43 protein-coding genes and 1 rRNA gene are annotated in these 49,157 nt (G+C 47.4%); 18 read left to right on the top strand and 26 right to left on the bottom strand.

Features of this window, described 5'->3' with window-relative positions:
• Positions 1 to 125 precede the first annotated feature (125 nt).
• A 5S ribosomal RNA gene (rrf, locus tag L1D44_RS17785) occupies positions 126 to 241 on the top strand.
• A 57-nt stretch (positions 242 to 298) separates the two neighbouring features.
• On the opposite strand, the gene L1D44_RS17780 is transcribed toward rrf, so the two are convergent.
• The 5 genes from L1D44_RS17780 to L1D44_RS17760 all read right to left on the bottom strand — a co-directional run bounded on the left by L1D44_RS17780 (position 299) and on the right by L1D44_RS17760 (position 4,349).
• The gene (locus tag L1D44_RS17780) at positions 299 to 928 is read right to left on the bottom strand and encodes an SCO family protein (protein WP_239892656.1); all 630 of its coding nucleotides are present in this window, start codon (positions 926 to 928) and stop codon (positions 299 to 301) included.
• Positions 929 to 944: 16 nt separating this feature from the next.
• Positions 945 to 1,850 (bottom strand): heme o synthase, encoded by a 906-nt coding sequence (gene cyoE, locus L1D44_RS17775; protein WP_239892655.1) that lies wholly within the window; start codon positions 1,848 to 1,850, stop codon positions 945 to 947.
• 13 nt (positions 1,851 to 1,863) lie between these two features.
• Positions 1,864 to 2,847, bottom strand: coding sequence for a COX15/CtaA family protein (locus L1D44_RS17770; RefSeq protein ID WP_239892654.1), 984 nt, complete (start codon positions 2,845 to 2,847; stop codon positions 1,864 to 1,866).
• A gap of 14 nt (positions 2,848 to 2,861) precedes the next feature.
• Positions 2,862 to 3,407, bottom strand: a complete 546-nt coding sequence (locus L1D44_RS17765; protein WP_239892653.1) for a hypothetical protein — start codon at positions 3,405 to 3,407, stop codon at positions 2,862 to 2,864.
• A 201-nt stretch (positions 3,408 to 3,608) separates the two neighbouring features.
• On the bottom strand, positions 3,609 to 4,349 hold the full coding sequence (locus L1D44_RS17760; protein WP_239892652.1) for an SURF1 family protein: 741 nt from the start codon (positions 4,347 to 4,349) through the stop codon (positions 3,609 to 3,611).
• On the opposite strand from L1D44_RS17760, the gene L1D44_RS17755 reads away from it, so the two are divergent.
• Positions 4,348 to 4,566, top strand: coding sequence for a DUF2909 family protein (locus L1D44_RS17755; protein ID WP_239892651.1), 219 nt, complete (start codon positions 4,348 to 4,350; stop codon positions 4,564 to 4,566). The genes L1D44_RS17760 and L1D44_RS17755 overlap by 2 nt on opposite strands.
• Before the next feature lie 21 nt (positions 4,567 to 4,587).
• Here the strand turns inward: L1D44_RS17755 and L1D44_RS17750 are convergent, their stop codons facing one another.
• From L1D44_RS17750 to lexA, 6 genes are all read right to left on the bottom strand, one after another.
• Positions 4,588 to 5,469 carry a cytochrome c oxidase subunit 3 gene (locus L1D44_RS17750; protein WP_239892657.1) on the bottom strand — a complete coding sequence of 294 codons (882 nt, stop codon included), beginning with the start codon at positions 5,467 to 5,469 and terminating at the stop codon, positions 4,588 to 4,590.
• Between the two features lie 97 nt (positions 5,470 to 5,566).
• A complete protein-coding gene (locus tag L1D44_RS17745; RefSeq protein WP_239892650.1) occupies positions 5,567 to 6,151 on the bottom strand; it encodes a cytochrome c oxidase assembly protein in 585 nt (194 codons plus the stop codon).
• A 2-nt stretch (positions 6,152 to 6,153) separates the two neighbouring features.
• On the bottom strand, positions 6,154 to 7,758 hold the full coding sequence (gene ctaD / locus L1D44_RS17740) for a cytochrome c oxidase subunit I (protein WP_239892649.1): 1,605 nt from the start codon (positions 7,756 to 7,758) through the stop codon (positions 6,154 to 6,156).
• A gap of 9 nt (positions 7,759 to 7,767) precedes the next feature.
• Positions 7,768 to 9,336, bottom strand: a complete 1,569-nt coding sequence (coxB, locus tag L1D44_RS17735) for a cytochrome c oxidase subunit II (protein ID WP_239892648.1) — start codon at positions 9,334 to 9,336, stop codon at positions 7,768 to 7,770.
• 458 nt (positions 9,337 to 9,794) lie between these two features.
• Positions 9,795 to 10,319 carry a SulA-like leucine-rich domain-containing protein gene (locus tag L1D44_RS17730; RefSeq protein WP_239892647.1) on the bottom strand — a complete coding sequence of 175 codons (525 nt, stop codon included), beginning with the start codon at positions 10,317 to 10,319 and terminating at the stop codon, positions 9,795 to 9,797.
• The gene (lexA, locus tag L1D44_RS17725; protein ID WP_239892646.1) at positions 10,316 to 10,936 is read right to left on the bottom strand and encodes a transcriptional repressor LexA; all 621 of its coding nucleotides are present in this window, start codon (positions 10,934 to 10,936) and stop codon (positions 10,316 to 10,318) included. The genes L1D44_RS17730 and lexA overlap by 4 nt, the downstream gene beginning before the upstream one ends.
• Positions 10,937 to 11,167: 231 nt before the next feature.
• On the opposite strand from lexA, the gene L1D44_RS17720 reads away from it, so the two are divergent.
• From L1D44_RS17720 to mtr, 7 genes are all read left to right on the top strand, one after another.
• Entirely contained in the window at positions 11,168 to 12,058 is an 891-nt protein-coding gene (locus L1D44_RS17720) for an outer membrane lipoprotein-sorting protein (protein ID WP_239892645.1), read from the top strand.
• Entirely contained in the window at positions 12,058 to 13,299 is a 1,242-nt protein-coding gene (locus L1D44_RS17715) for an FtsX-like permease family protein (protein WP_239892644.1), read from the top strand. Before L1D44_RS17720 ends, L1D44_RS17715 begins: the two co-directional genes overlap by 1 nt.
• Before the next feature lies 1 nt (position 13,300).
• Entirely contained in the window at positions 13,301 to 14,536 is a 1,236-nt protein-coding gene (locus L1D44_RS17710) for an ABC transporter permease (RefSeq protein WP_239892643.1), read from the top strand.
• A gap of 33 nt (positions 14,537 to 14,569) precedes the next feature.
• Positions 14,570 to 15,253 (top strand): ABC transporter ATP-binding protein, encoded by a 684-nt coding sequence (locus L1D44_RS17705; protein WP_239892642.1) that lies wholly within the window; start codon positions 14,570 to 14,572, stop codon positions 15,251 to 15,253.
• A 9-nt stretch (positions 15,254 to 15,262) separates the two neighbouring features.
• Positions 15,263 to 16,564, top strand: a complete 1,302-nt coding sequence (locus L1D44_RS17700; protein WP_239892641.1) for a hypothetical protein — start codon at positions 15,263 to 15,265, stop codon at positions 16,562 to 16,564.
• A 303-nt stretch (positions 16,565 to 16,867) separates the two neighbouring features.
• Positions 16,868 to 19,291, top strand: coding sequence for a glycerol-3-phosphate 1-O-acyltransferase PlsB (gene plsB / locus L1D44_RS17695; protein WP_239892640.1), 2,424 nt, complete (start codon positions 16,868 to 16,870; stop codon positions 19,289 to 19,291).
• A complete protein-coding gene (mtr, locus tag L1D44_RS17690) occupies positions 19,291 to 20,547 on the top strand; it encodes a tryptophan permease (RefSeq protein WP_239892639.1) in 1,257 nt (418 codons plus the stop codon). The genes plsB and mtr overlap by 1 nt, the downstream gene beginning before the upstream one ends.
• Before the next feature lie 73 nt (positions 20,548 to 20,620).
• Here mtr and L1D44_RS17685 read toward each other — a convergent pair whose 3' ends face one another.
• The gene (locus L1D44_RS17685) at positions 20,621 to 21,652 is read right to left on the bottom strand and encodes an AraC family transcriptional regulator (RefSeq protein ID WP_239892638.1); all 1,032 of its coding nucleotides are present in this window, start codon (positions 21,650 to 21,652) and stop codon (positions 20,621 to 20,623) included.
• 137 nt (positions 21,653 to 21,789) lie between these two features.
• Between L1D44_RS17685 and L1D44_RS17680 the strand changes: the two genes are divergently transcribed.
• Positions 21,790 to 22,137, top strand: a complete 348-nt coding sequence (locus tag L1D44_RS17680; RefSeq protein ID WP_239892637.1) for an MFS transporter — start codon at positions 21,790 to 21,792, stop codon at positions 22,135 to 22,137.
• The gene (locus L1D44_RS17675; RefSeq protein WP_239892636.1) at positions 22,130 to 23,353 is read left to right on the top strand and encodes an efflux RND transporter periplasmic adaptor subunit; all 1,224 of its coding nucleotides are present in this window, start codon (positions 22,130 to 22,132) and stop codon (positions 23,351 to 23,353) included. Before L1D44_RS17680 ends, L1D44_RS17675 begins: the two co-directional genes overlap by 8 nt.
• 82 nt (positions 23,354 to 23,435) lie before the next feature.
• On the opposite strand, the gene L1D44_RS21875 is transcribed toward L1D44_RS17675, so the two are convergent.
• On the bottom strand, positions 23,436 to 24,614 hold the full coding sequence (locus L1D44_RS21875) for a GGDEF domain-containing protein (RefSeq protein WP_239892635.1): 1,179 nt from the start codon (positions 24,612 to 24,614) through the stop codon (positions 23,436 to 23,438).
• Between the two features lie 200 nt (positions 24,615 to 24,814).
• Between L1D44_RS21875 and L1D44_RS17665 the strand changes: the two genes are divergently transcribed.
• The gene (locus L1D44_RS17665; RefSeq protein ID WP_239892634.1) at positions 24,815 to 25,597 is read left to right on the top strand and encodes a VOC family protein; all 783 of its coding nucleotides are present in this window, start codon (positions 24,815 to 24,817) and stop codon (positions 25,595 to 25,597) included.
• A 74-nt stretch (positions 25,598 to 25,671) separates the two neighbouring features.
• Here the strand turns inward: L1D44_RS17665 and L1D44_RS17660 are convergent, their stop codons facing one another.
• The 6 genes from L1D44_RS17660 to L1D44_RS17635 all read right to left on the bottom strand — a co-directional run bounded on the left by L1D44_RS17660 (position 25,672) and on the right by L1D44_RS17635 (position 33,038).
• Positions 25,672 to 28,809: a CusA/CzcA family heavy metal efflux RND transporter gene (locus L1D44_RS17660; protein WP_239892633.1), complete on the bottom strand. Its 3,138-nt coding sequence runs from the start codon at positions 28,807 to 28,809 to the stop codon at positions 25,672 to 25,674.
• A 13-nt stretch (positions 28,810 to 28,822) separates the two neighbouring features.
• Entirely contained in the window at positions 28,823 to 30,625 is a 1,803-nt protein-coding gene (locus L1D44_RS17655) for an efflux RND transporter periplasmic adaptor subunit (RefSeq protein WP_239892632.1), read from the bottom strand.
• A gap of 24 nt (positions 30,626 to 30,649) precedes the next feature.
• Positions 30,650 to 31,264, bottom strand: a complete 615-nt coding sequence (locus tag L1D44_RS17650) for a heavy metal-binding domain-containing protein (protein ID WP_239892631.1) — start codon at positions 31,262 to 31,264, stop codon at positions 30,650 to 30,652.
• A gap of 145 nt (positions 31,265 to 31,409) precedes the next feature.
• Complete coding sequence (locus L1D44_RS17645) at positions 31,410 to 31,826, bottom strand: hypothetical protein (RefSeq protein ID WP_239892630.1); 417 nt, start codon at positions 31,824 to 31,826, stop codon at positions 31,410 to 31,412.
• 117 nt (positions 31,827 to 31,943) lie between these two features.
• Complete coding sequence (locus tag L1D44_RS17640) at positions 31,944 to 32,363, bottom strand: DUF2057 family protein (protein ID WP_239892629.1); 420 nt, start codon at positions 32,361 to 32,363, stop codon at positions 31,944 to 31,946.
• Between the two features lie 234 nt (positions 32,364 to 32,597).
• Entirely contained in the window at positions 32,598 to 33,038 is a 441-nt protein-coding gene (locus tag L1D44_RS17635) for a hypothetical protein (protein WP_239892628.1), read from the bottom strand.
• A 388-nt stretch (positions 33,039 to 33,426) separates the two neighbouring features.
• On the opposite strand from L1D44_RS17635, the gene L1D44_RS17630 reads away from it, so the two are divergent.
• Positions 33,427 to 33,990, top strand: a complete 564-nt coding sequence (locus tag L1D44_RS17630; protein ID WP_220770013.1) for a NapC/NirT family cytochrome c — start codon at positions 33,427 to 33,429, stop codon at positions 33,988 to 33,990.
• Positions 33,991 to 34,555: 565 nt separating this feature from the next.
• On the opposite strand, the gene L1D44_RS17625 is transcribed toward L1D44_RS17630, so the two are convergent.
• The gene (locus L1D44_RS17625) at positions 34,556 to 34,837 is read right to left on the bottom strand and encodes a DUF1145 domain-containing protein (protein WP_239892627.1); all 282 of its coding nucleotides are present in this window, start codon (positions 34,835 to 34,837) and stop codon (positions 34,556 to 34,558) included.
• Positions 34,838 to 35,458, bottom strand: coding sequence for a 16S rRNA (guanine(966)-N(2))-methyltransferase RsmD (gene rsmD, locus L1D44_RS17620; RefSeq protein ID WP_239892626.1), 621 nt, complete (start codon positions 35,456 to 35,458; stop codon positions 34,838 to 34,840).
• A gap of 225 nt (positions 35,459 to 35,683) precedes the next feature.
• Here rsmD and ftsY point away from each other — a divergent pair, with 225 nt between their 5' ends.
• From ftsY to rpoH, 4 genes are all read left to right on the top strand, one after another.
• Positions 35,684 to 37,744 carry a signal recognition particle-docking protein FtsY gene (gene ftsY / locus L1D44_RS17615; RefSeq protein ID WP_239892625.1) on the top strand — a complete coding sequence of 687 codons (2,061 nt, stop codon included), beginning with the start codon at positions 35,684 to 35,686 and terminating at the stop codon, positions 37,742 to 37,744.
• 71 nt (positions 37,745 to 37,815) lie between these two features.
• Positions 37,816 to 38,508 (top strand): cell division ATP-binding protein FtsE, encoded by a 693-nt coding sequence (gene ftsE / locus L1D44_RS17610; protein ID WP_239892624.1) that lies wholly within the window; start codon positions 37,816 to 37,818, stop codon positions 38,506 to 38,508.
• A 10-nt stretch (positions 38,509 to 38,518) separates the two neighbouring features.
• Entirely contained in the window at positions 38,519 to 39,484 is a 966-nt protein-coding gene (gene ftsX, locus L1D44_RS17605; protein ID WP_239892623.1) for a permease-like cell division protein FtsX, read from the top strand.
• A 220-nt stretch (positions 39,485 to 39,704) separates the two neighbouring features.
• The gene (gene rpoH / locus L1D44_RS17600; RefSeq protein ID WP_239892622.1) at positions 39,705 to 40,562 is read left to right on the top strand and encodes an RNA polymerase sigma factor RpoH; all 858 of its coding nucleotides are present in this window, start codon (positions 39,705 to 39,707) and stop codon (positions 40,560 to 40,562) included.
• Between the two features lie 1,013 nt (positions 40,563 to 41,575).
• Here the strand turns inward: rpoH and menE are convergent.
• From menE to menD, 4 genes are all read right to left on the bottom strand, one after another.
• Entirely contained in the window at positions 41,576 to 43,060 is a 1,485-nt protein-coding gene (gene menE, locus L1D44_RS17595; RefSeq protein WP_239892621.1) for an o-succinylbenzoate--CoA ligase, read from the bottom strand.
• A gap of 81 nt (positions 43,061 to 43,141) precedes the next feature.
• The gene (menC, locus tag L1D44_RS17590; protein ID WP_239892620.1) at positions 43,142 to 44,203 is read right to left on the bottom strand and encodes an o-succinylbenzoate synthase; all 1,062 of its coding nucleotides are present in this window, start codon (positions 44,201 to 44,203) and stop codon (positions 43,142 to 43,144) included.
• Positions 44,204 to 44,221: 18 nt separating this feature from the next.
• On the bottom strand, positions 44,222 to 45,010 hold the full coding sequence (gene menH / locus L1D44_RS17585) for a 2-succinyl-6-hydroxy-2,4-cyclohexadiene-1-carboxylate synthase (RefSeq protein ID WP_239892619.1): 789 nt from the start codon (positions 45,008 to 45,010) through the stop codon (positions 44,222 to 44,224).
• A complete protein-coding gene (gene menD, locus L1D44_RS17580) occupies positions 45,010 to 46,719 on the bottom strand; it encodes a 2-succinyl-5-enolpyruvyl-6-hydroxy-3-cyclohexene-1-carboxylic-acid synthase (protein ID WP_239892618.1) in 1,710 nt (569 codons plus the stop codon). The genes menH and menD overlap by 1 nt, the downstream gene beginning before the upstream one ends.
• 230 nt (positions 46,720 to 46,949) lie before the next feature.
• On the opposite strand from menD, the gene L1D44_RS17575 reads away from it, so the two are divergent.
• The gene (locus tag L1D44_RS17575; protein WP_239892617.1) at positions 46,950 to 47,918 is read left to right on the top strand and encodes a LysR family transcriptional regulator; all 969 of its coding nucleotides are present in this window, start codon (positions 46,950 to 46,952) and stop codon (positions 47,916 to 47,918) included.
• A gap of 69 nt (positions 47,919 to 47,987) precedes the next feature.
• Here the strand turns inward: L1D44_RS17575 and L1D44_RS17570 are convergent, their stop codons facing one another.
• Positions 47,988 to 48,953 carry a LysR family transcriptional regulator gene (locus L1D44_RS17570; RefSeq protein ID WP_239892616.1) on the bottom strand — a complete coding sequence of 322 codons (966 nt, stop codon included), beginning with the start codon at positions 48,951 to 48,953 and terminating at the stop codon, positions 47,988 to 47,990.
• Positions 48,954 to 49,157: the final 204 nt, after the last annotated feature.

Genomic DNA, 49,157 nt, shown 5'->3' with positions numbered 1-49,157 from the left:
GCATTTTTAAGTATTTCCTCCATCCATGGAGGTCATCCAAAATTAGAATGAAGCACTTAATGTAGTGTGAACCCAATTTTTAAGACTTGCATCGCGAGTCCAGCTTTTCAAATTTACCAAATTTGTCTGGAAACCATAGAGCTGTGGTCCCACCTGAATCCATTCCGAACTCAGAAGTGAAACACAGTATCGCCGATGGTAGTGTGGGGTCTCCCCATGTGAGAGTAGGTCATTTCCAGGCGCCAAATAACGAGAAAGCCCGCTACGATGTAGCGGGCTTTTTTGCGTTTGGAATTTCTTAGCGGGAATATTTAGCGATTAAGGCGTTTACGTCATGGATTAAGTCGCTATTTTTTATCTGAGGTATGGTGCCTAGGCTGTCAGATTTTGGTTTGATAATGGCGATCTTCTTCCCTTGAGGGGAAACTAAGGCGAATGAGGCGCTGTGATCCACCTGATAGTCTGGTCCGCTTCCTATCATGGAGTAAACGAAACCTAAACTTCGAGTCACTGGAAGCAGTTGGCTATGCTCTCCCGTTACCGCGGTAAACTCAGAATTAAAGAACTGGATATAGTTTTCCAGCTTTTCCTTTGAATCCCTTTGAGGATCGACCGATAGAAAAATCACTTGTAGTTCATTTTCTTTGCTTAACTTTGAGTAGGCAGAGCTCAGCTTTCCCATGGTGGTTGGGCAAACATCTGGGCACGAAGTGTAGCCGATAAAAAATAGACTCCACTTACCCAAGAGTTCGGCATTGGTAAAGTTATTGCCTTGTTGATCGGTCAAGATAAATGGCGCTAGGGGTTGTGGCGTTGGATACTCAAAACTTGTTTGCAGCACAAGCTGTTTGTCTTGATTGAGCTGCAAACTTGCGTACACGCCTGCAGCCATGAGTAATGCCGCTGCAATTATCCACGGGAGTTTCATACTAAATCCCCTTCAGTTAAGCCCATAAGTAATGGTCGACCAGCAGTGCGATAAAAAGCAACATCAGGTGGTAGATTGAGAACTTAAATACCTTCATTGCCATGCCTGATTGTTCATGGAATTTGAGCTGCCAAGCCTTATAGATAAAGCCCGCGCTGAGCATGGTAGAGCTCACTAGGTAAAGTGGGCCGCACATACCGACGAGTACTGGTAATAAGCAAGCTATGGCAAGTAGTACTGTGTAAAGAAAGATACAGGTCTTGGTAAACTCAACCCCGTGGGTGACGGGTAACATAGGGATATCGACTTTGGCATATTCGGCTTTGCGATGAATAGCTAGAGCCCAGAAATGTGGCGGCGTCCAGGCAAAGATAATGATCACCAGTAGCAGAGCATTACCATGAAACTCTCCCGTGACAGCTGTCCAGCCTAGTAAAGGTGGCATGGCACCGGCCAAGCCTCCAACAACGATGTTTTGTGGTGTCGCACGCTTCAAGTAAGCGGTATAGATAACGGCATAACCGATTAAACTCGCAAAAGTAAGCCATGCCGTTAGTGGATTGACTAAAGCGTAGAGGATGACAAAACCTAGTACGCCGAGCAAAGAGGCAAATGTCAGAGCTTTAGCTATGGATACCCGCCCTTTAGGTAGCGGTCGGTTATACGTTCTTGCCATGAGAGCATCAATTCGGCGATCGATCAGGTGATTATAGGCAGCGGCGGAACCTGCCATCATGCCTATTCCGACCATGCCAGCAATCAAGGGCTGAACTGGCACAGCACCTGGGACGGCTAAACACATGCCCACCAATACGGTGAGTAGCATCAGTGCAACGACCTTAGGCTTGGTCATCTCATAGTAGGCGCGCCATTGAATTAGTGGTGTTGATGGGCTACTTGAAAGTGCGATGGGTTTTGGCATAAGAGACACCTCGCTATGCTTTACGCCATAGGGCGTAGTTAATAAACACTAAGGTCAGCAGCAATAAGGCTGCGCCAGCGTTATGGGACACCGCGATACCTAGGGGAAGGTGTAGAACAACATTTGAGATCCCAAGTATCACTTGAACGACAACGAGTACAGCGAGTAGCCAAGCTGCATTACGTATCGTGGTTGATTTGGCGCTGCTAATGAGTTTAAAGGCCAAGTACAGCAACATCACACTAGTGATAACAGCACCTATACGATGAGCAACGTGGATGGTCATTCTCGCGGGGTAGTCTAGTACCCCAAACTCAAAGCTTGCATGATCGCCTTGAAAGGGCGAGAAGGCCTTAGCAAAATTTAGGTTATCTACCCAATTACCCTCACAAAAAGGCAAAGAGGTGCAAGCTAATGCCGCATAGTTTGATGAGGTCCAGCCACCTAAGATAATTTGCAATAAAAGCACGCCAATGCAGATAGCGGCAAAGCTGGCTAATTTACGTGCAGGCAGGTCGCCACCAGGAATGCGCAATGGTTTGCTACGCAAATAGAGCAGTAATAGCAATGAGAGTAGTGCGAAGCCGCCCAATAAATGAGCCATGACGATAATGGGCATCAACTTCATAGTGACGGTCCACATGCCCAGTGCGGCTTGAAAGATAATAAGCGCTGCGATAAACATAGGCAGCTTCTTTGGGGCATCGCGAGATTTTAGGCTCAGCACTAAAATGAGCAAAACCAGTAAACCTAATGTACCGGCAATATAACGGTGGATCATCTCTAGCCAGGCCTTCTCTGTCTCTACCGTATGTTCTGGAAAAGCTTGCTGAACTTGATTTAATTCGTGCTCTGCAGTCGGTACCTTTAGCATGCCATAACAACCGGGCCAGTCCGGACAGCCAAGCCCCGCATCAGAAAGGCGTGTGTATGCACCCATTAAAATCACGCACAGAGTGAACACTAGAGTGATCTTCAATAACGACTTAATCTGCATATTTAAATGCCTCCTTAGCCAATTCTAGATAGCTTAAGTAACTTTCGAAGATCGGCGACTAAGGCTTTTCCCTGCATGATCTGTGCTTGGTGATCTTCCGCAACGGGATAGCTCATCACTAAATTGCCGAGTGGATCGATAATGACAAGCTGTTGCTGGTTGAGTTGCTGGCTAAGTTGCTGTGAGGGTCTCGCGGTAATCATGTCAAAGTTCGCTAACGCAGATGTGTCACTGTGCTCGTCAACCATCACTATGGTACTCACTCTGTCTTGATTGCGACCTAGGGCTGTATGACTTTGCTGTAAAATATAGAGTCGATCTTGGCAAACGGCACCGCAGTGACTGGGGAGGAGGTAAATAAGTTGCCACTCGCGTGGTTTAGGGTTTTCCATTTTAAGGCTGTGGTAACTGGCATTATTAGCCAGCAGTTGCCCTTTATTGGTTACGCCACCCTTGTAAAGGTCGAAACTGAGGACAAGCTTGGCAGCGACCACTGGTAGAATAAAAGCCAGTAATAATAAGATGAGTGTTTTGTTGCCGTTCTTTTTGGGGGAGTTCATCCCATCTCCTCTAATCTTGCTTCGCCTTGACGATCAAACGTATTGTTCATCAAGTATGTCGATTTCACTGAAAGCAAATCTCGGTGCTAGCAATGTATGAATATTTATCTCATTCAATGATTATTAAGTTCCCCTTAACGGCTAGGGAGCTTAATTTCTAACCTACAGCGTCTGATCCACCTTAGCAATAGGCTTAATGATTTACTTATTATCTCTTTGTTTTATCTTCTTAAAAAATAAATATCCCATGATTAAGCTGAATACAGCCGCCATTGAAAACCATTGCACTGCATAGCCTTGATGTTTCTGTGACGACAATGGAATGGGCTGCCAGGGGTGAGGATAATCGCTATTAGGCACACTGTTTGGCTGCAGCACAAAGTTAGCCAGCGGACGTTTGAGCAATGCTGATAGCTGCGCAATATTTAGATTCTGAACTCTTTTAGGCCAACCCGGTTCAGCCATTAAGTCAAAACTCATGGGATTTAGCTGCTTCTGATATACCCGTCCTGCTAATCGAGATGGATTTTGAATCGGGGTGATTTTAGGGAGTTGCCTGCGATCCAAACTTGCAGGAACAAAGCCAAGCTCAACTAGTAGCCATGGCTTAGACTCATCAACCTGCAACGCCTGTAGAGCCAAGTAGCCAACTCTGCCTTGATAAACTTGATTATCGAGTAGGAAAACATCTTGTGATACTGGCGTAACCGCAGTCGCTAACTTAAAGCCTGTTACTGCTTCTTGCTTTGAGAGTTCGACAATTTGCGAGAAGCTAAAGGTTGCTGCTGACTGCCTAAGGTTGAGTGTCTGCTGTAAATTGGCTTTGTACTGGGCTCGTTCTAGCTGCCAAAAGCCTAACTTGACCAAAATCGAAAACACCATCACAGTAGAAAGCACTATAAACAACCAAGCAAGATTTAACCTAACGCGAGGATGCGCCATGTCTGCTTTGTTTATCTTTAAGTTGGTCTTAGTACTGCTACTGCTATTCATACTGTTTAATTTAGGCCGTGCTCTATGGATTTTGGTTAAAGGAGAAACCAACGTGCCCATGAGTCAGTATCTAGGCCGTCGGGTCATCTTTTCTGTGTTAGTCGTGGTCTTACTGCTATTGGTATTGGGCACTGGGGTTATTACACCTAACCCCAGGCCTTACTAGTGACTGCAGTACTCTAAATTGTTAGAGCACATACACGAAAATAAATAGGCATAGCCAGACCACGTCAACAAAGTGCCAATACCAACTACCCGCTTGAAAAGCAAAGTGTTTATCTGGGGTGAAATGCCCCTTCAGCACTCTTACAAACAACACCATTAGAAATACTGTGCCTAAGGTTACATGCATGCCATGAAATCCTGTTAGTAGGAAGAAGGTATTGCCATACACGCCGGAGTCGAGCGTTAGCCCCATCTCTTGGTAGGCATGGATATACTCTTCAACTTGTAAAAACAGGAACGCGACACCTAATAAAATGGTGATAGCCAGCCAAGCGGTTAGTGCGGTGCGTTTGTTTTTTTCTAACCCCACATGAGCAAAATGCAGCGTCACCGAAGAGGTAAGAAGAATAATAGTGTTGTATAGCGGTAAGCCATCCCAAGGCATAGCTTGGGTAAGGCTACCGTCTGGTGTCGTAAGTAGTGGCCAAACGGCTTCAAATGTTGGCCATAATACTTCGTGGGTCATGGCATTGTTTGAAGCTCCGCCGAGCCAAGGTACTGCAATCATTCGGGCATAAAATAGTGCGCCGAAAAATGCGGCGAAGAACATCACTTCGGAGAAGATAAACCAGCTCATTCCTTGCCTAAACGAACGGTCCATCTGTTTTGAATACAGTCCTGACATTGACTCGGCAATAACGGTTCTAAACCAGCCAAAAATCATAAAGGTAATAACGGCGATCCCAACAAGCAGGATATAACCACCATTGCCGCCATCAGTTTGAAGTTGTGAAACATAACTACCAGCGCCAAAGGCGATAAGAAATAGTCCTATTGCCCCGATGATGGGCCATGCGCTTTGCTCTGGAACGTAATAATTTTCGTGTTTGTTTTCAGTTGTCATCATGCAGCTCCTTGCTCTTTAGCATGCTTAATTACAACAGCTTTAGTCACAGCAGCGTCTTTGTTGCTAGAGTCGTTCTCGTCTATATATTGGGTTGTCATTGCTCGGCTCCTTGCTCCACAGCATTGCTGGCGATATCTGTGACATAGCCTTTATCGGTGATGTTGTAGAGGGTATAAGAGAGGGTCAAGGTTGATATGGATTCCGGTAATTGCGGATCCACAAAAAATATAAGTGGTAGATCGGCTGCAGCATTAGCCTTTAGCACCTGCTGATTGAAGCAGAAACACTCCGTCTTATTGAAATAGGCTGCCCCTTGTCCAGGAGAGACCGATGGAATAGCTTGGCCGACAATGTGCTGTCCAGACATATTAGTGGCGACGAAGTGTGTGCGAATAAGCTCGCCTGGGTGCACTTGCATCGTGTTGACCTGGGGCGTGAATGTCCAAGGCATATCACTTTGCACTTGCGACACAAACTCAACGGTTACGGTTCTGCTTTCATCTACCATGACAGGCTGATAAACACTGGCGGTACTTTGGGTTTTACCATTAATACCTAGTGCATCGCATAGCACGTCATATAAAGGAACAAGCGCAAATCCAAAGCCAAACATACCCACTGCGCTAATAATTAGCACTATGATAAGCTGCCTATTGGACTTGTGCTGTAACTTTGACATCGCTATTTTACCTCGGGTGGGGTGCTGAACGAGTGATAAGGAGCAGGGCTGGCGATAGTCCACTCTAGTCCTTCAGAGCCTTCCCACGGTTTCGCTGGCGCCTTTTCACCACCGCGAATGCACTTAATCACCACAGCTAAAAAGATTAGCTGAGAAAGGCCAAAGGCAAATCCACCGATCGACACAATCTGATTAACATCTGCAAACTGGATAGCGTAATCAGGGATCCGCCTCGGCATGCCCGCTAACCCTAAGAAGTGCATCGGGAAGAACAGCACATTGACCGAAATGACAGAGCACCAGAAATGCCAACGCCCAAGCGTTTCGCTGTACATGTGGCCAGTCCATTTAGGCAGCCAATAATAGGCTCCAGCCATGATGGAGAATACCGCGCCAGAGACCAAAACGTAGTGGAAGTGAGCCACTACGAAGTAGGTATCGTGGTATTGAAAATCGACAGGGGTAATTGCCAGCATAAGCCCTGAGAACCCGCCGATGGTAAACAGGATGATGAAGGCAATAGAGAATAGCATAGGGGTTTCAAAGGTGATGGAACCTCTCCACATAGTAGCGACCCAGTTAAACACTTTCACCCCAGTTGGTACCGCAATCAACATGGTGCAATACATAAAAAACAGCTCGGCAAATACAGGCATGCCAGTGGTAAACATGTGATGTGCCCAGACTAAGAACGACAAGATGGCGATACTAGCTGTGGCATAGACCATAGAGGAGTAACCGAAGAGTCGCTTGCGGCTAAAGGCGGGCACAATGGCCGAGATGATGCCGAACGAGGGGAGGATCATGATGTACACCTCTGGATGGCCAAAGAACCAGAAGATATGCTGGAACATCACAGGATCGCCGCCGCCTGCTGCATCGAAAAAGCTAGTGCCGAAATACTTATCGGTCAGCACCATGGTAACCACCCCTGCTAAAACTGGCATCACTGCGATGAGCAGGAAGGCAGTGATTAACCAGGTCCATACAAACAGCGGAAGCTTCATCCAAGTCATCCCTGGAGCTCGCATATTAACGATTGTCACGATCACATTAATCGCGCCCATGATGGAGCTTATCCCCATAATGTGTACTGAAAATACAAATAACGCAGTGCTGTCAGGGCTATAAGTGGTCGACAATGGCGCATAGAAGGTCCAGCCGAAGTTAGGTGCACCACCCTCCATAAATAGCGAGCTGAGGAGAATCGAAAAAGCGAATGGTAAGATCCAGAAACTCCAATTGTTCATACGGGGGAGTGCCATGTCTGGCGCACCAATCATCATTGGGATCAACCAGTTAGCTAAGCCTGTAAAGGCGGGCATGACGGCACCAAATACCATGATTAAACCGTGAACCGTGGTCATCTGGTTAAAGAAGTTCGGTTCGACAAGCTGCAAACCGGGTTGAAACAGCTCCGCACGGATCACCATTGCCATGGCACCACCCGTTAGGAACATAATGAAGCTAAACCATAGATAGAGAGTACCGATATCTTTATGGTTCGTAGTTAAAAGCCAGCGCATAATGCCTTTCGGTGCCCCATGATGGTGGTCATCATGGTGATCGTCGTGAGCGGCTGGTGAGTCTTGTGTAATTGTGCTCATTTGATTCCCTTACTTTCCGTGACCATCGACATCGGTTGCCTGCACTGCATCACCTGAATTATTGCCCCAAGCATTACGCTCATAGGTGATGACAGCTGCAATCTCTTGAGGAGTGAGTTGGTTAGCAAATGCTTGCATTGCGGTGCCCGGCTTACCATTGATCACGACCTCAAGATGGTCAGCAACCGGACCAGTAATGACAGGGCTTTTAATCAGTGACGGAAAGGCGCCTGGAATACCTGCACCAGAGGCCTGATGGCAAGCCACGCAGCTAGTCATATAGACTCTTTCACCCATGGTCATTAGCTCTTTCATCGATAAGTCATCTAACGAAGCCGTTGGCGCATCACTAGCTTTAATCGCGACTTCAGTTATTTCTGCCACAGACGTTACCGCTTCCGATTCAGCTTCGGGAAGCGTTGCGGGTAATGTGGCAGGTGTCGTAGCTTCAGAGCTGGTGGACGCACTGCCACTCACATCCGCTGCTTGTACAGCATCGCCAGAGTTATTGCCCCAAGCATTACGTTCATAAGTCACCACTGCGGCAATTTCAGTTGCAGTAAGCTGTTTTGCAAAGGCTTGCATTGCCGTACCGGCTTTACCGTTTAAGACAATATCAACATGCCCTGCAACGGAACCTTTGATCATTGGGCTGCCAATTAGCGAGGGGAATACACCTGGTAGGCCTGCACCATTGGGCTGGTGGCAGGCCGCACAGCGAGCAAGGTAGACTTGTTCGCCTTGAGCCATCAACTCTTCCATGGTTAAGGTTTGCGATAGTGCAGCCTCTGCCGCTGCGGCTGCATTGCTTGCTTCTTGTTGCTGGGCTATGAGCCAAGCATCAAAGTCTTCTTCCGACAGCGCCTCTACGACAATCGGCATAAAGCCGTGGTCTTTACCGCAGAGTTCGGCGCATTGGCCTCGATAGGTGCCTGGCTTGTCGATACGAGTCCAAGCTTCATTGATAAAGCCTGGATTAGCATCCTTTTTGACGGCGAAGGCGGGTACCCACCAAGAGTGAATAACATCTTCAGAAGTCATCAAGAAGCGAACCTTGCGATTGATAGGCAATACTAGCGGCTTATCCACTTCTAAAAGGTAATGCTCGCCCTTGGCTTCAGAGCCTTCTATCTGCTCACGTGGGGTGGACATTAAGCTATAAAACTCAACATCTTGATCGAAATAGCTGTAATGCCACTTCCACTGTGAGCCAGTGACCTTGATAGTGAGATCGGCGTTACTGGGATCTTCCATTGCAATTAAAGTCTTAGTTGCCGGAATAGCCATGGCGATCAGAATGATGAAAGGAACCAGAGTCCAAAGGATCTCGACTTTAGTACTTTCGTGGAAATTGGCGGCAACGGCGCCTTTAGATTTACGGTGATAGATCATGGCATAAAACATAACGCCAAAAACCAAGATACCAATAACACAACAGATGTAGAGAATAATCATATGTAGGCTGTAAACCCGACCACTGATCTCTGTTACACCCTCGGTCATATTGAGTGGCATTTCGGATGCAAAAAGCACGGGCGAAAATAGCAGCGCCAGTACACTATACAACAATTGCTTCACTAGACTTCTCCTCTGTCAACAAGACAAAGAAGAGTCACACAGTAAGTCTCTGCTCTATGTAAACTCTTCAGTTCCCAAAAAAGCAACGATGACTTCAAAGTGCACGAGTGGCTTGCCAATCGAGTCGCGATAACTACTATCGGGACAATGGCTATTGTATTTCAGTGTTCTTCACTCTTGGTGTAACCACGTTGGCACTTACGGCTGAAATATATCAGGCCGATCTTAGTCTACGCTTCCGGTTGGGGTTTAATCCGCGGAGCCAGACCAACGACTAAATCGCTCGGATATAACAAAATATCGTTGTTATTACGTATTAACCTACTTGCTGAACGAAAATTGATCAAGATCACTTTTTGAATCATTTGTTTATTATAGGCAAAAAAAAAGCTCTCGATTGAGAGCTTTAGGTTTTTAGTGAAGAAATAATATATTAGAAAGGTGGGCTAACAGTTTCGTTAGTGAACGGCAGCAAATAGCGTGGTTTGGCTTAAAGCGCTATCCTGCATATTTATAGTGCTAGTGGTTAAGTGAGCGTTGGTATTTTCACTCGCGCTCTCAATAACTATGCCAGCAGCACGGGCGCTTTTAGCAACAAGTTGTAGGCGTCGAGTATCGCGTGCATCTAATGAATTCGTCCAAGTGATCACCGCACTCGATGTACCACTGGTTAACGCTTTTTCCATCGCCCAAAGTGTTTCCACTTCATCTTTAGCATGAACCAATAAAATTCTGTCCATTCTTACACCAGCGGCTGCTAGCATCTGTTTGTAACCAATATTAGGAGGGCTGATGAGCACAATCCAGCGGCCTTGTTGGCTTAGCTGCGAAAGTTGAGCGCTGATCTGTGTTAGTTCATCACGGCCTTGAGTTTCCGTCACCATAGTGGTGATCTCATTACCAGAACTTGCGCCCATGCTCGTTGACGGTATGTCTTGCCAAAGCCCCGGGTGACGCGGGCTAACTCCTAATAGTTTATTCATTGCCAGTCTCCATTACGGATCACACCAACGGCTAAACCTTCAATACTTAAGCTTTGGTTTGCTAGATCCACTTCAATTGCTGAATATTCTTCGTTTTCTGCGTGAAGAAAAACTTTATTACCCTTTTTCTCGAAACGCTTAACGGTAACGTCGTCTTCGACGCGAGCAACAACGATTTGACCGTTACGAGCCTGCTCAATCTTATGCACAGCTAACAGATCACCCTCGAGAATACCGATATTCTTCATACTGTCACCGCGAACTCTCAGCAGAAAGTCTGCTGATGGACGGAACATGGCAGGGTCGACCTGATAATGTTGCTCAACATGCTCTTGGGCTAAGATAGGTTCCCCGGCAGCGACTTGGCCGATGAGTGGTAAGCCTAAATCTTCCTCTTCGGTATCTTCTTGGGTCAACTTAATGCCACGAGAGGTACCAGGCATAATTTCGATGCAACCTTTCTTAGCTAATGCTTTTAAGTGCTCTTCGGCTGCATTTGCTGACTTAAAGCCTAAACGTCTTGCGATCTCGGCGCGGGTTGGTGGCATGCCTGTGTCTGCGATGTTGCGCTTAATTAGGTCTAAAATTTCAGCTTGGCGCGGTGTAAGTGGTCTCATTGTTAACCCTGTCTTTCTATACAGTACCTGTCAGTATATACAGTAATTTTATGAGTGCAAGTAATAACCAGATATAACTTTTTCTGAGTTGTGGCATCCAGTTAAAAATTGAAAAATCCGACAAGGTTAAATTCATCTTTTTCTGGCTTGATGTTTATGTAAGAACAATAAAAATTTAGATTTTTTAAACTAGGCTATTATTAACTCAATTCGTTTTATGTGAGCAGCGCTATGAGTCGATTAGCTAGCGATAATTCTGCTTTAAGTCCTATGAAGTCGGTTCCACTTTGGCTGGCTAATGCTGTGATATTGTCGGTGGCTCTGACTGCCTCCGCTACCGCCTCCGATAGGGCTAAACCTACAGAAAGCGCAGCTCAGCTTTCCACGCAAGACTTGATTCAAGATCCTACTCAAGATTTTGACCAAGCCTCCAATCAAGAGTCCGCTCAAGAGATGATCCAAAAAGCGATGGACAATTGGCGCGGGCTGACCTCTTCGAGTCAGTTAACAATGGTGATCCATCGTCCCGACTGGGAACGCTCGATGACAGTGCAGGGCTGGACTCAGGGAGATAAGCAATCATTGGTCAGGGTTACCGAGCCAAAGGTCGATTCGGGTAATGCCTTTCTTATCCTTGATAAACAGATGTGGAGTTATTCGCCGAAGATTAATCGGGTGATAAAGGTCCCATCGTCGATGATGAATCAGAGCTGGATGGGCAGCGATTTTTCCAATAAAGATGTTAGTCGTACCACTGAGCTTCTCGATGATTACTCACACCAATTAATTGCAACTTCAGAGCTTGATGGCCACAGGCTATATACCATCGAGTCGATTCCCCATGAGTCGGCGCCTGTGGTGTGGGGCAAGCAGGTCAGCGTACTTAGGGGGGACTGGGTGATGTTGCGTCAGGAGTTCTGGGATCAAGATAACAAGCTGGTAAAAGCCATGGAGTGTAGTGATATCGAACCTGTTGGTCATCGAAGCGTTGCCATGCGTTGCCGTATGTCACAAGTTGAGAACGCCGGAGAGTGGACCGAGATCCGCAATCAGAACGTACGCTTCGACATTACTCTGCCCAGCTATATGTTCACGCTTTCCAACTTGAGAAATCCACGCTGATGAGTGGCCAAATTTTATTGGCGTGGCGAAGCCTTTGGCAACATAAGCGTCGTACTTGGCTGACCCTTGGTGCGATGATTTTTTGTAATACTCTGCTGGTGTTTATGATCACTCTTCAAGCAGGCACTTACCCAATGATGCTCGAAAACACCCTGAGGATCTTTTCCAGCCAGTTGCAGATCAACCAGCAGGGTTATCTGGATGAACCTGAGCTGCGTAAACGCATTCTCGATAGTAGTGATTTAGTCGCAAGGTTAGAGCAAGAGTTTCCAGAGCTCGATGTGATCCCCCGTAGCAACGGTTTTTTATTGGCTGCCAGCGAGCAGCGAAGTGTTGGGATCTTGGTCAACGGCGTAGTCCCTGATAAGGAGCGTCTGGCTTCGATCATTCCGCAACAGATCACTTTCGGTCATTACCTAGAAGGGGGCGATAATAACCAAGTCATTCTAGGGGAGCGCCTTGCTAAAAATTTACAGGTGACGGTTGGCGATGAACTCACTGTGATGGGCTCTACCATGCAAGGGGGATTTGCTGCAGGGGTATTGTCGGTGGTTGGGATCTTCAGCACAGGCATAAATGAGTTGGATCGGACAACGTCTCAAGTCTCTTTAGCCACCTTTCAGCGGCTCTTTGAGATGCCCAATCAAGTCTCTCTATTGAGTATCAACGCGCCTTCTATGTCGCAAGTGAGCTTTTATCAGCAGCAACTGCAAACTCAGTTGCCAACCTATTTGCAAACAGGGGAGCAGTTAACCGTGCATGACTGGCAGCAGCTCAACCCTGGGATCAAGCAGGGGATTGAAGCGGATCTATCCAGTGCCGTCATCATGTATGCGGTGTTGGTGTTACTGGTGATCTTGGGAGTGATGAATACCCAGCTGATGGCCGTATTAGAGCGAACTAAGGAGTTTGGCATCATGCTGGCCATTGGCTCGAAACCGAGTCGGCTATTTACACAGGTATTAGTTGAAACCTTTATGATGGGCATCATAGGCATGTTGCTCGGTGCGCTGTTGGGGGGCGTTGTCGCGGGTTACTTTAGCCAAGTGGGCATAGCGCTACCGGGCATGGGAGATATCGGGGCGCAATTTGGTATAGGCGATCGAATCTATCCATTGTTATCGCCGCTTTCAGTGCTGATTGGCCCTGCGGTGGTTTGTGTGGGTTCGGTGTTGGTCTCTATCTATCCAGCGCTTAAAACTTTAGGTCTTGAGCCCATTAGTGCGATGCAGAGTAAGTAATATGGGGCACATCTTTAATCCAGTTCTATTTGTTTTGGCGTGGCGCAATCTTTGGCGTAACGGCAGGCGCACCCTTATTCTGCTGTTAGCGGTCAGCTTTGGTGTCTGGTCTATGATCGTGGTTTCGGCATTTTTGCGCGGCATGGTCGATGGCATGAATCAGATCTCGTTAAATAATCTGCCGGGAGAGATCCAGCTTCATCAGCGTGATTTTCTCAATGATCAGAATGTAATGAATCATATTCCTGAGCCAGCAGATGCCTTGCTGCAGCAACTTAATCAACCTTGGATAAGCCAGTGGGCCTCTAGGGTCCGCTCTCCGGTGATGATCGCCAGTGAGCGCGTGACACTGGGATCACAATTAATTGCTATTGCGCCGCAGCAAGAGCCTTTTACCGTCAGTGAACTTGAGCTGGTGGCGGGACGAATGCTTAAGGACGGTGAGGATAGTGGCATCATAATTGGCCAAAAAATGGCAACTCGCCTTAAGACGGAGCTTAATAAGCGAGTGGTGATTACATTGCAGGATGTGGAGAATGAGATCGCCGAATCTGGAGTGCGTGTCGTTGGGATCTATCACAAACCGACGGAGCAGGAGGAGTTAGCGACTATCTACACGGGTAAGGGCTTTATCCAAAAGCTGCTAAATATGCCAACAAAGGTGACCGAAATTGCGGTGTTTACCGATGGCGAGCAGCCGTTAGAGTCGGTGGTTTCGAGTCTTCAAGGCGCTGTCGATGATGGTTATGACATTGCGACTTGGCGGCAACTCAATGGCTATCTCGCGGCCATATCAGACTTGATGAATAGCTATATCATTATCTTTATCGTGATTGTTTTTTGTGTGCTCGGTTTTGGCTTGGCCAACACTCTATTGATGTCGATATTTGAGCGTCAGCAGGAGATAGGTTTGATTTTGGCGCTGGGATTACAGTCGAAGGCGGTGATTGTGATGATTGTGATAGAGGCGGTCTTGCTACTGATAGCCGGCTTGATTTTCGGCGATACACTGGCACTGCTTACCACCAACGCCTTGTCGGCGGGAGTTGACCTCTCCTCCATCGCCGATGGGCTGGCTATGGCTGGTATGGATACCACCTTATACCCAGTGGTCTACAGCCACGACGTTGTCGCGGCAAATATTATCGTTATGACGCTGGGAGTTATCACTAGTTTATGGCCGGCGATGAAGGCGGCACGCTCTAATCCCATTGAATCGATTAATACCGCAGCTTAGGTTAGCCAAACATAAGAGATAAGAAGGTAATCTATGAGCAACATAGTTTGTAAGGAACTCGTCAAAACATTCCAGCAGGGTGATCAGACAATCTATGGTTTAAATCATGTTTCATTAACGATTGAGCAGGGGGAAATGACGGTATTGTCAGGCCCTTCTGGCTCAGGCAAAACCACCTTGCTCAATGCGATCGGGGGGCTAGATGAGCCTGATAGCGGCACTGTTTATGTTGGTGATGTTGAAATTACTGGGCTGACAAAGTCGCAACGGGCCGATGTTCGTTTGCAGCGGATAGGCTTTGTTTTTCAGGCCTATAACCTTATTCCAGTATTAACGGTACAGGAAAATGTTGAGTTCGTTATGCAGCTGCAGGGGATTTCGACATCTGAGCGCAGAAGACGTAGTCAAGAGATCTTATCCGAGGTGGGTCTGACAGGGCTTGAGGCGAGAAGGCCTGCGCAGCTTTCCGGTGGTCAACAACAGCGGGTGGCCGTTGCACGTGCCATCGCATCGAAGCCTGTGTTGATCTTAGCCGATGAGCCGACGGCTAACTTAGATAGCAAGACATCGGCTCAGTTATTGGAGCTGTTTACCCAGCTTAACCGTGAGCATGGCATTACATTTTTAATTGCTACTCATGATGCTCAGGTGTTTGCCTATTGTCGCCGTCATATCTATATGGTTGATGGGAAAATAGTTACCGACTCAAGGAGTTGAGACTGAACTATGGCCGAAAGATATTGTGATAAGCGAATCGATAGCCTTTCGTTAAGGCGTAAGAGTCATTGCCTTGCCACTCTTCTTGGTCTCTGCTGTTTGCCTTTTTCTCTCGTGGCTGCACAGCTACAACAGCACGGCCACTTAAAGTATGAATATGATGGCTATGTATTTTCAGATTCGAGTGCTTACCAAGCACGTTATGGTCAGTATCAAGTAAATCAAACCGCCCAGCTTCGTTATCACATAGGAAGTCGTTGGCAATCTGGCTGGTTAGCCGAAGCGGATTATCAACTGCTGGCTGGTTATGGTGAGAAGCGTTTTCAAGCAACGCCTCTAGTGGATGGTTACTTTGGCTTAGGCTCGGTGATTGATGATGAACAACGCCTGTTTAATCTCACCCATACTATCTCTGAGCATAGAGACTTTGCGATGCTTCAGCGCTTAGACAGGGCCATCGTCGGCTATCAGACGGATAACAATGTCATCAAGCTGGGCCGACAAGCAATTACTTGGGGCAATGGCCTGTTCTTTAATCCTATGGATTTCGTCAATCCCTTCGACCCCACCTCCCTCGATAAGGAATACAAAACCGGTGATGACATGGTGTATGGGCAACACCTATTGCAAGATGGCAACGATCTACAGGCGGCCTATGTTATCCGCCGAGATGGCGATTTAGATGTCACTTTTGATGTTGCCACCGCAGCCCTTAAATACCACGGATTTATCGATAACATACATGAGTACGACCTCTTGCTGGCCGAGCATTATGACAGCCGTGTCGCTGGAGTCTCTAGCATTATCAGTGTTGGTGGTGCGATCTGGGCAACGGATCTGGTTGCCACTTGGGGAGAGGAAGATTATCTCTCTCTGGTGAGTAACTGGAGCTACTCCTGGGTTGGCTTCGAGCGCAATATGACCGGAACCATAGAGTATTTCTACAATGGTCTCGGTATTAGTAATGGTGATTATAGCTCCGAGTCCTTGTTGCAACATCCAGAGCTAGTGGCAAAGGTAGAGCGTGGCGAACTGTATAGCCTAGCGCGGCACTATCTTGCTGGTAACCTTTATATTGAGGTGACACCACTTTGGTCACTATCGCAAAACCTCTTTTATAATGCATCGGATAACTCGGCGCTGTATCAGCTACTTAGTCTGAATAGTCTGAGTGATGATTTTCGCTTAACCACAGCGCTGACAGTGCCTATAGGGGCCGATGGTACCGAATATGGTGGGGTAAAAATTAGCGAGGGGCAGTACGCTAGCTTTGAATTATCGCTCTATGCACAACTCGCTTGGTATTTTTGAATGGGTGAAAGTTAATATTTTCTCCTAGAGTCGCGCTTTCGATAGCGCAAGGCTTCACTGTTGGCTTAGCTAACTATTCGTTAAGAGAGGGGTTATTGGTTTAAAAAGCTTGTATAAGATTAAGTCGTAATGAACGCGATTTAATATAGGCATGTGGGGCTTTTATTGCGAGATATTAAGCTAAGCCTTTGTTCTATAAATATACAGGCAAGATAGCATACGGTCACAAGAGAATAGCGCAAACTGTTTCAATATCTGGTATTCTAGCGCCTTATTAGAAGCGACTAACATTGCATATAAATCATGTCCAAACAAGACTCTCTTTGGTTTAAATCTTTACGCTGGATCCAGCGTAAATTAGTTCACACTATCGTTGTGCCTCACGATCCCTTTGATGATCTCAATCTTGATCCAAGCAAGCCGCTAGCTTATGTGATGAAGACTGAGTCGGTCAGTGATATCGCTGCACTCAGTGAAATGACTGCAAAACTTGGCTTGCCTAGCCCTTACGAGGAGCTGGAGGTCAATGGTATCAAGGCTCCGCGAGTCGTTTGCCTAGAGGGAAGTAAGCCTCTTTTTGGCCAACGAGAAGGTGGTGAGCAGTACGTAGATTGCTTTAAGAGACTACTTAGCGTACATAAGCAAAACCGTGAATTAGACATTCAGTTGGTGCCTGTCAGCCTGTATTGGGGTCGTACTCCAGGTAAAGAAGATGACACCATGCGTGCGGCGGTACTTGAGCGCCAAAACCCGACCTGGTTACGCAAGTGTTTGATGATTCTATTTTTAGGGCGTCATAACTTCGTGCAGTTTTCCAATGCGGTGTCATTGCGTTATATGGCCGATGAACACGGTACAGATAAGCGTATCGCACAGAAACTTGCTCGTGTAGCAAGGGTGCATTTCCAGCGTCAGCGTAAGGTGATGACGGGGCCACAACTGCCTAAGCGTCAGGCGTTATTCCACTCTTTACTCAAGTCAGAGTCGATCGCGAAGGCGATTAAAGAGGAAGCGGCAAGCAAGAAGATCTCCGAGGCGGAAGCGCGTGCCAAAGCGATGGAGTATTTGGATGAGATCGCTGCTGACTACTCAGATAGCCTAGTGCGTATCGCCGAACGTTTCCTGACTTGGCTATGGAACAAACTCTATAAAGGCATCAATATTAAAGGTGCTGAGCAGGTAAGACAGCTGCATCATGATGGTCATGAGATTGTTTATGTGCCGTGTCACCGTAGCCACATGGACTACCTGCTACTGTCGTATATTCTCTATTATCAAGGTATGGTTCCGCCGCATATTGCCGCAGGTATCAACCTTAACTTCTGGCCTGCGGGTCCTGCATTCCGACGGGGTGGCGCGTTCTTTATTCGCCGTAGTTTCGGTGGCAATAAGCTATACACAGCTGTGTTCCGCGAGTATTTAGATCAGTTATTTACCAAGGGCTATTCGGTAGAGTATTTCACCGAAGGTGGTCGTTCGCGCACGGGGCGTTTGCTTGCCCCAAAAACGGGTATGTTGGCAATGACCCTAAACAGCGTGCTGCGTGGCGTAGAGCGTCCGGTGACTTTAGTGCCTGTTTATCTTGGCTATGACCATGTGATGGAAGTGGCGACTTACCATAAAGAGTTGAGCGGTAAGAAGAAAAAGAAAGAGTCTGTTTGGCAGGTATTTGGTGCTATCCGTAAGTTGGGTAATTTTGGTCAGGGCTACGTTAACTTTGGTAAGCCTATTACCCTGCATAGTTTCCTCAACGAACAGGCGCCAGATTGGCGTGAAGAGTTAGCTAAAGAGCCTGAACAGAAGCCGACATGGTTAACACCTGTGGTCAATACGCTCGCTAATCGTGTGATGACCAATATCAACGACGCTGCGGCGGTGAGTTCGGTCACTCTAACCAGTATGGTATTGCTGGCTTCTGAGCAAAATGCCCTTGAGCGTACCCAGTTAGAGAAGCAGTTAGATCTTTATTTAACGCTATTGAAAGAGCTGCCATATACCGAATATACCTCGGTACCAGAAGGCAGTGGCCATGATTTAGTGTCTCAAGGCTTAGAGCTTAAGAAGCTGCAGATTGAAAGCGATCCACTAGGCGATATTATCTCGATTGATCAAAGTATTGCGATCACCATGACCTATTATCGCAATAACATCATTCATTTGATGGTTGTACCGTCGTTAATCGCTGCATGTTTATTGCGTAAAGAAAACTGCACTCGTGACGATGTGATTAGTTTCGTTAACGATTTCTACCCGCTGCTTGAGGCAGAGCTGTTTATGGGGATCGAAGATCCGAGCCAATACAGTCACCAGATCCTCGATATTCTCGTGGCGCAGGGGTTAGTGATCGAAGATGGTAGATTTGAAGTGGTTGAAAGCAAAGTAAACCAACTGCTGCTGCTTTCGGGCACGATTGGTGAAACCATGCAGCGTTATGCCATCTTGTTTAATCTACTAGAAATGAAGCCTGAGATTGAACGTTCTGAACTCGAGAAAGATAGCCACCGTTTGGCGCAAAGATTGGGTGCACTTCACGGTATTACGGCACCAGAGTTCTATGACAAGAAGCTATACGCTACGCTGAGTGTCAAATTGAAAGAGCTAGGTTACCTAGCCGATAACCCAGGGTGCAGCGATATCAAACGTATAAAAGAGAGAGCGAATCTACTGTTACGCTCGTCCGTGAGACAAACTATTGTAGATAGTGTGCATGCGGAGCAGAAAGCTTAATGGCAAATCATATGAATGCAGCCAAAAACAAGGCTGCAGGTAAGTCGCTGTTAGGTGGCGCCATGATTATCGCGGGTACGGCAGTCGGCGCAGGCATGTTCTCTTTGCCTGTTGTTGGCGCTGGAATGTGGTTTGGTTACTCGCTATTGATGATGGCAGGTGTGTGGTTTTGTATGTTGGTGTCGGGCTTAATGCTGCTTGAAACCAACTTGCACTTCGATCCAGGGGCGAGCTTCGATACTCTGACTAAGGCGACTCTAGGTCAGTTCTGGCGTATCGTAAATGGCCTATCGATTGCGTTTGTGCTGTATATTTTGACCTATGCCTATATCAGTGGCGGTGGGTCAATTGTAAATCATAGCCTTGAAGGGCTAGGTATTCATCTACCGCAGAGTGTTGCTGGTTTGGTATTCGCCGGTGTATTGGCGACGATAGTCATTATCAGTACCAAGGCGGTCGATAGAATTACCACCGTGATGCTGGGCGGTATGATCATTACTTTCTTCCTCGCCGTGGGTAATCTGTTACTCGACGTCGAGTCGGTGAAGTTGTTTAGTCCAGATGGTGAAAACAAGTATCTGCCCTATATGCTAGCTGCACTGCCTTTCGGCTTAGTGAGCTTTGGCTATCACGGCAACGTGCCAAGCCTAGTAAAATATTACGGTAAAGATCACCGCACTATTATCAAGGCCATAGCGATCGGTACGGGTATTGCCTTGGTGATCTATACCTGCTGGCTTGTTGCCACCATGGGCAATATCTCCAGAACAGGCTTTATCGATATCATTGAGCAGGGCGGTAACATGGGCGTGCTAGTGAACGCCCTATCTGGCGTGATCACCAGTGACTGGTTAACGACCATGCTAACGCTATTTGCTAACCTTGCGGTTGCTTCATCTTTCTTAGGGGTAACCTTAGGTCTATTTGACTATTTGGCGGATCTATTTGGTTTTGATGAATCACGCACAGGCCGTTTAAAGACAGCTGCGGTGACCTTCCTTCCGCCGACTGTGCTTGGTCTGCTATTCCCCAATGGTTTCCTGATTGCTATCGGCTTTGCAGCGTTGGCGGCCACCATTTGGGCGGCAATCGTACCGGCTATGATGGCTTATAAGGTCCGAGCTATGTATCCAGATAGTACTAGTTACAAAGTACCTGGCGGTAACGCGGTGATCGCTATTGTGATCCTGTTTGGTATTGTCACTGCAGCATGCCACTTGTTGGCAATGGCAGATATGCTACCTCTATACGGTTAGTCGTTCGCGGCGGGTTGCTCAAAAAAGCCTCTTTTAAAGAGGCTTTTTTGTTTTCAGCCCTAAAGCATCTGCTTCAAAAGCTGGTTCGTTTATTTTCTAGCTTCAGTTTATTGAGATACTGAGTCGGCGTTTGGCGTCGAAAGCGGGTGAATGAACGGCTAAAACTGTGGGAGTTCGCATAACCTAAGCGGGTTGCAATTTCGGCCACGCTCATTCCCTCCAGCATATATTTAATCGCCTGATTACACAGAATGTATCCAGACAGGTAGGTAAAGGTGAACCCCAGTTTCTGCAACCGTCTCTGTAGCTGTTGCCGCGAAACACCAAACAGAGCGGCGACCGCATCGACGCTAGGCAAGCCATAATAGCGTGAATAATTCACCATCTCATACAGAACCTTAGGCTGATCCGTTGGTTGCGGCATATTGAGGTACTTCTCAAGCTGAGACAGTGGAATAGAAGTGGTGAGTGGCTCAGGGATATAGGTATAGTCGTCGGTGAACATCAACAGACTATCGATACCTAGCCACAGCTCGGTTTGCGGTGCATTCCAAGATACGGGGCAGCCAAATAGTGCTTCAGTTTCTTTTTGTTGAATAGGCGGGCCACTCAGTTGCACTTTGCGCGGACTGTAGTCGTTGCCGGCATAGTTTTTAATGGCGTTAAATAGGGTAAAAGCCACTCTTAATGAGTCATGAGAACGTGCCTTTCCCTTAACGAAAGCGTTGCTGTAGCACCACTTTAAGATCTTTCCAGATTGCTGAGCGTAGTAACTCGCACCAGACTGGAAGCTGCAGATCCCATGGTTGATCCGCCTAAATGACATTGCTAAATCTGGGGCACTTAAAAACCAATTACCCGGTATCTCTAGGTTCGCGAGCGTTAGGTGGCTCTGGATCTTCACCATAAAATCGGTTTCACCAGTTAATCGCTCAATCTGTTCGAACCACTTCGACACTTCTGTAAAAGGGATCAGTGTCATCCTATCTTGAAGTACTAACTTAGGGATGCCTAAGTCATCAGCCGTCACACCATAATGAGCCTCAATCCCCTCTAAAACCGGAGAAACATAGCAAGATCGAATAAAGGCAGTGTTGAGCAGCATAGTGAATATCCTAACCTGATAGTGACCTAATTGAATCATAAAAGAGTGATAATTGATACATAAGTGTACTTCATATTGTGGTGATGAAAAGAAAGGGCAAACTACGCAGCCAAAACACTTTTTTGAGGTTTATTCCTATGAGCTTGTTCAGTATGCCATTTGTAGATACAGGTGTTGATACGGCCCTGCATGGCGTTGCTGCGGTGGTGATGGTGGCGACGGTTGCTGCGGCGGCATTTGGATTCTGGAAGATCCATGAGTTACCAATCAATAAGGCGCACAAAGAGCAGCATCACCAGATAGGACTTATTACCGCGCTCACCTGGATAGGGTTTATTTGGCATTGGGTATGGGTTGTGGCGGTCATCGTTGCCTTTGTCGATGGAGAGAAGGCGCTACGCAGGATCAGAGATGTATGGCGTGAAAAAGAGCCGCAAGCGATAGCGAATGATCCAGCAGTAAAAGAGGAGCAAACCAATGCTTGAAGGCTTAGCGGTATGGGCACTGTTTATCTATCTACTTCGCCTAGTCGGCATGCCTTGGAATACCTACAGTAAAGCGTTTGCCTACTTAGGAGGTACAGGCTGGTTGATGTTTGTCTGGGTGGGTCTGCTTAATTATACCCCGATGGATCTATCGGGTGGCTCCTTAGTGCAATCTCCCCACATTCAGCTGCGTCCGGCAAACTCGCAGATCCGCGGTAAGGTTGAGAATATCTATGTTCAGCCTAACCAGAAGGTTGAGGCTGGACAGCTAATTTATGATTTAGATGCCGAGCCCTATCAAATTGCGTTAAATAAGGCCTTGGTGGCACAGGAAGCCGCCAAGGTAAATCTGTCGTTGGCCAATGAAGATGTAAAGCTTGCGCTTAAGCAGCATGAAGTGGCTATCGCCGACGTCAGTATTACCAAGAATCAGCTCGATGCATCGACGAAAGATCTAGCCTGGAAACAGAAGACATTGGCGCGCTTTATTGAGCAGAACCGTGTCGTGCCAGATACCATCACTAAGAGCCAGTTAGATGAGCAGCAAACGGCGGTGGATCTTGCTAAGGCGCAGGTGCAAACCTATTCAACCCAAATTGAGAAGGCGCAGATGGCAGAGCATACGGCGCTGCTGAATATTGAGAAATCTCATCTGGCAGTAGAGAGTCGTCAATCGGATCTCAATAGCGAACATGAAAATGTGGCACAGGCTCAGTGGAACTTGGATAACACTAAGATCTATGCGCCTGCCGATGGCTATGTGACCAACTTTATCATGCGTGAAGGTCAGTACGTCGGGGTAGCGCCACGCATGCAGATGTACACCAATGAAAAGTACGTACTGATGCGGGTGAACCATCAGGCGATTCGTAACGTTAAAGTTGGTCAACTCGCAGAGTTTGCCTCTGCGGTTTATCCTGGAAAGGTGTTTAACGCCGAAGTTGAAGGTATCGTCGAAGCCACAGGTGAGGCGCAAGGGCGTTTGGTGGCTTTAGATGACAATGTTAGGCAAACCACAGGGCAAAACCTTAACAACAAGCACCATTTTGTCAGGTTAAAACTGACCGAAACTGGTGATTACGATATTCCAGTCGGCTCCGTCGGACTTGCATGGATCTCTGGCACTAAGCCGATAGAGTTCTTAGCTTTCTTAGATGTGATCCGTGGTATCGTGATAAGAATGAAGTCACAAATCTACTACTTCTATTCCATCTAATCTAATCCGATAAAACTAGCCCCAAGCTTATCAGGCTTGGGGTTAGCTATATCTAATTTCTGGTTCTGCTTGCTGATGCAATTTAGGCAAATACGCAGTTACGACCGTTATTCTTAGCCTTGTATAATGCCTCATCGGCGGATTTTAGTGTTTTTTCAAATGAGGTTTCACCGCGCTGCTCGGCTACGCCAATCGAGATGGTGATATTCACTGTCTGGTTTGGCTTCTGCTTTCTGTTTCTATCTAATTTACTCTTACCCTTGCGTCCCTGATCGCGTAGCACAATATTATACTGACTGATTTTTTGTCTGATCTCCTCTAGATGGGGGAGTACTCGTTCAATATTTCTGCTTTCAAATACTATGGTGAACTCCTCTCCGCCGTAACGAAAGACTTGACCACCGCCTTTCACTTTGCTGAGTTTCTTTGCCACTAAACGCAGAACTTGATCGCCAACATCGTGGCCGTAGGTATCGTTAAAGCTTTTGAAGTGATCGATATCCACCATCGCCACGCAGTAATGTTTATTGAGCGATAACGCCATGGTATTTAAGGCTCGTCGAGAGGCGAGCCCGGTTAATTCATCTTTATAGGCGAGATCATAGAGTGCAAATAACATAGAAAACAGGTACGCAGCCGCTAACATAGAGAGCAGGATGGAAAATGCCATGTCGTTGGGAAGGTAGTAGTGAAATAGCCAAATGAATTGCGTCAGTGCAATGGTAGAGTTGGTTCCCGTTGCGTGCCAAACGGTATAGATGCTGATCACTATGCATGAGATCCCGATGGGAAGATACAGGGATGCGATCAAGTTAAGCATGCTAGGCAATTGGGTCATATTAAATGATGATAAACCTTCTGCTCCTGCCTTCCAGACAAAGGCCAGTGCAAAGCAAGCAGAGATACCAATTAAGACTTTGAAAAAGTGGATGGAAATTGGGCTTCTATCCTTGCTGATAGCAAAAAAAGTGATGATTAGAGTGCCAGTAAGAAAGACTTGGTCTCTGTCAAAGCTGACGAGAGGTTCTGTTTGGCTAAGGTGGTAATAAAGCAGTAACAGTATCGATAGGTAGCTAATACGACCACAGCTAAATTGCAGTGCTAGCACTGCAGAAAGCGATAACAGGTAATAGGGGAGGTCATCAAACCTAGGTAGCCATCCCTGCCATGTGACCGTTAACTGCTGGATCACGGCGATACCAATGAACGCAAGTATAATTGGGGCAAAGAGATAACGTAGGCTTCGCTCTAATACAGGCACTCACACTCCTCCTTGATGATGGCTGGATCTAGATTATAGTCCACAGGATCAAACCTATCTTATTTTCCACAGTCGATGTTTCTAGGTGATTTTAAGAATTTACTCACGCTTGTTTGCATCATTTGCTAGTGATAGTTGGACAGCAGACGCAAATCGGTCTTAACTCAAAGGATTAGGATGCGTTAGCGATGGAACCTGTGATGAAAGTTGACCAATATTTTCAAGGCCAGCCATGCTGGATAGAGTTAGCCTCTCTGAATATCAATGCAAGCAAGCAGTTTTATAGCAGCTTATTTGGTTGGGAGATCATCGATATGCCTATCCCGCAGGGGATATATAGCATGATGGCGATCGATGGTGATGATATTGGTGCCATGTATCAACTGCCCGAAGAGATGGTGGCTAATGGTGATACCACCCAGTGGACAGTGTATTTTGCGGTAGAAAATCTTGATTCATCGCTAGTCGATGTCATCGGAGCGGGAGGGACTCTGTTGATAGGTCCCCATGATGTCGGTGAGGCTGGGCGCATGGCGATCGTTCAAGATCCAGAAGGGGCGAGGTTTGCACTCTGGCAAGCGAAAAACCATCTGGGAGCGCAACGCGCAGCCGAAACTCATACCCTGTGTTGGGTGGAGTTAGCCTGTCGTGATCCGCAGGAGGCAAAGAAGTTTTATCCCCATGTGTTTGGCTGGGGGACGAGAGACAGTAATATGGAAGGCATGGATTACACCGAGTGGCAGGTGGGAGCGCAAGATATTGGCGGCATGATGGCGATGTCCGAGGAGTGGGGTGATATGCCTGCCCATTGGATGCTGTATTTCACCGTTGAAAACTGCGATGACAAAGCGGCGCAGGTTGATCAGCTCGGTGGCAAGGTCTGTGTGCCTCCTACCGATATTCCTAATGTTGGTCGCTTTGCGGTAATTAACGATCCTGACGGTGGCTTCTTTTCGATTATAGAGCTGCGTATGGGCAGTTAAGCTTATACCGATTGACTATTAATAACGAAACAGGGTCGCAATGCTGCGACCCTGTTTGGTTATGGCTTTCTAACCTACTCCTTACTTAAAGATCGGCCATAGATCAGCAGATAGATCGCAGGGATCACAAATAGCGACAGCAGTGGTGCTGTGACCATACCGCCCACCATAGGGGCTGCAATTTTTTGCATCACCTCATTACCCGTACCGCTGCCCCACATGATAGGTAGTAATCCAAAGAAGATGGTGGCTACCGTCATCGCCTTAGGACGAATACGCATAACTGCGCCGTGAATAAGCGCTTCGCTTAAGTCGCTGCGTTTATTGAAGTCTCCAGCCAGCCTACGCTCTTTGATGCTGTTATTCAGGTAAACCTGCATTACCACGCCAAATTCGGCGGCAACACCAGCAAGCGCGATCATCCCCACAGATACCGCCACGGAGAAGTCGAAGTTCAGGAAGTAGAGTAACCAGGCGCTCCCCACGAGTGAGAAAGGTAGACTCAGCATAATCACCGACGCTTGGATAAACGAGCTAAAGGTCATCATGAGTAACATGAAGATAACCGCTAGCATTAACGGCACAACCAGCTGCATCTTGGCTTCTACTCGCTGCATATACTCATATTGACCTGCAAAACTATAGTTGTAGCGTGGCGGTAAGGCGATCTGCTCGTCTAGCGCCGCCCTTGCTGTCGTGATGTACTCGCCGATAGAGATATCTTTCAAATCGACAAATACCCAGCTGATCAAACGGCCGTTTTCACTGGCAAGCATAGGTGCACCATCACTGATGGTGATGCTGGCAAGGTTACCTAGGGGCAGATATTTGCCCGTTTTTGTTAGTACAGGCAGATCTTCTAGCTTTTCGATACTGTCGCGCAGCTCCCTTGGGTAGCGGATATTGATCGGATAGCGTTCTTGGCCTTGAATCGACTGTCCCACCTGCATGCCGCCAATTGCCATCTGCACCACGTCTTGAATATCTTTGAGGGTCATTCCATACCGAGCGGCATTTTTAAGATTGGGCTCAATATCGATATAACGACCACCACTGGTGCGCTGGGCAAAGGCCGAAGCCGTGCCGGGTAGTTTACTGACCACGGCTTCTATCTCTGTGCCTATTCGCTGCAACTCATCGATATCGGCACCGGATATTTTTATGCCGACAGGGGTTCTCACCCCGGTTGATAGCATATCGATACGAGTCTTGATTGGTTGCACCCAGGCATTGGTCATCCCCGGAACTTTGACGGTTTTTTGTAGCTCAGCGATAATGCCTTCCAGCGTCATACCTTCTCGCCAAGTGTTCCTTGGATTAAGCATGATGGTGGTCTCAAGCATGGTGAGAGGCGCCGGATCCGTTGCTGTCATGGCGCGGCCGACCTTACCAAATACCCGCTTCACTTCGGGTATGGTTTTTATCAATCTGTCGGTTTGCTGCAAGATCTCCGCCGCCTTACCTGCACTGACGCTCGGTAGTGTGGTAGGCATGTAGAGTAGATCGCCCTCTTCGAGCTCAGGCATAAACTCGCTGCCCATCTTGGTCATCGGATATATCGCACTTGCGAGTGTCACCATGGCCAGCAAGATGGTGATTTTTGGAAAACGCAGTACCAAGCGTAGTGTCGGCTCGTAAATCGCGATTAATAATCGGCTAATCGGGTTTTTGCGCTCGTCGGGGATTTTTCCGCGAACGAAATAGCCCATTAACACTGGGATCAGGGTGATCGCCAATATCGCACTCGCCGCCATGGCAAAGGTCTTGGTATAGGCTAGCGGATGGAACAGGCGTCCCTCCTGCGCCTCTAGGGCAAACACTGGCACGAAGCTTAGGGTGATGATCAGCAAGCTGAAAAACAGTGCCGGCCCGACTTCAACCGATGCTTTGCGAACCAATTCCCAATGTGCTTCCCCAGTAGGCGTGGCACCATTATGTTGCTCGCGGTAGTGCTCTAAGTGTTTATGGGTGTTCTCCACCATCACAATAGCGGCATCCACTACCGCACCAATGGCGATAGCGATACCGCCTAGGCTCATGATATTGGCGTTGACACCAATCATGTTCATCACGATAAAGCTGATTAGAATCGAGATCGGCAGTGAGATAATCGCCACTAATGTCGAGCGGGCGTGGAGCAGGAAGATCAAGCAGATCACTGCGACCACAAGCATTTCTTCCAGTACTTTGTGCTTGAGGTTATCCACCGAATTAAGAATAAGCTCAGAGCGATCGTAAGTGATCACTAACTCAACCCCATCGGGTAGGCCGTTTTCTATCTCTTTGAGCTTGCCTTTAACATTATTGATGGTCGCAAGGGCGTTCTCACCGTAGCGCATCACCACGATACCGCCGACCACTTCGCCTTCACCATTTAGTTCGGCAATACCACGGCGTGCGGCAGGACCGGTACGCAGCTGAGCCACATCTTTCATCAATACCGGCGTGCCAGATTCTGACACGATACCTAGCGGGATCTCTTCAAAATCGGCCAAGGTTTGGCGATAACCGGTGGAGGTGATCATATACTCGGCTTCGGCCATCTCGATAACCGAGCCGCCAGTAGAACTGTTGGAGTTATCTAAGGCATTTTTCACCGTCATCAAATCAATTTGATACAGCGCCAACTTATGCGGGTCGACGATGATCTGATAGGACTGCTCCATGCCGCCTATGGTCGCCACCTCAGATACGCCCTCTACGCTTTGCAGCTCCAGTTTTAAAAACCAATCTTGCAAGGAGCGTAATTGAGCTAAGTCATGCTTACCCTTACGGTCGACTAAGGCATATTGGAACACCCAGCCCACGCCAGAGGCGTCAGGGCCTAAGGTCGGGGTAACGCTATCTGGCAGTTGTCCCTGAGTCTGAGAGAGGTACTCTAAAACCCGTGAACGTGCCCAATAGATGTCGGTACCATCTTCAAAGATAATATAGACGTAGGAGTCACCGAACATGGAGAAACCACGCACGGTTTTCGCGCCTGGCACCGCCAGCATGGCGGTGGATAACGGATAAGTTATCTGATCTTCCACTAACTGCGGCGCCTGTCCTGGATAAGACGTTTTGACAATAACCTGCACATCAGACAGGTCGGGTAGTGCATCCAGAGGTGTCATGCGCATCGCCTGATAGCCAATTAAGGCAATCACAGCTGTAAGCACTAACACCATCGCTCGCTGTTTAATCGAGGCACTGATAATTTTTTCTAGCATGATCAGTCTCCGATTAGTGGTTTGCGTGTGGATCGTTTGCCGCGCTACTGTTCTCGCTGCTATTGCTGCCACTTAAGCGCTGTAAGCTGCCTTGGATACTGGCTTCTGAATCCAGTAAGAATTGACCGGAAACAATCACCTTGTCGCCAACGGTTAAGCCTTCGATGATCTCGGCCTTGCCCTGAGCAATCATACCGACTTTAACCGGCACAGAAGCAAAACGGTTATCGTCACGCTGCACCACGACACGGTTCTCGCGGCCAGTGAGGATCAAAGCTTCTGTAGGGATCGCTAGTACTTCTCGCTTAGGCCCGCCAAACAGCTTCACATCGACTAAGGTACCAGGCTTTAACAGTTTATTTGGGTTATCTAACTTGATCCGCACGCGCATTGCACGGGAGACGGGATCCAGCTCTGGATAGATGTAGTCGATGGTCGATTCTAGATCGAATAACCCCTGAGCGGCCGAGGTGACTTCCACAGGGCGCCCCAGTTCTAACCAGCTCTGTTCATTCTCAAACACATCGGCAATCACCCACACACTGCTTAAATCAACGATTTCAAACAGGGTATCGCCGGGCTGGACATACATGCCATGACGTACCGTAAGCTTACTGATAAAGCCATCCTGCTCGGCATAGAATGGCACCCGATAGATAGTCTTGCCTGTGCGCTCCAACTGCTTGATTGTGGCTGAGCTCACACCGAGTAACTCAAGGCGTAGACGAGCCTTACGTAGTAAACTTTGGCCACGATTTTGGTCTTGTTTCAGATAGTCTACCGCTTGCATATAGTCATCTTGAGCATTAATCAGCTCAGGAGAATATAGCTCATAGAGTAGTTGGCCTTTCTTTACGCGTTGGCCGACGTTGTGCACCATCAAGGTTTCAATCCAGCCGTTGACGCGGGTGTGACTGTGGCCGATGGCGTTCTCGTTATACTCCACGGTACCGATAGTTTTCACTAGCTTCCAAAGCGTGCCTTTAGTCACTTGCTCGCTGCGCATACCAAGAGCTTGCTGCATACCGCCCGATACGCCAACAACGACTTCCTCACCGACACCGCCGATAGTGACTTTCTCTAAGTCCATACCACATATAGGGCAGCTACCAGGCACATCTGAGACGACATGGGGGTGCATAGGGCAGACATACTTTATGTTGCCGTCACTACTACTTTGCGCGGCGGGCGCCAGCGTCGGTTTAGGCTGGCTGAGGATTTTATCTGCCTGAGACTGCTCAGTTGATGGAGTCGATTGAGCTGTGTGGTTATGGCCAGCATGCTCATCGGGGGGAGTTTCTTCTTCCTCCTCTTTTACCAAAAACATCTTACACTCAGGGCAGCGGCCAGGTTCATGGCTAGTCACCTCTGGGTGCATGGGGCAGTAGTAGTTTTCGATAGCCGCAACCTGGGATGAGCCTGATTGCTTATCCCCTTCTTGTTCGTCTTGTACCAAAAACATCTTACACTCAGGGCAGCGGCCAGGTTCATGGCTGGTCACCTCTGGGTGCATGGGGCAGTAGTAGTTATTACTAACCGCTGCTTTCTGCTTTTGATGAGACGTGGTGTCCGCTTCATCTTGAACGAGAAACATCTTGCACTTAGGGCAGCGGCCAGGCTCATGGCTGGTCACCTCTGGGTGCATAGGGCAGTAATACTCAGTTCCACGTTGATTGGACTCATGCTGATGAGTCTGTGTATGTTCTTTGTCGGCAGCCGTCGCCTGGCTAAAACCCAACTGCGGGGTTGCAACCATCACTAGACTTAAAGCGCAGACTGCAGAGCGGCGCGCTTTCTTCAGTTTTAATAAACTCATAATGCCTTATCTCCACCCTAGATATTAGTGATGCTTGTGAGCAGATTTAGCAGCCTTGTCGCCAGCAGCGATAGGTTCTAGATCCATTCCACACTTAGGGCAGCTATCGCCTGCTTGACCTGTAATAGCTGGGTTCATAGGGCATGCATGGGTATGCTTGCTCATATGTTTGTGGTGCTTGTTAGCTTTATTAGGGCACGACTCTTTGTTAGGGCAAGAGTCACAGTTTTTAGCGTTATCGGCTTTTGCGATAGGTTCTAGGTCCATGCCGCATTTAGGGCAGCTGTCGCCTGCTTTACCTGTAATAGCTGGGTTCATAGGGCATGCATGGGTATGCTTGCTCATATGCTGGTGGTGCTTGTTAGTTTTATTAGGGCACGACTCTTTATTAGGGCAAGAGTCACAGTTTTTGCCATGGCCTTTAGCTGCAGTTTTAGCTGCTTCTAAGTCCATGCCGCACTTAGGACAAGAATCACCTTTAACACCGGTTACTTCAGGATGCATAGGGCAAGCATAATCTTGGCTTTGCACAGCGTGTTGGTTCTTATGGGCACCATGATGGTGCTCATTTGCTGATGCTGTACCCGTCCAAGACAGAAGTAACAGGGCAGATAAGGCTAAACTTATAAGGGTTTTCATAACTCAACTCCATCGTATAGATGGCCGAATGCCTGTGCTTAATTTGAGCAGCAGAACAATTAACGGCTTAAATAATTGCTGATTAAGATTAATTTGTTTTCTTTTTTTACAAAGAGATATTCGCATAGGGGCATAGTGCCTTGGTTTACGCGATTGGAGGTCTTAAATCTTGTGGCAATGAAATAGAGTGGAAATGAGGCATAGGAGTGGCCAATGCAATATCGGAAGTGTTGAAACCTGGCCAAGGTGTCACACTAAACAGGGTACCTGTTACTGAAATAACCAAGCAGTGGTTGCAGTCACTCTGGCAGTTTCCGTTGCCATTGCAGCAGCTTTGAGAGTCGCCGGGAAGCATTTGCATACTCTCTTCAGACTCACAGCAATGAGTGTCTTCATCCATTTGGTCTTGGTGACATTCAGTTCCCGCTTGCATGCTCATCATTGGCATTTCATCTGCCATCGCATTTGGCACCATCCATGAACCATTAGTCAGCACTAGCTGGCTCAACAACGCGAGCAGCATAAATGCTAATAATGTATGACGGCGAATTCTGCTAAACATGATGTTTCCAAATAATAAGCAGTGATTAGTCTACCATAGGAAAAGAGCGGCGCATTGATAAAGTTCACAAATTCACCTGCTCAACGCGCGTTCTTTATAAGATATGGGCTCAATATCTTACTGTTTTGATAGTAGTAATTTTGCCATCAATTGTCCATGTGTCATCAGGCTAACCTGTTTTTCACTACCCATACCATTATTGAGCTTAATGGTTGGATTATCGATGAACTGATAGGCATCCTCTTCAGACAAAATGCTCGGCGTGAACGCCTTATAGTTGGCGGCAGTTTCAAGGTCGATATAGAGGTAAAGTGGCTCAGACCTTACCCAATTTGAATCTTCCGCGTTGGTTTCGAATAGATCACGGTACTGTACCTCAATCAAATTTTGTCCTTGATCTAATTCTAGATAACGACTGTCAACGTTACTTAATCCATTAACGGTGAGTACTTCAATCGACTCGGGAAACGCTACTGAGGCGGCCTGAGATGTGAAACTGGCGATTGATAATGCGATTACGCTGATAAACTTTTTCATAATAAACTCCAAACAAAGTTAGATAATGAATATGGCGGTCAGTGTTCGGCTAAGGCTGGTAGGCAAGACTCTAGCTTTCCTACTACCATTTAAGCCCCTTGAAAACAGCTTGAGACCGATCGCCTCGCCTACTATCAACATTGGATTGATAGCTAAAGGCGCAGATTGCTTAAATTGTTGTAACTGACTTCTTGTGCTGTATTGAGTTAGCTAAAGAAGCCGTTAAATATGAGGTTAAGCGGGCAAACCGATGGGAGGGGGATTGAGCGATGAGAGTTCAGCGGTCTGTAAAGACCAGAAAGCCGTTTGTAGGCTTGCCATTGAACTTTGAGCGATAAGCATTAATTGCGCTTGCTCTACAATACCGGGCGCAGAGACACTGCTGGATGCACAGTCGTTTGCACCCAACATCTTACATAGAGCGTCGCAGTCTATGTTATCTAAGTTTAAATTGGGCATCTTAGATGCGCAGTTCATTTGAGAGTCTGCTAAAAAGGACGCGGTTAAGGTATTAGCGTCTAGAGCCTCGCTTTGTGTTTGAGATACTTGAGACTCGATATGTTGAGATGCGTGTGAACTGGCATGCAAAAATTTAGGCATAGCCATCGCAGGAGACAGAATAAACTGTCCAATCAATGCGATAAAAAATGCTAAAAAGGTAATTTGCTTACGCATGCCTAACCTTAGGTTATGTAACAAAGTGGATATAATTAACTAGACCTGCGCTTTATCGGAAAAGTTGCAAAAATCATAAAATTTTTGATTTTAGGCCTGTTACCCATCTCACTTTTACATCTAAAAGAATTTCAAATTAAATAACCTAAATCAGCCTAATATCAGGTTGGTAACTTATTAACCTTGCGATAATCAATGCTTTAGCGTAGCTTTAGTGATGGTGCATATAACATAGGCTGACGTTGGCGCCAAAGACAGATTTGGAGCCATGTCTCATTTTGCACTTTTAGTTCCAGATCAATGACTAGGATCTAGTTTATAATGATCAAATAAATAGAGATGAAGTTAACTTACATCGATATAAAAATTAAATACTTGGAGATGAGTGATGAACTGGCGAGCACTATTTAAACCTAGCGCAAAATTTTCGATTCTGGCATTGCTGATTATCGGTGTCGTTGTCGGTGTTGTTGGCTACTTTGCTACACAACAAACTTTACACGCAACGAGTACAGATGAGTTCTGTATGAGCTGTCACAGCAACCACTCATTAAAAGATGAAGTGCTTGCATCTGCTCACGGCGGCGGTAGCGCGGGTATCACGGTACAATGTCAAGATTGTCACCTTCCACACAACCCAGTTAAGTACCTAGTTAAGAAGATCATCGTATCTAAAGATCTATACGGTTACCTAACTATCGACGGTTTCAACACTCAAGAGTGGTTGGATGAAAACCGTAAAGAGCAAGCCGATCTAGCACTTAAGTATTTCAAAGGCAATGACTCAGCTAACTGTCAGCACTGTCACACTCGTATCTACGAGAACCAGCCTGAAACTATGAAGAAGATGGCGAAGAGAATGCACGCTAACAACTTCAAGAAAGAAGAAGACAAGCGTAAGACTTGTGTAGACTGTCACAAAGGTGTTGCTCACGTTTATCCTAAGGGATAATGCTCACGTTTATCCTAAGGGATAATGCTCAGGCATAAGCCTAGCCACTGAGTGAACCAAGCTGTTTTAAGTAACAAGTCTAAGCAGCAAGTTAAATCGCTAAAAGCCCCTTAATTGGGGCTTTTTTGTTTTTAAAGATCGGATAAAGCAGGGAAAAGCCGGGAAAGGTCCTAGGAGGGGCAAAGAAAGGTCCTAGGTTCTAGGCCCTTCTTTTAAAGCTAAGACGAACGGCCTGCGGCCTAGGGAACGTGACTACGTCACTGACGGAACGCTGCGCTTACGGAAAAGATGGAAAAGCAAAGACGGTACAAGCTAAGACGAAAAAGCGGCTTCAATCTTACTGTTGTAGATCGGGCTTGAGCCCGTCAGTCTTTTGATTTTCCTAGTAGGGCGTAGTCCGCCCTCGTAGCGAAGCGCCCTAGGATCTAGGTCGTAGGTCCTAGGAAAAGCAAAGCCCGGTAAAAGCCGGGAAAGCTAAGAGACGGAAAAGGTGGTGCTTTTGGCTTTTCCTAGCAGGGCTTAGCCCGTCCTCGCAGCGAAGCGCCCTAGGATCTAGGTTCTTCTTTTAAAGCTGAGCCTGCTTATCCATAACCTGCCTGCGATACTGCAGTAGGCTGAATACGCCGAAAAGGAAGACCTGCAGATAATCTGATTTTTTCAGTGGTAGCAAGGTGTTAAACAGCGTGTGGAAGATGAACGTCTGAAAGCAGTGCATAAAGATGGTCATCACAAATAGGATGTTGAGGATCACCGATACATTGCCCTCAAATGGCATGGCTAGGTTATACAGCATCATTAACCAAGCGAATGCGGTCACAATTTTACCTAGAACGAGCATAGCTTTCATTTAGTTGGTTTCCTCGGTGTCACTTGTCGTTTCATCGAGCACTGGCTCGGCTGAATATTGATATAAACGATAGATCACTTGACCAGCCTTCTTCTCTTTTAGCAAGCTCCAGCTCGCCGGTACGGTTAGCATGGCGATTTCGCTTTCTGTTTCTACGTAGATCAGAGCATCATCCTTAAGCCACTGATGCTGATCGATAAGGCTAATGCTCTTCTCCGCCAGTGACTTTCTAAAAGGCGGATCGATAAACACCAGATCGAAGCCTTCGCTCGGCTTGCTGGCAAGTAAGGCTAGGCTATCACCCTTGATGACATCGGCGTTCTCACACTTGAGCGTGGCAAGATTAGCCACAAGCTGTTTCGCCGCTTGAGCCTGGAGCTCGAAAATCTTGGCGTAACTGGCGTATCGTGACAGTGACTCTAGGCTTAACGCGCCACTACCGGCAAAGCAGTCGAGTACACGAGCGCCACGCACATCATTAGCAATCCAGTTGAACAGAGTCTCTCTGACGCGATCAGTGGTTGGGCGCAGTCCTTCAAGATCGTGAATGGGCAGCTTTCGCGAGCGCCACTGGCCTGAAATAATCCTAACTTGACCGCTAGAAGGTCTTTTTTTGACCATGGTGTCCTCGTGATTTTGCCTAATGAAAGAAAGTGGTAGACTATGCCGTCTGAATTTAGGTCGTTATTTTATATCAAAGCACAGCTAAAAGGTAAAAAGCAGTGATGAGAATCCGTCTGAATGGCGTTTTTGCTGTTTTTATCAGCGTAATTTGAGCTGGTTTTTGATATAACGTCCTCCACCCTAATGCATTTATGTACAGCTATTTGAGCACCGGTATCACACATGGCAAAGAAAGGTTTTTTTTCCTGGTTCCGCAAGGATAAATCTAAAGAAGAAGCGCAGGCTGTAGAAGCGGCGAAACTAGAAGCTGAAAAGCTTGAACTTGAAAGAGTTGAAGCGGAGCGCATTGAATTAGAAAGAGTAGCAGCCGAGCAGGCCGAAACTGAAAGGCTTGCAGAAGAAGCGCGCCTAGCTGCGGAGCAAGCAGAAGCCGCACGTCTTGAAGCTGAACGCATCGAAACAGAAAGAGTGGCAGCAGAGCAGGCTGAGGCTCAAAGAATTGAAGCCGAAAGAATCGAAGCTGCGCGTCTTGAATCAGAAAGAGTCGCGGCGGAAGCTGCAGCCGAACAGGCACGCCTTGCGGCAGAGCAGGCGGCCCAAGCAGAAGCGGAACGCCTTGAATCTGCAAGAGTGGCTGCTGAGCAGGCCGAAGCCGAAAGAATCGAAGCTGCGCGTCTTGAATCAGAAAGAGTCGCGGCGGAAGCTGCAGCCGAACAGGCACGCCTTGCGGCAGAGCTGGCGGCCAAAGCAGAAGCTGCTCGTCTTGAAGCGGAACGTCTTGAATCTGCAAGAGTGGCTGCTGAGCAGGCCGAAGCCGAAAGAATCGAAGCCGAGCGTCTTGAATCAGAGCGTCTTGAATCAGAGCGTCTTGAATCAGAAAGAGTCGCGGCTGAAGCGGCAGCCGAACAGGCTCGTCTTGCGGCAGAGCAGGCGGCCAAAGCAGAAGCTGCTCGTCTTGAAGCTGAACGCCTTGAATCTGCAAGAGTGGCTGCTGAGCAGGCCGAAGCCGAAAGAATCGAAGCCGAGCGTCTTGAATCAGAGCGTCTTGAATCAGAGCGTCTTGAATCAGAAAGAGTCGCGGCTGAAGCTGCAGCCGAACAGGCTCGTCTTGCGGCAGAGCAGGCGGCTCAAGCAGAAGCTGCGCGTCTTGAAGCTGAACGCCTTGAATCTGCAAGAGTAGCTGCAGAGCAAGCCGAAACCCAAAGAATTGAAGCCGAAAGAGTCGAAGCTGAACGTCTTGAGTCTGAAAGGCTGGCAGCAGAGCAAGCTGAAGCCGAACGTATTGAGGCAGAAGCTGCGGAACAAGCAGAGCAACAGCCAGAGCCACAGGCTAAGCCGGTAAAAGAGGGGCTTTTCGCCCGCCTAAAGCGTGGTCTTAAGCGTACCAGTGAGAGTATTGGTAGCGGCTTTATCGGTTTGTTTAGCGGCAAGAAGATCGATGACGATCTGTTCGAAGAGTTAGAAGAGCAATTACTGATTGCCGATGTCGGTGTTGAAACGACAAGCCGCCTAATTAAGAGCCTAACCGAGCAGGCAAGCCGTAAGCAGCTGAAAGACGGTGAAGCGCTATACGATCTTCTACGTGAAGAGATGCAAAAGACGCTCGATCCTGTATCTGTGCCTTTAGTGCCAGAAAATGCCGATGGTCCTTTTGTGATCTTAATGGTGGGTGTCAACGGTGTGGGTAAGACTACCACTATTGGTAAACTGGCTAAGCAGTATCAGGCGCAAGGTAAATCTGTCATGTTAGCGGCGGGTGATACCTTCCGTGCGGCCGCGGTTGAGCAGTTACAGGTTTGGGGTCAACGTAACGATATTCCTGTTATCGCTCAGCATACTGGCGCAGATAGCGCATCTGTATTGTTTGATGCACTACAAGCGGCTCGTGCCCGTAATGTTGATGTATTGATTGCCGATACCGCAGGTCGTTTACAGAACAAGGCACACTTGATGGACGAGCTTAAAAAGGTCGTTCGCGTGATGCAAAAGCAAGACGAAACCGCACCGCACGAGGTGATGTTAACCTTAGATGCGAGCACGGGTCAGAACGCCATCAGTCAGGCGCAGCTATTCCAAGAGGCAGTCGGGGTAACGGGTATCACCATCAGTAAGCTAGATGGTACCGCAAAGGGCGGGGTGATCTTCGCTATCGCCGATAAGTTTGGCATTCCTATTCGTCATATCGGCGTGGGTGAGCAGATCGACGATCTACGTACTTTTGATGCAAAAGACTTTATCGAAGCCTTGTTTAGCCAGACAAAAGACGACAAAGACGTTAAATAGCGTTAGCTTATAGAAGATAATTTAAACAGCATACTCGATACGATATCGCCAACTAACAAGAAATCTAATTAATGATTCGATTTGAGCAGGTAAGTAAAGTCTATCCCGGAGGGCAAAAAGCCCTATCGGATGTGAGTTTCCATCTAAAGCGTGGTGAGATGGCCTTTTTAACGGGTCACTCCGGCGCAGGTAAGAGTACGCTACTCAAGCTGATCACCGTTATTGAAAGGGCGAATGGTGGTCGCGTGTCAATTAATGGCCATGATATCGCTAAAGTTAAGCGCTCGCAGGTGCCTTATCTGCGTCGTGATATCGGCATGATTTTCCAAAACCATCATCTATTAATGAACAAGAGTGTGTTCGATAACGTCGCGCTGCCATTGATGATCGAAGGTTTCTCTATTGGCGAAATTCGTAAACGCGTTGCAGGTGCGCTCGATATGGTTGGCCTGTACGGCAAAGAGCGACATAACCCAATTATGTTGTCTGGTGGTGAGCAACAGAGGGTGGGGATCGCTCGCGCAATTGTAAACAAGCCGCCTCTATTATTAGCCGATGAGCCAACGGGTAACTTAGATCCTAAGTTGTCGATGGATATTTTGCGCCTGTTTGAGACTTTTAATGACTCTGGTACAACCGTCCTTATCGCAACCCATGATCTGGGACTTATTGCGCGGATGAAATACCGCACCTTAACCCTTAAGCAAGGTCGAGTCTTGGGAGCCGAAGAGCTCACTAGCCAAGATAACCCTGGCAGTTTCTGAGGATAAAGTCATGAGTAAGCAGCCTCAGTTAAATCGCAGTAAGTTACCGATCTCCGGTCGCATCGTGATGTTTTTCATCCGTCACATTCAACATGCAATGGCGAGTATGGGAGAGTTATGGCGCAACCCAGTGTCCTCTATCATGACCATGGCCGTCCTTGGTGTTAGCCTCAGCTTACCTGCTGCGTTGCAGGTATTGGTGAAAAATGCCGAGACCATTACCGAGTCTTGGAATAGCGCCGCCGAAATATCTCTGTTTATCGATGAGGGGCGCAGCGACACGGTGATCCAGAGTTTGATTACTCGCCTAAAGGTTTACCCTGAGGTGAGTGATGTGAACTATATCGATCGCGATCAGGCATTAGAAGAGTTTCAGCGCCTTTCGGGTTTTGGTGAGGCGCTCTCTTATCTAGACTCGAATCCGCTACCAGCAGTGGTGATGGTGACCCCGAGTCTTAAATATTCAAGTCCAGCAGGTGCAAGAGAGCTGCTGCGTAAACTAGAGCAAGAGCCTGAGGTTAGCTTTGGTCGGTTAGATATCGAATGGCTAGAGCGCCTACAAGCTGTGGTCAAGCTATTAGAGCGTACCGTGCTGGCGATTGCTGCACTGCTAGTGCTCGCCGTGGTGCTGGTGATAGGTAACACCATCCGCCTAGCGATTATGAACCGTCGCACCGAAATTGAGGTGATGAAGCTAGTCGGTGCTACCGAAGCCTTTATTCAGCGGCCCTTCCTCTATACCGGGATCTGGTATGGAATAATTGGCGGCATATTAGCCTGGGTCATTATCAATCTGTTGGTTTGGTATCTCGACTCCGCGTTGGCAGAGCTATTGGGCCTATACGGCAGTCAACTGCAGATGGAGTCTCTCTCCGTTGCAGAACTGGGTCAATTGGTGCTGCTGGCATCATTCTTAGGCTGGTTAGGATCTTACCTTTCTGTACGCCAACACTTAAGAGCGATAGAGCCGTCATAGGTTAGTGGCAATGGCTAAAAGGTGAACTTTTTTTCATTTGCGTTGCCCATAACTAGGTGCAAGACTCTATACGTCTATAATGAGTATTGACCCATATTAGATAAAACCGATGGTTGACATATTTTGTCAATTAGTCGATAGTTCACTGTCCATTTCAGTAATGAGTGGATGAGAACGTAGATTTAAGCAAGACCTTTGTAAGAAAGTAGTAGGAGCGTAAATGACAGATCAAGCGCAATCAATGGCACTGATGGTTCCCCAAAGTAGCGGCAGCCTCGAGTCTTATGTTCATTCAGCACACAACATTCCAATGTTGGAAGCTGATAAAGAATATGAGCTAGCGAAGCGTCTACAGGAAACTGGTGACCTACAGGCTGCAAAACAGCTGATTATGTCGCACCTGCGTTTCGTGGTACACGTTGCAAAGGGTTACGCTGGCTATGGCTTGCCACAAGCTGACTTAATCCAAGAAGGTAATATCGGCCTGATGAAAGCGGTTAAGCGTTTCGACCCCGATGTGGGCGTTCGCTTGGTATCGTTTGCCGTACATTGGATTAAAGCTGAAATTCATGAGTATGTGCTGAAAAACTGGCGCATCGTTAAAGTCGCCACCACTAAGGCGCAACGTAAATTATTCTTCAACCTGCGTAAGGCTAAGACCCGTCTAGGTTGGTTTAGCGATAGCGAAGTGGGCATGGTTGCCGACAGTTTAGGCGTATCGAAAGCCGATGTGACCGAGATGGAATCGCGCATGGCGGCGCAAGATCCTGCCTTCGATCTCGCTAGCGACAACGATGATGAACATGATTATGCTCCTATGCATTATCTTGAAGATCACTCGTCAGATTTAGCGTCTCAAGTTGAGAATGACAACTGGGAACAGAATAACCAAGCGCGTCTGCTATCGGCCATCAAGACCCTTGATGAGCGTAGCCAGCATATTCTTAAGGCGCGTTGGTTAGATGAAGACAAGACCACATTGCAAGATTTAGCGGCGACTTACCAAGTGTCTGCTGAACGTATCCGACAATTGGAAAAGAATGCAATGAATAAGCTTAAAGGCTGTATGGAAGCTTAAAGCTTCGTATCAGCTTTAGCGACTTTATTAATAATTGAAACCTGCTTACCCAAGCAGGTTTTTTTATGTCTGGAACATTTATGCCAAAAGCCCATGGATGGATAGCTTTTGGCTTTATGTCTGGAATTTGGGCTGACACATGTGTCAGTGGCATCAGGCTACACCTGACCTTTAAGTTAGACTGCGTCTAACAAGTGTTAGCTATCAAGCTGCGCTTGATAAAAGGTCGTGGCGCTTCGCCCACACCCGAGCCAAGGGGGAAAGCGCTTGTCCCCCTTAGCGAACCCTCAGCGCCCCCGACGAAGTTGTTGATCCTCATACTTATGGATAAATCACTAACGCTTCCGATGGGGCATCCTGCCCCGCGAAAGCTATGCCGACGTCCATGTCGGCATCACGTGATTTATTCCAACGTACTTCGGCAACTTCGATGGGGAAGTGGTGTTTTCTGGGAGTTGATTAGCGATTGGTAGGCTTGTGCTTTTCTGTTATGAACACTGAAACCTAGTGATTGTGCCTTTCTAACTCAGTGTAGATACAGCTGAGGCCGTCGGAAACATGGATGTTTTCGTTGAGCGGTCAAGGACGGCGTAAAGCGTGCCTCAGAAGTGTCTGCACATGCGCCGGCTGCAGGCCATTGGAACCACTATTGCTGGAAGTTGGTTTCTAGCATCAAATGACGATGAGATTAAAGATTCAAAGCATTAGATTTAAAGCCAGCGTTAGTTTCACGCAAATGAAACCCTTAGCCGCTGCACATACGCCTGCTGCAGGCAATTAGCTGCATCTGATGGAGGCCGTGACTAATGACGACATTAGATACTGAAATAAAAACAGTTAAGCTGCTGTGTTTGTTGCAGTTAGGCTGTGTCTAACAAGCATCACAGAGTACTTCGGCCGCAGGCCTTGGAACCATAGTGCTGGAGGTTTCCTCTCTGCAGAGGAATGACACTTTACGATGTTTATCAAGCGAAGCTTGATTGAAGTGTCAAAGTTGACTGAAATTCAACTCATTATTTCGCGAGCTTAACAGCTTCAATCACCTGTTTACGGATAACCTTAATCCCTGCGCTGCTAACCTCTGCCCAAGGATAATATTGCCTTGGTCGCTTAAAGCGGGCAATTTTATCTGCGAGAAACTCAGTTAACTCTGCTTCGTCAGGCATACGGCTGTAAGAGTTATCAAGCTTACTCTCATTAAGCTTAAGTATGGCTGCTGGTAAGTTGCCAAACTTAGCGTCTGCCACGGGGAAAACGATGGCATCGCTGATTAACGGATGTAGCTTTAAAGCGGTTTCGATCTCCTCCGGTTGGATGTTTTCGCCGCCGCTGATGAACATGTTGTCAGCTCGACCGTCGATGCAGAGATTGCCGTTTTCATCAAAGTGGCCCAAGTCCTTGGTGTAGAACCAGCCGTCTTTATCCAGTGGCAGATTAAAACCATCCTCGGTTAAATAGCCGAGAAATAGGCACTCGCCTTTTACCCAGATCTCTCCGTCAATAATCTTCAACTCTCGTCCCGATAACAGCGTGCCGCTGGAACCGTCGGTGCGGGCGCTTCCAGTGGTGATCTGCGATCCCATCTCTGTCATGCCGTAGCTGGTGTAGGCCTTAATGTTACGCTTGGCTAATTCTGCTAATAGGTCGGCTGAGATCGCGCCGCCGCCCAGTAACATGGCTTTGACTTGGCTTAAGCAGTCGCTTTCTGTATTACTCTCGCCATCGCTGCCATCACTGCCATCACCACCTGCATTAAGCAGCTGCTGTAGTTGAGCGCTCACCAGAGACAGGTGGCTGACTTTATCTCGGGTTAACTGCTCGGCTAATGAGAGACTTTTGTCTTCGAATACCACACAGGCGCCGGCGAGGGCGCAGCGGTTTAAGATGGCGAGTCCGCCAATATGGAACAGGGGCAGCGATAGTAACCAGCTGTCTCCTGCGGTTAAGGTGATCAGCTTACTCGAACCTGCAGCGCTGGCGATATGGTTCGCTAAGCTATGGGCGGCGGCTTTGGGTGTGCCACTGCTGCCGGAGGTGAGAATCGCGTTAACAGCTTCATGAGGTTCAAGGGCTGGCGCTGGCTGCTGGATTTGGCGGATAAAATCTAGAGTGACCGACTCAAACTGCTTTTGATGATTTAAGGCTTGGGTCAGTGTCGAGTTCGCCGAGGTGTCAGCTCCGAGCCAATAGCTGTGGTAGCTATGAGTCTGCATTAATTCGATGATCTGCTGGGGCGCAAAGCGTGGTGAGATAGGGCAAAACAGGATGCCGCTATCGACACAAGCCCAGTAGAGTGCAGCAAGTTGTGGGCAGTTATGACTAATGCAGGCGAGACGATCACCTCTTTGCAGCCTTTGCGCTGATAACTGCTGAGCGACAGCCATAACTTGTTGGCTTAGTTGCTGATAACTCACCGTTTTACCCTCATACTTGTAGGCAGGGTTATCACCTTGGTATTTGGCGATGTGATGGATGGGTGAGACTGTATCAGCTTGCATGCAGTTATCCGTTCAATTATCGGTTATTTGGCTTGTTGTCTTATATTGTGGTCTTTTATTTTTATCTTCAGAGTTAACTTGTTATTTCAGCGCCAGTAATAGTGTCAAGTCTTCCAGCTTGAGGCTGTGCTCTTTGCCTGAACTTACTAGCAGATCTTGGCTAAAGGCGCCGAGGGTATCTATGCCTGGGATCTCATCGGGCGTTAAGATCTGTGCCAGTCGGCTGATGGCCTCAATACCTAGGCTTGCCTCCAAACTTGAGCTCAAAATTGCGCGGACGCCATGTTCCCCTGCAGTCTCAATCAGGCCTTGTAGCTTTTCTAGGTTACCCAGTAGAGTCGGCTTGATAATCAGTGCGGTAAGTCCTGGCTGCATTTCAAATTGATAATCTGGCTGGTTAAGTGATTCATCCAGCGCCCAAGGCATCTCAATCGCTTGATAGAATGCGCTGTTGTCTTGTGGATTTTGGCAAGGCTCCTCAATGTACTCGATACTTTCGAGTGGCAGGCAGGCTGCAAATTCAATGGCCTGCTCTAGGCTAAAGCCACGGTTAGCGTCTAGGCGTAGCTTGAGCTTAGGGCGGATCGCCAAGATCTGGTGGATAAGTTGCAACTCATCTTCTAATGGCTCTTGAGCCACTTTCACTTTGACTGACAGGCTTGTCTCAGGCAGCGCGCTGACCCTTTTTGCCACAAGGCTCATAGGTTCGTTCGCTTGACGATAGATAAGCGGCACTGTGCGCGCGCTTAAACTGTGTCCGTCAAGTTTGCCTACTAGCTTGGCATGCATAAGACTCAGGCCGTAAGCCAGCGACGGGAGTTGGCTTCGTTCGGCAAGATCTAATAAACGCTCAATAGGTTGTTGCTGTAGCTCTGGCAGTATTGCGAGTAACTGCTGGCTTACTTCATCAAGCGTCTCTTGGCTGAAACCTATAATTGATGCGCCTTGGTTATCGGCGCCAGAAAGCGGCGAGATCTCTACCCACTCCTGTTGCGATCCGACCTGTGCAACCAACACGAGTCCGCATCGCTGCTCGATACGCTGTTTGCCTACGGGCAGTGGCTTGTCTAAGTCGATGGCAAACTGATACAGACTTAACTGAGTTAAGGTTAATGGCGTTGCTTGCTGTAGAGTCGCGGTCATGTAGGGCTCACTGTCTGCTTAGGAGTTAGAAGGAGTAACTGTAAAAATGGTATTGAGTTGCTTCGCGAAAGCTCGAGGAGCCGCAAGGTGCACGTTATGGCCACTGGCCTCGATGCAGTGTAGTGATAGCGGCTGTTGCTCTTGCCAGCGCTTGGCTAGCGCCATAAATTTATGGTCTTGGTAACCAGCAATAAAGTGACTGCTAACCGATAGCAGACTTGGAGTATCCCAGAGATCATCTTGCTCGGCCAAGGAGGTTGCTTGGTAGCAGTTGAGTAGCTGCAAAGGGCTGTTACTCGCGCGCTTGTTGATAAGCTGAACCCGCTCCGCTTCGGTTAAGTCGCTAAATACGGCCTGTCGATACCAAAGGGCTAGAAACTCCCTGATAGGCAGAGTCTGTAACTTCTGCGTCCATGCCATATCGTTAGCTTTACGCTCGGCTCTAGCAGTCTGCTCTTGAAGTCCCGGATGACAAGACTCTAAGCAGAGGCTCTGCAGTGCCTGTGGATAGCATCGCGCCAAATGCAGTGCGATGCGGCCACCGAGTGAGTAACCTACGAGATGATACTGGCTGATATTAAGCTGTTTTAGCGTGGTGTGAATAAGCTCGGCACATTGGTTAAATCCTGGTGTCGCTAGCATGGCACTCTTGCTAGCGCCATGGCCGGGAAGGTCGAGGCTGACGCAGAAGAAATCATCGCCTAGCTGCTCGACGATCTCATTCCAATCCTCTTTGCTGCCTAAAAATCCATGCAGAAAGACTACACATGGCGCGCCGATTTTTCCGGCTGTGCGGTAGCTTAACATCAGCTCTGCTTTATCCAGCTTGCTATCTGAGCTATCTGATCGCTGGCCTGATTTTGCGAGACGCTTACCTCAATCACTGAGGGGCCTGAGTAGGTCATGGCGTACTCATAGGACTCGATAAAGTCGGTTAATGAATCAACCTGATTGTAGGCTAGGCCAAACATGGCGGCACCGAAGCCAAACTCTAGGCCATGGGACAAGCGGTAATAGTCGGTTCTGAGTTGCTCATTAGGCACAGGCAGTAAGTTAAAGATATTGCCGCCATCATTGTTGAGAATCACGATCACTAGCGGGCTGGTAACACTGCGGGCAATGGCGAGTGAGTTTAGATCATGCAGCGCTGAGATATCGCCAATAATCAGAGTTGTTGGCTTTGCTTCTGCAATCGCTACGCCGCAGGCCGTTGCTAATAAACCATCGATGCCCGATGCGCCGCGATTAGTAAATACATGGGCGCTAGAGGTAGTGATAGGCGCAAACATATCATATAGGCGTACAGGTAGGCTGTTGCCGATAAATAGCTGCTGTTTCTCGGTTTGTCTGTTCGCGATAGCGCGAATAGTCTGCGCCTCACCAAACTCAGCATGATCTATCTGCTGCTGGTAGAGGGTCTCTAGTTCATCATTGAACTGCACAAGATTGAGCGCCCAATTTGCTTGAGAAGACCGCGGCCAGCTCAGTGATGCAAACTGCTCTGCTGTCGCAATCCACAGCTGTTTAGGCTTGTGGCTCGGATCTAGCCTTTGCTGCTGCGGCAGTACCTGCCAGTAATCTTTCCAATTTTGCTCTGCGAGATAACTGATAAGGCGCTTAGAGAGAATACGACCGCCAAAGACGATGACTCGCTCGGCTTGGGCTAACAGCGCCTTCGATTTTGGCTGATGCAGTAGCTGATCTATGTTGCCGATGGCACCTGTATGTTGTCTAAGCTGCGACTGCGCATCGGTAACGATTGGCCAACCAAGCTTCTGAGCCAGGGCGATAAGCTGCTCTGGATTTTGCTCCGGCGCGAGGGTGGCTGCTACGATAACGCCTTTGCCATGAACGAATCGAGCAAGCGCATCTGAGGTCGGCATCTGACTCGCGCCTAGCGCGGCAAATTGGTTATAGGGCGTCGTTTGCTGTTGCCACTGTTTAACCGGTGCCAGGTAGCGATCAAAATCAACCTTAGGCTCATTGGGATACAGAGGCTCGCGGTACATACAGTTGATATGAACGGGTTGCGACTGGTTACACACTGCTTCATCTAACAGGCTGAGCAGCGCCTGAGGGGCGATGCTCAAGTCTGGCGTCGGCAGGTTAAGCTGTTTGGCATACTGAGCAAAGATAGCCGGTTGAATGATGGCCTGATTGGCGCCGCAGTCGATGAGTTCTGGTGGTCGATCGCCTGATAGCACGATTAACGGCACATGGGTAAGCCAGGCCTCAATGATAGCAGGATAAAGGTTGGCAACAGCGGTGCCTGAAGTGGTAATGATCGCAACTGGTGCTCGGCTGGCTTTGGCTAAACCTAATGCCATAAAACCGAGTCCACGCTCATCAAAGTGCAGATGCTGGCTCAGCTTGGTTTGCCTTGCTGCGGCAAGTGTTAACGGGGTCGAACGAGAGCCTGGCGCCATACAGACATGTTTAACGCCTAAACGGGCTAACTCTTCTAAAATTAAAGTTCCCCAAAGCAGGTTTAGTTCAGCAGTGTGTTCAGTTTGCATAGATGAGTACCATATCATTGATAGCCTTAGTTTAACTCGCTTTGGGTCAAAGGAGTATGATCCCTCTTGGGTTTTCTGTGGCGAGACCTTTATAGAGAGACGTGGGGCTTTAATCGTATATACCTATTAATAGGTATAGATGTGATAGGAGTAACAAAAATGTTTATTTTTCAGTGTTATAGTGCTGAATTATAATGATTTTTTAAGCTATGTTGTAGGCATATAGACGAATGCGTAAGGAACTTGCTAAGTTAGATTACTTCACACTTAAGGTGTTTGTTGGGTTGGTTGAGTTTAGAAATGGCTCTGTGGTTGCCCAAAAGCTCAATACTACTCAGCCTAAGGTGAGCCGTGCCCTCAGCAATATGCGTGAAGTGATCCACGATGAATTGTTTGTAAGACGTCAATATGGCGTTGAGCCAAATGTCATGGCTGACAGGCTATACCCTATTGCGAAATCGATTGTACAGGGTTATGAGGAGCTGGTTGAAATCACTAGCACCTCATCGGATAGCAATCGGTTAGTTATCGCTGCACAGGAGCATCTATCCGGCTTCTTGGTCGAATCGATCTCCGAAGTTTGTCAAAGTCTAGGGCGGGAAATGTCGGTGAGTATTCAGCCCTGGAGTGATAATGTCCAAGAGCTGCTGGCACAAGGAAAGATTGACTACGCGATTACCGTGAACTCAAGGCTATCGGAGTCGGTGAAAAACGTAAAGCTTGGCGATGTCCGCTACTTCTTCTTGGCAGCAAAGAAAAACCACCCAATTTTTCAGCAAGAGGTGACGCTAAGTAATTTGCTGAGTAATAAAATGGTATTTATCAATTACTCAAAAGTGGGATTGGTCGAGCATTGGTTTGAAGGCTATGCCAAAAAGCAAAACTTAGACATTAAGGTGAGTTTTAAAACGGCGAGCCTAGCGATGGCGCTTAATCATCTTGCTAAGACGGATGATGTTTGTTGGACCGCCTCGGTTTTTTCTTATCTGTACTTCAATACATGCAACGATATCGATTATATCGATGTGACCGATTTTTATAACCAGGTGCTCTTTCCTAACCGCGATCGTGAAAACTACAGGTATTACTTACAGTATCATCAATCTCATGAGAGCGAATTCTCCAAGGCGTTATCTAAACTATTACAGAAAAAACTCGCGCTTGCACAAGAATTATATGAACAGCAAAAGCGAGATTAGAAATTCCCACTAATAAAAGAGAGTGCAATGCACTCTTTTTTATTAGCTCCTTGGCTTACATTTCTACTATTAGTGTAAAAATAGCTCTACTAAGCCCCTGAGCTCTGAGGCGAGCCAGTGAAGGTTTGGCTCTTCATTATTATCACTGTAGACAAGATAAAGATTTGGTTCTTTAACGTGCATGTATAGTCGCTCAGACTCCACATCGGATAAGCGGCAGGCATGTAGGTCGGGAGTGTTGTTAATCATTGTAAATATTGAGCTGTACGGCAGTAGGGCGATACCTTGGCTAGAGCGTAAATATTCAAATAACCCCGTTAAGCCTGTTAAGTTCATCTCTGTAGTAAGCTTAATGTGCTGTGATAAGCAAAACTCCTGATAAGGACTCAGCTCTTGCTCTGAATGACCCATATTACTGTTAATAAATGGGTATTGAGCAATGGACTCTAAAGTGATCTCTTCTTTTAAGATAGGATGCTCATGATTACAAACTAAGAAGAGCTTGTTGAGTTTCTTTAACGGGATCGCGTTGAGTGAGTTATCGCGCTCTTTTATGTTGTCTAGCATTTTGCTACAACAAAGACCGAGATCGGCTTCACCGCTGATGATGTCGTTGATAGAGTGTTTAGTCCACGATGAAATATTGAAGCTTATATCTTTACCTGCATTCTTAATGGCATTAAGTAGCACTTTAGGGAAAGGGTATGAGATCAAGTCGGGGGCAAGGATTTCAAAATGATATTGTGGGGTTAATCCATGAACCCCATTTAGTTTCTGCAGGTTTTTAGAGCACTCAAGGATTTCTTTTGCTATAGGGTAGATTTGTCCTGCAAACTCATTGGGTACTAAGCCATGCTTCTTACGAATGAATAATTCATTTCCAAAAATCTCTCTAGCATGTTTCAAGCAGCGGCTAATTTTAGGAGCTGGCACATTTAACTTATGAGATACAAATGTTGCCGATCTATTCTCATATAGATTGACGAAAATATTTATACTTAATAAATCTAGGTCGCTGAAGCTAATGTCTCTCATATTAAGTGCCTGTTAATAGTCAAGTGTTGAATTTGATAATAACCAATTTGAATTTTTAATACTAATTTTATTTTGCTAGTTTTTAAAATTAAAGTTTTTGTAGAGTTGTGAGTTATTCATATATTGATTTTGGGAAATCTATTTTGGGTATTTCTTAGTAAAAACAAGGTTAAAGCCCATAAGCTGGCCTTTGTAGGAGTATAT

Source organism: Shewanella sp. Isolate13 (assembly GCF_022398325.1).
In the GTDB taxonomy this organism is placed as follows: Bacteria; Pseudomonadota; Gammaproteobacteria; order Enterobacterales; family Shewanellaceae; genus Shewanella.
The sequence above is the reverse complement of the archived record's forward strand: the minus strand, read 5'-3'. Positions and strand labels throughout refer to the sequence as shown.

What these genes read in the sequence shown, in the direction of transcription:
- cyoE (WP_239892655.1), bottom strand. Translation starts at nt 1,850, where the DNA reads ATGCCAAAACCCATCGCACTTTCAAGTAGCCCATCAACACCACTAATT.
- L1D44_RS17625 (WP_239892627.1), bottom strand. Translation starts at nt 34,837, where the DNA reads ATGAAAGCTATGCTCGTTCTAGGTAAAATTGTGACCGCATTCGCTTGG.
- L1D44_RS17745 (WP_239892650.1), bottom strand. Translation starts at nt 6,151, where the DNA reads ATGTCAAAGTTACAGCACAAGTCCAATAGGCAGCTTATCATAGTGCTA.
- rpoH (WP_239892622.1), top strand. Translation starts at nt 39,705, where the DNA reads ATGACAGATCAAGCGCAATCAATGGCACTGATGGTTCCCCAAAGTAGC.
- L1D44_RS17700 (WP_239892641.1), top strand. Translation starts at nt 15,263, where the DNA reads ATGGCCGAAAGATATTGTGATAAGCGAATCGATAGCCTTTCGTTAAGG.
- L1D44_RS17780 (WP_239892656.1), bottom strand. Translation starts at nt 928, where the DNA reads ATGAAACTCCCGTGGATAATTGCAGCGGCATTACTCATGGCTGCAGGC.
- lexA (WP_239892646.1), bottom strand. Translation starts at nt 10,936, where the DNA reads ATGAGACCACTTACACCGCGCCAAGCTGAAATTTTAGACCTAATTAAG.
- L1D44_RS17635 (WP_239892628.1), bottom strand. Translation starts at nt 33,038, where the DNA reads ATGCGTAAGCAAATTACCTTTTTAGCATTTTTTATCGCATTGATTGGA.
- L1D44_RS17650 (WP_239892631.1), bottom strand. Translation starts at nt 31,264, where the DNA reads ATGAAAACCCTTATAAGTTTAGCCTTATCTGCCCTGTTACTTCTGTCT.
- plsB (WP_239892640.1), top strand. Translation starts at nt 16,868, where the DNA reads ATGTCCAAACAAGACTCTCTTTGGTTTAAATCTTTACGCTGGATCCAG.
- ftsY (WP_239892625.1), top strand. Translation starts at nt 35,684, where the DNA reads ATGGCAAAGAAAGGTTTTTTTTCCTGGTTCCGCAAGGATAAATCTAAA.
- L1D44_RS17770 (WP_239892654.1), bottom strand. Translation starts at nt 2,847, where the DNA reads ATGCAGATTAAGTCGTTATTGAAGATCACTCTAGTGTTCACTCTGTGC.
- L1D44_RS17680 (WP_239892637.1), top strand. Translation starts at nt 21,790, where the DNA reads ATGAGCTTGTTCAGTATGCCATTTGTAGATACAGGTGTTGATACGGCC.
- L1D44_RS17705 (WP_239892642.1), top strand. Translation starts at nt 14,570, where the DNA reads ATGAGCAACATAGTTTGTAAGGAACTCGTCAAAACATTCCAGCAGGGT.
- L1D44_RS17720 (WP_239892645.1), top strand. Translation starts at nt 11,168, where the DNA reads ATGAGTCGATTAGCTAGCGATAATTCTGCTTTAAGTCCTATGAAGTCG.
- L1D44_RS17760 (WP_239892652.1), bottom strand. Translation starts at nt 4,349, where the DNA reads ATGGCGCATCCTCGCGTTAGGTTAAATCTTGCTTGGTTGTTTATAGTG.
- rsmD (WP_239892626.1), bottom strand. Translation starts at nt 35,458, where the DNA reads ATGGTCAAAAAAAGACCTTCTAGCGGTCAAGTTAGGATTATTTCAGGC.
- L1D44_RS17710 (WP_239892643.1), top strand. Translation starts at nt 13,301, where the DNA reads ATGGGGCACATCTTTAATCCAGTTCTATTTGTTTTGGCGTGGCGCAAT.
- L1D44_RS17645 (WP_239892630.1), bottom strand. Translation starts at nt 31,826, where the DNA reads ATGTTTAGCAGAATTCGCCGTCATACATTATTAGCATTTATGCTGCTC.
- L1D44_RS17730 (WP_239892647.1), bottom strand. Translation starts at nt 10,319, where the DNA reads ATGAATAAACTATTAGGAGTTAGCCCGCGTCACCCGGGGCTTTGGCAA.
- L1D44_RS17630 (WP_220770013.1), top strand. Translation starts at nt 33,427, where the DNA reads ATGAACTGGCGAGCACTATTTAAACCTAGCGCAAAATTTTCGATTCTG.
- L1D44_RS17675 (WP_239892636.1), top strand. Translation starts at nt 22,130, where the DNA reads ATGCTTGAAGGCTTAGCGGTATGGGCACTGTTTATCTATCTACTTCGC.
- menD (WP_239892618.1), bottom strand. Translation starts at nt 46,719, where the DNA reads ATGCAAACTGAACACACTGCTGAACTAAACCTGCTTTGGGGAACTTTA.
- menH (WP_239892619.1), bottom strand. Translation starts at nt 45,010, where the DNA reads ATGTTAAGCTACCGCACAGCCGGAAAAATCGGCGCGCCATGTGTAGTC.
- L1D44_RS17750 (WP_239892657.1), bottom strand. Translation starts at nt 5,469, where the DNA reads ATGACAACTGAAAACAAACACGAAAATTATTACGTTCCAGAGCAAAGC.
- L1D44_RS17715 (WP_239892644.1), top strand. Translation starts at nt 12,058, where the DNA reads ATGAGTGGCCAAATTTTATTGGCGTGGCGAAGCCTTTGGCAACATAAG.
- L1D44_RS17640 (WP_239892629.1), bottom strand. Translation starts at nt 32,363, where the DNA reads ATGAAAAAGTTTATCAGCGTAATCGCATTATCAATCGCCAGTTTCACA.
- L1D44_RS17755 (WP_239892651.1), top strand. Translation starts at nt 4,348, where the DNA reads ATGTCTGCTTTGTTTATCTTTAAGTTGGTCTTAGTACTGCTACTGCTA.
- menE (WP_239892621.1), bottom strand. Translation starts at nt 43,060, where the DNA reads ATGCAAGCTGATACAGTCTCACCCATCCATCACATCGCCAAATACCAA.
- ctaD (WP_239892649.1), bottom strand. Translation starts at nt 7,758, where the DNA reads ATGAGCACAATTACACAAGACTCACCAGCCGCTCACGACGATCACCAT.
- L1D44_RS17665 (WP_239892634.1), top strand. Translation starts at nt 24,815, where the DNA reads ATGAAAGTTGACCAATATTTTCAAGGCCAGCCATGCTGGATAGAGTTA.
- L1D44_RS17765 (WP_239892653.1), bottom strand. Translation starts at nt 3,407, where the DNA reads ATGAACTCCCCCAAAAAGAACGGCAACAAAACACTCATCTTATTATTA.
- L1D44_RS17570 (WP_239892616.1), bottom strand. Translation starts at nt 48,953, where the DNA reads ATGAGAGACATTAGCTTCAGCGACCTAGATTTATTAAGTATAAATATT.
- L1D44_RS17660 (WP_239892633.1), bottom strand. Translation starts at nt 28,809, where the DNA reads ATGCTAGAAAAAATTATCAGTGCCTCGATTAAACAGCGAGCGATGGTG.
- ftsX (WP_239892623.1), top strand. Translation starts at nt 38,519, where the DNA reads ATGAGTAAGCAGCCTCAGTTAAATCGCAGTAAGTTACCGATCTCCGGT.
- mtr (WP_239892639.1), top strand. Translation starts at nt 19,291, where the DNA reads ATGGCAAATCATATGAATGCAGCCAAAAACAAGGCTGCAGGTAAGTCG.
- L1D44_RS17655 (WP_239892632.1), bottom strand. Translation starts at nt 30,625, where the DNA reads ATGAGTTTATTAAAACTGAAGAAAGCGCGCCGCTCTGCAGTCTGCGCT.
- ftsE (WP_239892624.1), top strand. Translation starts at nt 37,816, where the DNA reads ATGATTCGATTTGAGCAGGTAAGTAAAGTCTATCCCGGAGGGCAAAAA.
- menC (WP_239892620.1), bottom strand. Translation starts at nt 44,203, where the DNA reads ATGACCGCGACTCTACAGCAAGCAACGCCATTAACCTTAACTCAGTTA.
- L1D44_RS17685 (WP_239892638.1), bottom strand. Translation starts at nt 21,652, where the DNA reads ATGCTGCTCAACACTGCCTTTATTCGATCTTGCTATGTTTCTCCGGTT.
- L1D44_RS17575 (WP_239892617.1), top strand. Translation starts at nt 46,950, where the DNA reads ATGCGTAAGGAACTTGCTAAGTTAGATTACTTCACACTTAAGGTGTTT.